Origin of the sequence: Bifidobacterium saguinibicoloris (assembly GCF_019331725.1) — a bacterium.
Classification (GTDB): Bacteria; Actinomycetota; Actinomycetes; order Actinomycetales; family Bifidobacteriaceae; genus Bifidobacterium; species Bifidobacterium saguinibicoloris.
Window position 1 is genome coordinate 281,991 of sequence record NZ_JAHBBF010000001.1, and the last position, 57,671, is coordinate 339,661.

The following is a 57,671-nucleotide window of genomic DNA, read 5'->3' on the forward strand; positions in this document are numbered from 1 at the left end:
ACGATTACCGTTCCCTGATACGTTCCATCAACGGACGGTACGACGGTTCGAAGTCGACGATGGAGCTCCACGACTCCGTCTGGGTCGACAAGGAATACCGGCTCATGGATTCCTACGAGAACGCCGCGAAGGACACGTTCGACGCCGAGGTCAACTCGCTCGCCATGGACCAACGGGCGGCGGAACGGATGGGCCGCTGGGTCGCGGACAACACCCACGGCATGCTCAAGCCGGACATCGAGCTCGACGAGGACACCATCCTGACGATCATCGACACCGTGTACGCGGACGGCCGCTGGGAGAGCCCGTTCGAACCGGAAGACACGATGGACGACACGTTCCACGGCGTCACGGACGAGTCCGAGGTGCCGATGATGATGCGGTCGTTCGACGGAATCGACTACGCCGAAGCCGGGGACGGCTCGTGGCGGCGCGCGTCGATCCCGTTCGACAACGGCGGCGCGCTCACGATCCTCCTGCCGGAACGTGCGGCCTTCGACGCAATCGCAGGCGACCCCGACCTGCTGCGCGAGGCGATGACGGCGGACGCCGCGACGGCGAAGGTCGCCATGACGCTGCCGCGTTTCACCGTCGACGGCACGTTCGCGTCGGATACGATCATGGGCGTTCTGCGCGGTCTCGGTGTCGAGGATGCGTTCTCCTCCGACGACGCCGATTTCTCCCGCATGGTCGAACAGGACGGGCTGCCCGGCAATCCGTTCATCGGCGAGGTCATCCAGGGCACGCGCATCGAGGTGAACGAGCATGGCGCGAAGGCGGCGGCGTTCACGCAGATGAATGTGGACGCCGCCGGCGCTCCCGCGGAGGAGAAGTGGGTCGAGTTCACCGTGGACCGTCCGTTCCTCTACGAGCTGTCCACACCGGACGGCGTCCCGTTGTTCGTCGGCGCCGTACGCAACCTGTGACGCCACCGGACGTCACGCCCGCCACATGGCGAAGGACGTCACGACGTCAACGGCAGTGTGAGCCGCATCGTGGTGCCGTTCGCGGACGTGGATTCGACGTCGAGCGTTCCGCCGTAGCGGTTCGCCACGTCGCGCGCCAAAGCGAGTCCCAGACCGTAGCCCTGATGGGCGGTGCCGCCGTCGTCGCGCGCGAACCGGCGGAACAGCCGCTCGGGGTTCCCGCCGATGCCGGTGCCGTGGTCGCTCACGCGGATGACGGCGTCGCCGCGATGGTGGTAGCCGAGCGAGACGGTGACGCGTGTGCCGTCGGGCGCGTGCGCGACGGCGTTGTCCAATACGGCGACGAGGCAGCGTGAAAGCCCCACGGCGTTGCCGCGCACGATGAGATGCGCGGGGTCGCCGTCGACGTGCGTGTCGATGGTGACGCCGCGCTTGTCGGCGAGCGGGCGGACCGCGTCGACGGATTGGTCGACGACGCCGGCGAGCGGCACCGGTTCGGCGTCGACGGCGCCTCGGGCGGCGACAAGCAGGTCGGTGATGATCGCGTTCATGCGGTCCACGTCGCCTCTGAGGTCGGCGAGCGGCGCGTCGATGGGTTGGCCGTGTGCGCGCCGGAAGTCGATGAGGTCGATGCGTGTGGCGATGACGGCGAGCGGCGTCTTGAGCTCGTGGCTGGCGTCGGCGACGAAGTCCTTCTGCAGTTGGAACGCGTGTTCGAGCGGCGCGACCTCTTTGTGCGAGTAGTATCGGCCGACGAGTGCGACCGCGGCGACGACGCCGAGCACGAACAGGACGGTGAAGCCGATGGCCTTGCGCGTGTCGATGACCATCATGCCGGAGCCGAATTGTTCGGTGACGCTCATGGCGTTCGGGTCGAGGCCGCGTTCGGTGAATTCGTGGCGCGATCCGAGCAGCACGCCTAGGATGTACAGGATGCCGCCGACGACGGTGATGACGGCCATCGCGACGGTCATGCGCAGGCTGATGAGTCCGGCGACGTGTCCGCCTCCGGCGATGCGGCCGACGTGCGCCGTTCCGGCCCCGTCGTTCCCATGCTTCTTCATGATGCGTTTCTCCTGTCTCATCCGCGTGGGTCGCCGATGCGGTAGCCGCGGCCGCGCACGGTGTCGATGATGCGGCGCGTGGTCTTGCCGCGCACGTACGAGACGTACACGTCGACGGCACCGATGTCGCTGCCATCGGAGAACGCGGCGCGCAGGATCTCCTCGCGCGGGAACACGTGGTCGGGCGAGGAGGCGAGCGTGGCGAGCAGTTTCGTTTCGGTTTCGGTCAGGGGCGTGGACCGTCCCTCCGGATCCTCGATGAGGTTGCCGCCGGGTTTGAGCAGCCAGTCGCCGATCATGATGGATGAGGCCTGCGCGTGGAAGCCACGCAGGAGGGCGCGCAGCCGGGCCTCGAGTTCGGCGAAGTGGAACGGTTTGGTCAGGTAGTCGTTGGCGCCGGCGTCGAGTCCGTCGACGATGTCGTCGACTTCGGCGAGCGCGGTGAGCATGAGCGCGGGCGTGGTGACGCCGGCGGCGCGCAGGCGTCTGACCAGGTCGAGGCCGTCGCCGTCGGGCAGGCGACGGTCGACGACGAGCGCGTCGTAGCGGTTCGACGACAGCAGGTCGCGCGCCTCCCCTTCCGTTTGCGCCCAGTCGACGCGATGGTCGGCGCCGAGCATTTCGGTGGTCATCGCCCCGAGGCTCGGATCGTCCTCGACGAACAGGACCGCGGGCAGTAGCAGGCGTTCGGGGTCCGTCACGGCATGGGAGGCCATGTCTCCCGCCATGCCGTTTCCTGCCGTGCGGTCCGTGTCGGCGTCAGCGGCCTTCCGTATCGTCATCGTCGTCTCCTCGTCCGTTCACGGCGCCATCGCACCTGTTCCTACGGTTATATCAGACCTCCGAACCGCTAAGGCCGCGCTAAGAAACGCTCGGGGGATTGGCTTGGGGCCGCGCTTGGACGTACCGTGCGCGATATGAGTGGAATGCATGTGTTCACCGCCGAGCGGGTGTCGTGTACGGTGCCGTCTCCGGACGGCGACCGTACGGTCTTCGCCAGTCTGTCCTTCGCGATCGACGCGGGCGAGATCGTCGACCTGGTGGGGCCGTCCGGTTCAGGCAAAAGCAGTCTGCTGACGGCGTTCGCGCTGCTGAACCCGCATGCGACCGGTTCGTTCGCGCTTCAGGGCCGCGATTCCGGTGGGTTCACGCCGCAGCGTTGGCGGCGGGAGGTCGCGTATCTGCCGCAGAAGCCGATTCTGCCCGGCGCCACGGTGGCCGACGCGATCCGCCTGCCGTACATGCTGGCGGTGCGCGCCGACGAAGCCGTCGACGCCGCCGGTCCGGCGGCGTCGACGCGGCGTCCGGGACCGGTCGCCAGGTTCGCACGCCTGTTCCGCGATGATGCGGCGAAGGCGCGCGAACTGCTGCCGGAGGAGCGCATCCGCGCGACGCTGGATGCGATGGGCTGTAAGGACATCGACCTGACCCGCGCCCCGCACGACCTGTCCGGAGGACAGGCGGCACGCGTCTCGTTGGCGCGCACGCTGCTCACCCGTCCGAAGGTGCTGCTCGCCGACGAGGTGGATGCGGGGTTGGATGACGGGAACGCGGAGAAGGTCGCCGAGATCATGGCGGACGCGGCCGCACGCGGCATGGCGATCGTCCGCATCAGGCATCGGCCGCCGGACGGACGGGCTGCACGCATCGTCACCCTGGCCGACGGGATGTTGAGCGAATCGGAGGCGGAACCGGCCGCTGTGACGGACGGAACGGCGGCCGACACGGCGGACGGAACGGAGCACGGACCTAAGGAGGAGCGGGCATGAGCGGCAACGCGTACGACATCGACGTCTGGGGCCTCATGGTGGCCCTCGCCATGGTGGCGGTGGCCGCGGGCGTGAGCGGGCTCATGCGCATGGGCATCGGCAGGTCGCTGCTGTGGTCGGCGTGCCGCGCCCTGCTGCAGCTGTGCGCGATGGGCTTCGTCATCGGCTACGTGATCCGCGCGGACAACGTGTTCCTCGTGTTCGCGACGATCGGCGTGATGCTCGTCGCCGCCGTGCAGATCACCCTCTCGCGCGCCAAAGGCATACCGAAGGGATTGGCGGGGCCGGTGCTGCTGAGCCTGACCATCACGATGCTGCTCATGATCGCGCTCGTCACGGAACTCGTGGTGCGCCCCCACCCGTGGTATGCGCCGCAGCTGGTCGTGCCGCTGACCGGCATGCTGCTCGGCAACACGGTCTCCGCCTTGGCGGTGGGCCTGAGCCGATTCTACGAGAGCATGGACGAGCGGCGCGACGAGATCGACACGATGCTCGCGTTGGGCGCCACCGCTTGGGAGGCGTCCAGACCGTCAATCGTCTCGTCGATCCGTCTCGGACTCCTGCCCACGATGGCGACGCTCGCCTCCTGCGGCATCGTCACCATCCCCGGCATGATGGCCGGCCAGGTCATCGCCGGCGGCGACCCGCTGGAGGCCGCCAAATACCAGTTCGTCGTGTTCGCCGCGATCTCCGCGCTGACGCTCATCGCCGACGGATTAATCATGGCGATGGTGTACCGCACCTGCTTCACCGCATCCGACCAGTTCAGGCCGCAGGCCATGCGCGGAACCCGCTGACCGCCGTGACGGGTCGGGGTGGGCGGCGGTACGGCTTCACATGGACGCCGTCCCGCCGCCCTTCGTTTTCCCATTGTTTTCCGGCGATTCCCCCGACCCGCCGCACACGGGCGCTACCATGGTGGCTGACGGGACGTGGCTCCCGCAGGTATGAATGAGTATGAGTAGCGAAGAAAACAGCGACAAGACAATGGAAAACAGTGGATATGCGATCGACCGCTCGTGGCTGACCGAGGCGAAGGAAGGCATCAGCCAGTGGTCGTACATCATGTTGAAGGACGCGGACGGCAACGACATCGATTGGGATTGGGTGCGTTCGCTCGACCTGGAGCACGGCATCGGCGTGGCCTCCCCGGACGACTACGAGCCCGGCGCCACGTCCAGCGCGCACGACCTGCTCAAGGCCAATCTGGGGATTCGCGACCGCCTCGAGGCGATCATCGCGAAGATGAGCATGACGTTCATGCGCGACTTCGACCGGCGCATCAAGACCTACGACCTGCCGCGTGCACTCGCCTACGCGGACCGCAGGCTCAACGACCAGATCGCGCTGCTGCGCGACCGCGGCATCGCGGAAGGGCTGTGGACCGTCGAGGACGAGGAGCGCGAGCGCGTCACCGTGCCGGTGCTCACCGCCGCGAAGGACGGCGTGGTCGTCGACGACATCCAGGACCGCACCGCCGAGATCGTCAACGCGCGCGCCGAACAGCGCAAGGCCGACCGCGCCAAGCGCGAGGCCGCGCGGCTGCACCGCGAGCACGCCCTGTTCGAGGCGGACGAGGTGAAGGACGGGTCCGTCGAGGCGGGGCCGGACGAATCGGCGCCTGCGGATTCGAGTTCGGATCAGGGCAGCCCCGACTATCTCATCGAGGGACAGCCGGTCATCAACGACGACAACCCGGCCGTGCCGTCCGTCGAGCAGGTGAACCGGGACGAGACCGCCGTGCCGGAGGCCCGGTTCGAGAAGTCCCGCCATGCGGCCGCCGAGCATGTGGCCGCCCGAGAGGCGGCGCGCCCGAAGGATTATTGGCGTGAGGTGTTCCTGCCGGGACGCGACGTGGACAAGGTGATGGGCATCGACCTGGAGACGAACGGCACGGAACCGTACCGCGCGTACATCATCGACGTGGGCTTCGAATACATGAACATGAAGTCCCCACGTCCGGCGGACGCGCCCACCGGCTACGAGTACGACAAGGACTATTACGAGGGCGGAGACGCGTACGACCAGCACCGGTTCTCCTTCGGCGTGACCGACGAGGCGGCGCGCCACGGCAACCCGTTCATCATCCAGCTGACCGGCATCGACATCAGGCAGCGCGTCGGCATCGACTATCCGATGTTCGACGAGGACCAGACCGCGCAGGCCGATCTGCTGAAGCGTCTCACCGCGCAGCCGTTCGTGGCGCACATGGCCACGTTCGAGCACAGCTTCTTCATGCTCAACGTGAAGGGGTATGCGGAGGCGTACCGCAACGGCCATGTGACCATCATCGACACGCTGCCGATGAGCCGCCTGTGGGACGAGGGCTCCATCCCCAGCGAGGAGCATCCCGACGGCGACAATCGTCTCGACGCGTACGCAAAGCGCCAGGGCGCGCTGCGCGAGGACGACGCCGAACGTCACCTGGGCCTCGAGGACACGCACATCATGCTCCTCGCGATGAAGCATCATCTCAAGCAGCTGCAGGTGGAGGCCCGCGGGCCGTGGGGCCCGAACGGCAAGGCGGGCGTGGGCGGCAAGCGCATCGTCAGCCGTCGCCGTCACTGGAGGCGCTGACCGGAATGACCGTCGGCCGCCACAGGCCCCGTCGGTCATTCGAGGACGCCGAGCTCGCGTTCCAGCCACGCGCGTTCGGCGTCGATCTCGGCGTCATGGATGGCGATGACGGCGCGACGGTATTTGTCTTCGACCTTGTCGTTGTCGATGGGGCCTTCGCCGTCGCTGTACAGGCGCCGCACGTCGGCTTCGGCAAGCGAGTCGAGACGTCGGCGCAATACGGCGCGTCTGTCGTCCTCGTCGGGAATGACAGACAGGAACGACATGACGACCGCCCATTTGGTGATGTTGGTGAGCATATATCCGCTCGTGCCCTTGAGTTCCTCGACAAGCGCCTCGCGGCCGGCGGGTTCGAGGTGGAATTCGCGCAGCCGACGGCCGTTGACGACCGTGTAGGTCTCGCCGATGTATCCGGCCTTGACGAAGCGTCCGGTGACGGCATGGAGCGTGCCGTCGGAGACCGCCTGCATGTATCCCTGCAGTTGCTCCATCTTCTTGCGCAGCCGGTAGCCGCATGCGGGACCTTCGGTGAGGAACCCCAAGGTCATCAGCTCTATCGTGTTCATCATGCCCACCATGATATCTCTCTTCGAGATATCTCGAAACGACACGCCGACGGCGAACACCTGTCACCAGACTCCCCCGTCGCGGAATTCCGCCATTCTGCAGCCTGTCATACATTGATTCGATATATCTCAGCTTGAAATATATCAATACCTCGAATAGAGTGATGACCAGCGCCAGGGCGACGGGAACCCCAATCGAGGGCCGCCGCCGGAGGCGACAAGCGGACAACAGCAACCACACCGCGCATCCACCCCGGACGCACGGCACGACGAAAGGAAAACCACCATGAGCAACATCACCATCTTCGGCGCGGGCAACATCGGATCCGCCGTGGCGGGCATCGCCGCCAAGGCCGGCGCGGCCGTGCAGGTCATCGACCGCAACCCGGACAAGGCCGCGGCCGCGGCCGAAGGCGTCACCGGCGCCAAGTTCGGAGAGGCCGTCACCGGCGACATCGTCGTGCTTGCCCTGCCGTTCCCGGCCTATGAGGAGGTCCTCGCCGCCTACGCCGACCAGCTGGCCGGCAAGACCGTGGTCGACGTGTCCAACCCGATTGACTTCACCACCTTCGACCTGGCGCTGCCGGAGGGCGCGAAGTCCGCCGCCGAATGGCTGGCCGGCAAGCTGCCGCAGTCCAAGGTCGTCAAGGGCTTCAACACCACCTTCGCCGCAACCCTCGCCTCCGGCGTCAACGACGGCGCCCCCACCGTCGTCCAGCTCGCCTCCGACGACGATGCAGCCAAGAAGTCCGTCGCCGCGTTCATCGAGGCCGCGGGCCTGAAGACCGTGGACGCCGGCCCGCTCAAGCGCGCCCAGTACCTCGAGGGCTACGGCGCCCTGCAGATCGTCCTCGGCGTGACCGAGCAGACCCCGTGGACCGGCGGCTTCAAGGTCGTCAAGTAAGCGGCCATCCGCGCAGAAACGGCTGGGCCCCGACGCGATACGGTTCGCGTCGGGGCCCAGCCGTTCGTCATGAGGGAACGCGGAAACACACCTATGCTTCGATGCCGAGCATCGAACGCAGCCATTCGAGTTCGGCCGCGACCTGCGCGTCATGCACGGTGATGAGACCGCGGCGGTACGGGTCGTCGATGTGGTCGATCGACAGCGGGTTGCCCGCGTCGCAGTAGAAGAAGTGCACGTCGCCGCCGGACAGCAGGTCGTAGCGGCGGCGCAGCACCGCGTCGCGGTCGGCCTTGTCCGGTACGACGGACAGGAAGGTGAGCACGACGCGCCACCGGTTGAAATCGGTGAGGATGAAGCCGTCCGCGGTTTTCAACGCCTCGACGAGCGCCTCGCGGCCGGCCGGCTCCAACGTGAACAGGTGGCGCTGGCGACCGTCGCGCACGTCGGTCTGCTCGGAGATGAGCCCGGCCTTGGCGAGACGGCCGGTCGCCGGGTAGATGGCGCCGTCGCTGAACTTGCGCATGTCCCCCTGCAGCTGCTCCATCTTCTTGCGCAGCTCGTAGCCGCACATCGTCTTCTCGGACAGGAATCCGAGAATCATCATCTCGATCAGGCTCATACCCTCAACTCACCTCGTTTCGACATACTCACGCCATGATAGCGGCCGGCACGGATGCCCTTCGCCTGCGGCGGAGCGGGACGCCCATCCGCTCGAATTCAGCGCAACACCTTGCCGAGGATATGACGCATGAACGGGATGGTCGTGGCGAACGTGAGGATGTCCGCCACCGACTGGGCGGCCTCGACGCCGGTCACGCCGAGGAAGTGCGGCAGGATGAGCACGATCGGCGCCAGATAGAGGCCGGTGCGGCACACGGCAAGGAACGAGGCGATGCCGGTCTGCCCCAACGTCTGGGAGATCATGTTGCCCATCATGTTCACGCCGTTCAACACCACCGTCACGCATTCGAAGTGCAACGCGGCGACGCCGACGGCGACCACGGCCGGATCAGAGCGGAAGACCTCGACCAATTGCGGCGCGGCCACCCAGATGACGACGCCCAACACGAGCAGCACGCATGTGGACAGCTTCACGCAGAACCAGTAGGCCTCGCGCACGCGCGCGAACTTGCCGGCGCCGTAGTTGTAGCCGCACACCGGCTGGAAGCCCTGCCCGAGGCCGATGATGACCGAGTTCGCGCCGAGCATGATGCGCATGACGATGGCCATGCCGGCGATGGCCGCGTCGCCGAACGGGTTGGCGGCGATGTTCACGCACGTGGTGGCGATCGAGCCGGCGCCCTGCCGGATCAGCGAGGGGAGACCGCCGCCCGCGATCTCGCGCAGGAGCAGCGGGTCGGGACGGCAGTTGCGCAGCGACAGCTTCAATACGCCGAACCGGGCGCTCATCACGGTGAGGATGACGAAGCTCACCGTCTGGCAGATGCCGGTGGCGAGACCCGCGCCGAAGATGCCCATCCGCAGGACGAATATGAACAATGGAGCGAGCAGGAAGTTGAGCAACGCGCCGGAGACGAGGCCTACCATGCCGAATGCGGACTGGCCCTGGTAGCGCAGCAGGCCGTTCAGCGCGAACGAGCCGCATACGCACGGAGCGGCCACGAGGATGGGCGTCAGATAGGTGACCGCGTACGGTGCGATGGTCGCGGTCGAGCCCAGCGCGACGACCAGCGGGCGCAAGGTGGCGAGGCAGACGATGGTCACGACGAGTCCGGAGAGCACGGCGCCCGCGAATCCGATGGCGAGCAGCTTGGAGGCGCGCTCGTCGTTGCGTTTGCCGAGCTCCCGGCTCATCGAGTTGCCCGCGCCGTTGCCGAAGAAGAATCCGAGCGCCTGCAGGATCGTCATGATGGAGAACGCGATGCCGATCGCGCCCGATTGGGAGGTGCCCAACTGGCCGATGAAGAACGTGTCGGTGAGGTTGTACGCGGTGGTCACCAGATTCGATACGACCGCCGGGATGCACAGACGCAGAATCAGCGGTTTGACCGGTTTCTCGGTCATCTCATGGTATTTCGCGTCGGCGGTCGCGCGTCTGATCTGCTGTATCTGGGGCACATCCGGACACTGTACTCGCCCATCCGCACGCTTCGGGGGACGCGGCTCACCGTTCGGCTGCGCCGGATTGAAGACCATCCGGACCTCCACGTCCAATGCCCGCATCCGCACGTCGCCCATGCCCGTCATGCATGGCGACGTGTGACGACGCTCACGCCGCGGGGGCATGCGCGCGGACGGAAAGTCGGGGATAATCAGTCATGACGGTCGAAGTGGGAGCCGTCACACACTTGTATCAAGGGGTTCGACACCATCATGACCATCGCAACGAAGCGCATCACCACCATCATCGTCGCGTTCATCGCGGCCTGCATGCTCGTCATGGGGCTCGCAGCCTGCGGGTCCCCCGCGGCGCCGGCGCCGTCCACGCCTTCCTCCCCGTCCGGGGAATCGTCGAAGAGCGGGTCGACGGACGACGACGATTCGAATGATGACGACCGGGACGACGACGATCAGGACGATCAGAACGACGACTCCGACGATCGAAATGACGATGATCGGGACGATCAGAACGACGACGATCAGGACGACCAAGACGACGATTCGAACGACGACGATCAGGACGATCACTCGGATGACGATTCGGACGACGACCAGGACGACCACGACGACGACTGATCGCCGTCTTCCTCATCCCGCGGCAACGCCGACGGGATGAGGAACGTCGCCGATTCGCCCCGACAAGCCCTACCGCAGATACCGTCCCGTCACGCTCTCCGGGTTCGCGGCGACGTCCTCCGGTGTGCCGGCGGCGACGATGCGGCCGCCGGCCGCTCCCCCGCCGGGACCCATGTCGATGATCCAGTCGGCGTTGGCGATCATGTCGAGGTCGTGTTCGATGACGACGACGGTCGCGCCGCTCGCCACGAGCCGGTCGAACACGCCGAGCAGGACGCGCACGTCCAACGGGTGCAGGCCGATGGTCGGTTCGTCGAACACGAACACGGCGTCAGACTGCACGCGCCCCATCTCGCTGGCGAGCTTCAGCCGCTGCGCCTCGCCGCCGGACAGGGCGGGTGTCGGCTCCCCCAACGTGAGATAGCCGAGGCCCAGATCATGCAGCGTCTCCAGCCGCGCGTGCACCTTGCGCATGTCGGCGGTCGCGTCCAGCGCCTCGTCGACGCTCATCGCCATCAGCTGCGGCAGGGTGAACGCGCGTCCGTCCTTCGCTACGCGCCGGATGGACGCCGCGGCCGGCGCGTAGCGCGAGCCGCGGCAGTCGGGGCAGTCGATGCTCACGTCGGGCAGGAACTGCACGTCGAGCGAGATCGAACCCGTGCCGTCGCACGTGGGGCAGCGCAGACGCCCGGTGTTGTACGAGAAGTCACCGGCCTTCCAACCGGCCGCCTTCGCCTCGTCGGTGCGGGCGAACGCGCGACGCAGGTCGTCGTGGACGCCCGCGTACGTGGCGACGGTGGAACGCACGTTCGCGCCGATCGGCGTCGCGTCGATGAGGTTCGCACGCACGATGCCGGGCGCATCGATCGCATGCACGTGTGATGGAAGCGCCGGCGACGACGCGACATCGCCCATATCCGCACCGACGGTACCGGCACCGTCCGCACGGACGGCGTTCGCGCGCAGCGCGGGAATCAGCGACTCCAGCACCATCGTGGTCTTGCCGGAACCGGACACGCCCGTCACCACGGTGAGCCGTCCGCACGGCACGTCCACGACCAGCGGCTTCACCGTATGCAGCGGCCCGGTCTCCATGTGGATCGCGCCCACCTCGAACATGCGCGACGCATCGACCCGCGGACGCACCCGCTTCGGACCGGTTTCGTCGAGGAACGGCGCGATGCGGCTGCCCCGCTCCCCCATGGCCGCCACGTCGGCCACCGTGCCCTGCGCGATCACATGCCCGCCGCCGGCGCCGGCGACCGGCCCCATCTCGATGAGATGGTCGCACGCCTCGAGCACGCGCACGTCATGGTCGACGACGACCACCGTGTTGCCGTCCGCCACGAGGTCGTGCATCACGCCGATCAACCCGTCCACGTTCGCCGGATGCAGGCCGATGGACGGCTCGTCGAGCACGTACAGCACGCCGGTGGTCCGGTTGCGCACGGCACGCGCCAACTGGACGCGCTGACGTTCGCCGGTGGACAGCGTCGCGCCCGCACGGTCGAGCGCAAGATAGCCGAGGCCCAACTCGAGCAGTCGTCTGGCCACATCGAGGAACGATTCGACGATGTTCGTCGCCATCGGACGCATCGGCTCCGGCAGCGTACCGGGCACGTCGCGCACCCACGCGACGACCTCGTCCAACGTCATCGCGCTCGCTTCGGCGAGATTCACGCCGCGCACGCGGGGCGCGCGGGCGGCCTCGCTCAGACGCGTGCCGCCGCAGTCGGCGCACGGCTTCTCCTCGAGGAAGCGTGCGACGCGCTTCAACCCCTTCTCGTCCTTGGCTTTGGCGAGCGCGTTCTCGACGGTGTACACGGCGTTGTAGTAGGTGAAGTCGAGTTCGGCGAAGTCGTCGCTTTTCTTCGACCGGTAGAGGATGTGCTTCTTGACGGCGGGCCCGTGGAAGACGATGTCGCGCTCCTTGTCCGTGAGTTCGCGGAACGGCACGTCGGTGCGCACGCCCATCGCACGGCACACGTCCTTCATGAGGTCCCACATGAGCGAACCCCATGGGGCGACGGCGCCTTCGTCGATGGTCTTCGATTCGTCGGGCACGAGCGCCTTGAGGTTCACCTCGCGCACCACGCCGGTGCCGGAGCAGGTGGGGCATGCGCCCGCCGAGTTGAAGGCGAGCGATTCGGCGCCGGGACCGAAGAACGTTTCGCCGCATTTCGCGCAGCGGATGGGCAGTTCGGCGGCCACGTCGAGCGTGGGTTCGTGGCGTGCGCCGCAGTGCGGGCACACGTGCGCGCCGCAGCGGGAGAACAGGAGCCGCAGGCTGTTGAGCAGTTCGCTCATCGTGCCGAACGTGGAGCGCACGCCGGGCACGGCGGGACGCTGGTGGAGGGCGAGCGCGGCGGGCACGTGGCGCACGTCGTCGACCTGCGCGCGTGTCGCCTGGGTGAGCCTGCGGCGCGTGTATGTGGACAGCGCCTCGAGGTAGCGGCGTGAGCCTTCAGCGTAGAGCACGCCCAATGCGAGCGAGCTTTTGCCGGATCCGGAGACGCCGGCCACACCGGTGAGCGCATTCAACGGGACGTCCACGTCCACGTTCTTGAGATTGTGGACGCGTGCGCCGCGCACCTCGATGGCCGTGGGTGCATGCCACTTTCCCGCGTCGATCCGTTCCTTCGACCGCATGTCCGTCCGTTCGTCTGCCATGCGGCCCATTGTAGATGCCGCATGCGGCGCGCAGGCGAGCGCACGTCCGGTGCCGGTCCGCTCACGAGGTGTGCGCGTGGATCTCGTATGACGCGTATGCGGGCAGGTCGTAGGTTTCGATGGAGAACGCGCGGCTCGTCCCCTTCGCCGGTTTGGCGACGTACTCGTTGCGTCCGAATATGATATGTCCGTTCTTGTCGCGCAGGACGAGCGTGACGATGATGTCGTCCGTGTATACGCCTTTGCCGTTGTCGTCGTCGCGGTCGGTCGTCACCTCGCCGGCGAACGTGACGCCGCCGAAGTCCGTTCTGCGTTCCTTCACGTCGTGCACACGGTACGATTCGGCGCCGCCCGTGTCGAGAAGATCGTCGGAGGCGGGCGTCCCGACCGCGAACTCGACGGTCGCGGGTTGCTCCCCGTCGCCGCTCTGCCCGCTGAAGTATGCGGTCTCGCCGGCGAAGACGAGCGGGAAGGTCGGCATATCGGAGAACATGACGGAGCCATCCTTGTCCCTGCCGGTGATGGTGACCCGCGGGAACCGGACGGCGTGCGTCGTATCCGTGTTGCGCAGGACGAGCGCGTATTCCACGTACCCGTTTTCCGCGGACCAGCCGGATTCGACGAGTTCGAGCGGGTTGTGCGCTACGGCGTCCGATCCGCCGGCCGTATCGCCACCGGTCGTGTCGTCGCCGGAAGACGTGTCTCCGTCGCCCGTCGAGGGCCGCGACGTCGTCGGCGACGTGGCCGTGACGTCGTTTCCGGCGGAGACAAAACGCATCGCCGCGTATCCGACGCCGCCGGCGAGCAGGAGCGCGACGAGACCGGCCGACGTCCACGCGACGACGCGGCGGGAGGCGGAAGCACGACGAGCGACGCCGGTCGACATGTTCGCGCCATCGGTGACGGCACCATCGGTGGCCGTCGGCGGCATGGGCACCGTGAACGGGACGGCGGCCGCCTGCGCCGTGCCTTCCGTACCGTGTTCCGCCTGCTCCAAGGCGTCACGCAACTCATGTACGGTCTGCATGCGCGCACTCGGCTCGAACGCACACGCCTGGGCGATGACGGCGCGCAACGCGGGCGGCGACGCCGTGTCGTCGGCGAGCACACGGTCGTACACCGTCACGTCGGACGGGTCCACGCCGGTGAGCATGAAGCCGAGCACGCGCCCGATCGCGTACACGTCGGTGCGGGCGTCCGTCGGCGCGAAGCCGTACTGTTCCGGCGCCGCGTACCCCCATGTGCCGAGCGCGGTCGTGTCGCGTGCGCGCGCCACGTCGCCCGCGACGGTGCCGGCGCGTTCGCGGGCGATGCCGAAGTCGATGAGGTGGGCGCCGTCCGCGGAGACGACGATGTTCGTGGGCGTGACGTCGCGGTGGATGATGCCGTGCGCGTGGAGTTCGCCCACGGCCTCGCACAGTTGAAGGGCGATGGCCGTCGCCTCGGGCGCAGCGAGGCTTCCGTGTCCGTCCACGTACCGTTCGAGCGTGACGCCGGGCACGTAGTCGTAGACGACCACGAACCGGTCGGGCAGTTCGTAGGTCGCTTCGACGCGCGGCAGGCGCGGCGACCGGCAATCGGCGAGCGTGGACCAGAGGCGTCGGCGGGCGAGACGCAGTGGGATCTTCTTGCGCACGAACGGACCTGCGCCGTCCAACGTCACGAGTTCGGTGACGCCGCCCGTGCCGTCGGCGAGCGTGCGTTCGACGCGGTAGGCGTCGTCCAGCATCATGGCGTGCAGCGTCTGCGTGTCATCCATCTGTCCGCTTCGTTCCGTGTCGGTTTCGTGTCGGTCTCGCGTCAATCCTGCGGGGTGAGCGTCGGCTCGTCGAACCGGTAGAGTTCGTCATCCGTGGCGGCGAGGTCGAGGCCGTTCTCGACGCACCAGATGATGATGGCGTCACGGCGTTGGCGACACCAGAGTTCGGAGACGCCGGCGAGACGCAGCAGACGTTGCGTCTCGCGCAGGTCGCAGCCGCAGCCGAACGCGAGGCGGATGGCATGGTCGCGCCCGGGACGGCTTTTGCCGGAGAAGACGTCGTAGACGACGGTGGGGTTGATGCCGGATGCGCGTGCGACGTCGGCGCGTTTGAGCCCATGAAGGTCCAGCAGGAAGCGCAGGTAGTCGACGAGCCGGTAGTCCTTCGGCTGTTCCTCGTCGAGGTACGTGTCGATGCTGCCGCTGGCGAGCAGACGATCCAGCAGTTCCTCGGTGAGGCGCCGTTCGCGCCCGGTGACCCGCATTCCCATGCTCTCCGTTATACCCGAGCCGTGGTGAACGGGGAAATCGATGGATTCAGTCGGCAGCTGAGGACGGCGGCGTTTGCGCATCCGACAATGGGCCTGTATCAGTGCGCCGCAACGGAAGGAAAACCAAACAGCTGATTTTAAATATTTTTGACACTTCGCAAATTTGATTACGCTTTGCTCTTGCATTACATTGATTGTCGTCGACGGCATGGCGCCGCACGCACACGGAGGGACATCATGAACGAACGTTGGCGAACCGCCATCGCAGTCGGTTTGACAGTGACGATAGCCGGACTGGTCGCCTCCGCCGTCACCATCCTGCTTCTGGAGAGAAGGAGATAACATCATGACCGATTCGAACCAGCCGACGCAGCCGATTCAGCCTGCGGCCGCGGGACAGACCACGCCGTCCCAGACGGCTCCACAGGTCACGTCCGACCAGGCGACCACCCCGATGCCGGCGGTGGTCAACCTCGCACCGTCCGCGGGAGCACCCGTACAGCCGCCGACTGCGGTGCCGCCGACCGCGGCCTCCCCCGCACAACCGCCGGCACCGCAGTCGGCGAAGAAGACCTCGAAGCTGGCGGTGTTCGCCATCATCGTCGCCGTACTGTTCCTGCTGTCGGCCTTCATGGGCGTGAAGACCTGGAGCATGCTCGTCGGCTTCACCGTGCTGCCGGCGCTGCTGTCCGGCTTCGCCGTGTACGTCACACGCAAGGACGGCAGGAGACAGGGAAGCATCCTCGCCTACGTGGCGGTCGGCATCACCGTCGTGGCGCTGATCGTCGGCGGCGTGGGCGTCGTCCGCGAGGGCGCCCGACAGAAGGCGGCCGACGAGGCGCTGGCCGAAGCCTCCAAGGTCGAATGCAAGGACATCTCCTGGCCGCAGTCCGACCTGGCGAACCAGCTGCCCAAGCCGGAATCCTCCACAGGCGAGATCGAGACGGACAGCTCGAACGTGTTCTCCGTCAGCGTCTGCGACACCACCAAGGCGCAGTACGACGCGTACGTCACGGCCGTGCAGGGCAAGGGCTTCACCGTCGACTACTCGAAGGGCGACGACGCGTTCACCGCCAAGAACGAGGCCGGCTACAGCGTCCACGTCGGCGTCAACCAGGACAACAAGAACGTCATGGACGTCAGCATCCGCGTTCCGGAACAGTCCTCCGCAACGGAAGGCTCCGATCAGTCCGGCGACACGAGCTCCTCTGAAGGCTCCACCGACCAGGGCGCCACGAACGATTCCGGACAGTCCGGACAGCAGGATTCCGGCACGACGGCCAACGGCATCCGCCCCGAATTCAAGGAAGCCATGGACAGCTACGAGTCGCTGATGAACGAATACGCGGACTTCATGGACAAGTACGACTCCGCCGGAAAGCCGGCGAGCATGGCCGCCGACTACGCCAAGATCCTCATCAAGTACAACGACGCCATGAAGAAGCTCGACGCCATCGACGAGAGCACGCTGTCCGACGAGGAGCTGCAGTACTACACGGAAGTGGTCGGGCGCGTGAACCAGAGGCTCGCCTCCGTCTCCCAGTGACGGAAGACCGCTGAAGATCGGGATAGCCCCGACGAACGATGGGGGTCAGCCACCACATGGTGGCCGACCCCCATCGTCATATCAACGGCGAAAAACCGCCGGAAGCCTCGGATGATTCAGCGACGGCCCCCGTCCGGGAACATCAGGAACGCGAGGGCGCCGGCCGCGGCACCGCTGGCGAGCGCACCGGTGACGACCGCGAGGATCCGCATCGCCGCACCCGGATCGGCATGCGTCTTCCCCTCACCGGCCGCCGGGACCACGGCCGAAGCAGGCCCCCGCATGACCGGCGTCACCTCTCCTGCCGCGTCGTCTCCGGAGGCGCCGCCCTCGGCTTGCTCCTCTTGGACGGGACGCAGCGGGTCATCGACGAGTGTGGTGATGACGCGTGCCAGATCGTGGTTGTCGTGTTCGGCGATCTCCACGTTGAACACGGTGCGCAACGCCAAGTACTGGAGTTTGCTCATCGGCGTCCTGCCGTGCTCGAGGTTCCAGATGGTCTGACGCGTCACGCCGACCTCGTCGGCAAGCTCCTGCGTGGTCCATCCGGCCACTTTCCGCACGATCGACAAGTTCTCCTGGAACCTGTCGATCCACCGGCGTTCGACTTCGGATACGGCCATGGCGACGCTCCTCCTTCCATGCTGTCACCAGCATAGCCGCAAGGATGCGGCGGAGGGGACGATTCCACGCCCGACGGCTCAGAAGCGGATGAGCGACTTGATGACCCTGCGCTGGTCCATCGCCTCGTACGCCTCCTGGATGTGGTCAAGGTCGAATTCGCCGGTGAACACTCAAGTGAGGGGACGCACGGTCCCCGTGCCGCCCCATCGCGAAGATGCGCTTCGCGATGAACATGTGGGCGACGGCACGCCGCGCAGGCCGACGCGTCGCCAGTCACTTCACGCGCGTGACGACGTCCCCCTTGACCATGAACCCCTTGCGGGCCATGTCGATCATCGGCTGGTCGAAGACGCTGTCCGTATAGAACTCGTCGATCACCGCGCCCTCCCCCAACACCTGGCGCAGGCGCTTCGGCTTGTTCGTATTGAAATTCAGATACGTCACCTCGAGCGTGTCCGGATCGATGGTGGAGGCGATGAGACGCTTCACGCCGAGTCTGCGGCACGCCTCCCCCACGGTCACATCGAACGACGCGGTGAGGATCACATCATCCGGATGCGGCTCGTACCAGGGTTTGATCTTGCGCATGTTGCGGTCCCAGAACGCGTTGACGAGCGATCTGAGCCCGCCGGTCAGGTCGTCGGCCGCCAGCACCGACGCGTCGGCGGCGAGGACGTCGCCTCCCAGACCGGCCTTCACCACGTCGTCGAACGGACGCATGCGCAGCTCGTCAAGACGTTTCGATGTGGACAGGTCCGTGAGATATCCGCGCGCCACCTTGCCCACGCCGCGCTCCATCTGCTCGAGCGTGGCGCGACCCAGCTTGTATTTGACGGCATACCGCAGCACCGGCGCGAGGTGGCGGAACACCTTGAGGTCATAGCGGGCGCTGAACAGATACAGGTCGAACAGGCTCTCCCCGTCGTAGATCGTCCCGTCGAAATCGAACACCCTCATGCAGTCCCCCTTGGCTTTCCTTCTCTCACTACCTGCATCAACTATACGGGCTCTTCGTTCGGGGCGAAGGCATCGCGACTCCGTCATACCGGGGTGGCGTGTTCGATGCGGCGTGCGCGATGCGTTATGCCGCATCACGTTTCCGCGGACGGGGGATGATTGGTACGCAACACATGATTACGGCGGCCAAGGTGTCGCGTACCACTAATCCGAGGTACACGACTCGGTCTCCGGGCCTTTCCGCGTCATGTACCAATCGCCCTATGGGGACGTGTCGCGCCGGATGCTCCAAGAACGTTGGAATTCCAGTCTTCCCACGGAATCCGCGATTGGTACGCAGACGAATCGAGGGCAGTTCGGGAGTCGTGTACCGCAGCGCGGTGGTACGAAACCATGCGGCACGTCGTTACGGCATTGCATACCACTGATTCCCGGTACATAAACGCGTTACTGAACCTTCCCGTGTTGAAACCCAACAACATCTGCCAGCCGAGGACGGGGAATGATGTCGGAAATCCGACCGGCCATCCAAGCCCGTCTCCAATCGCCATCCCACACCACAATGTGAAGATTCTGAAAGCCTTAGGCCCGCCGCCATGTTGTCCAGTGTTGTCCGAAAACGAATAAGGCCCGGCATACAACCAGTGAAGAACTGGCGGAATACCGGGCCAAACAAGCTCCTGCGGCTGGGCTTGAACCAGCGACCGTCCGATTAACAGTCGGATGCTCTGCCAACTGAGCTACGCAGGAATATTCAATTATCAACCAGCCGAACGTTACCGCCCGCTTGGAAGAAGCTCCTGCGGCTGGGCTTGAACCAGCGACCGTCCGATTAACAGTCGGATGCTCTGCCAACTGAGCTACGCAGGAATGCGTTCCGCACTCGATTTCTCTCGTGCGCACAAGACAGATACTTTACAGCATTCGTTGATATATGCAAATCAATTGCCGACACGGCATGTCGCAAGGTATTGCAACGTTTTCGAGCGCCTCCGGCTTCCAGCGTTACCCACTGCGATTCCGAACGGAATGCCGACGATTCAAGCCTGTGCCGGCTACGATGAGAGACATGAGTGAAACGAATGTCCCTCAGACACCTGTGGACGCCGCCACGACTATTTCCAAAACCGACGCCGCATCCCCCGTTCCTTCCGTGACGCCCGCCAGCCCTCTGCCCGAACGACTGGAGGCCGGCGCAAAAGCCCCGGATTTCACGCTGCACGGCATCGGCCCGGACGGTGAGGAGACCGCGGTTACGCTCTCCGACCTCACCGCGAAGAGAGGCAAGGTGCTGCTGTACTTCTATCCCGCGGCGATGACCCCCGGATGCACCACGGAGGCGTGCGACTTCCGCGACAACATCGCGCGGCTCGCCACGTTGGGCTACACGGCGCTGGGCGTGAGCAAGGACCCACTCGCCAAGCTGCTGCGCTTCCACGACCGCGACCACCTGTCCTTCCTGCTGCTGAGTGACCCGGATCTCGCCGTGCACAAGGCGTACGGCGCGTATGGCGAGAAGAAGCTGTACGGCAAGGTGCATGTCGGCGTCATCCGCTCCACGTTCGCCATCGACGGCGACGGGCGCATCCTGCTCGCCCGCTACAACGTGCGTGCGAAAGGCCATGTGGAGTCGCTGCTGAAGCGTCTGGGCTGACGTTCCACGGCCGCATATGCCGTGCGGATGGTGCATGATGGTGTTGGACGACTCTCCCGCCCGGCACGGGAGGTCTGGCCACAGAAGGGGGTTCCGCCATGTCCCATCCTCAGGTTCCGTTCGACGTTCCATATTCCACGCCGACTCCGCCTGGTCGAGTCATGTATCCCGCGCCGACACCTCCAGGCCGCACCCCGCCCCGTCCTGCTCGTTCCAGGAGCGGGCGCGCGTCCGACGCCATACTTCTCACGCTCGTCATCATCGGACTGGTCCTGTACGGCGCGCAAGCCGTGTGTTCGGGCCTGGCGAACACCCCCGGCCCGAATGCGATGTTCTGGCGTGGCATCGCCTGCTGGTCGATGCTCCTGCTGGCCGTGCCGCTCGCCCTAGGGGCGATTCTGTTCCTGCTACGTCCACGCGGCGGCGTGGCATCGCGTATCCTCAAAGCCTTGGCATGCGCGGTCGTGGCATGCGTGTTCCTCGTGTCCGGTGGAGCCCGGGTCCATGACTGGACCTTGGACCGGACGGAGGGGCCGGTCTCCGATACGGTCACGGTCCTCAGATTCACCGAGGAACGGGGAAACAACCCGAATCACAACCATTCGGATTGGCTGCTGCGCGTACGCACTTCGGATGGCGTGACGCGCGTGTGGCGTTTCGACCGGCGTCCCTGGCCGAAGCCACAGGAGGGCGAGCGGTTGGACGTGTCGTACTACCCGCGCACGGGCACCATCGAACGGCTCGGCAGGGCCAGTTGAGACTGAGACTCGGGTGTTGGGCGCACACGTCGCGCTCTTCATGCCGTTTCATGACGATGGAATCATTCCCGGTTCCACCGTTCCATCATCCCTACCGTGTCGGCCCACCATATGCGGATACGGTTCCGCGGATTCCGGCCGAACCGCTCCCCCGGCAGCGCGTGCATCCCGTGTGCCATGTCCCGTCCCAGCCCGAAGCGCCTACGCACCGTCAGCACCGCCGCCACCAGACACCCTTCCACCGCGAGCAGGAGCATGGCGCCGCCCACGCCTCCGGCCCATGGAATCACGGCATGTTCTCCGGACCCGAGCCACATGGCCACGCGTTCCATCACCTGCGTGCCCCATGACGCCACCCACGCGCATGCGGCGCCCGCGGACGGGCTCGCCCATGCCACGGCCAGTCCGGCCAGTCCGGCCAACGTGGCGAACGTCACCACCGGCGCGGTGAGCAGATTCGCGGGCACGGACCATACGGGCAGGCTCGGTTCCATGAGCACCTGTATGGGCAGTGTGGCCAGTTGCGCGGCCACGGTCATGGCGGTCATGTCCGCGAGCGCGTCGGGCAGGAGCCGGGCGAGCACGCCGGCGATGCCGCGTGCCATGAGGATGATGCCAAGCACCGCCGCGCAGGACAGGGCGAACCCGTAGCTGTATGCCAGTGCCGGCTTCGTCAGCAGCATGCCGATCGCGGTGACGTTCAGGGCGCTCAACGCCTGCGGTTGCCTGCCGAGGAACATCGCCGCGGCGCTGACCCATCCCATGACGAGTGCTCGGTCCACGCTGTCGCCGGACGCCATGAGCGCGGCGAGCAGCGCGGTCGCGCCCATGGTGGCGAGCGCGATGACGCGCCTGTCGGCCAGCAGCCATGCGCCGATGCGGCGAATCAGTTCGGCGATGACGGCGAAGTGTCCGCCGGAGACAGCCATGAGGTGCATGATGCCCGCCGTGCGGAACCGGTCCTCCAAGCGCTGCGCGTAGGTGTCGTCGATGGGCGTGATGCCTGGTGAGGTGTCGGCGAGACGGTCTTGGCCGAGCAGTCCCATGGTGAGTCCGGGGACCAGGATGCGTCCTTGCTCGGAAAGTCCTTCGGTCGCGTCGAGGAAGGCTGTCTGGACGCGTTCGCGCCATTGCTCGTATTTGGGTTGGTCCCGTATCCGTTGCGGCACGTTGCCGTCCTCCGTGACGAGCCAAAGTCGGGCCGCGCCGATTTCGGCTTGGGAAAGCGTGCCTTGGACCTGGTATGCGGCGCCGCGGCGCAGATGCGTGCAGGCGTGTCCGGAGGCGAACAGTCGTACGGTCGCCGTCGATGGTTGGATGACGGAGCCGTCCGAAAACGTGCGCAGGCGCAGGTCGGTTTGACAGTCGGCGTTCCTGTTTGAGGATGCCTGCGCGCCGCCGAGCGCCGTGCCTTCGACGGTGGCGTACGCTGCGCCGTCGCGTGCCGCAGCGGCGGCGGGGTCGGACCATGCCGTCACGTCCGCGCACCATGCGGCGTTCGCGCCGAGCAGTGCCGCCGCCACGCAGACGATGATGAGGACGCGTCCCGTCCCGTTGCGTGCGCAGACGCGTCCGACCTGCCACAGGGCGGCGACGGCGATGATGGTGAGCAGGGCGACGGACAGCGCCCAGGAGTTCGTTACGCCTGTGGATCCGTCGTCCCGACCCGCGCCACCGTCCATCATGGCCATGCCCGCGTCGAACAGGAGATGCGTGCCGAGGCATGAGCCCCAGAGGGCGAGGGCGACGGGCAGGAGGCGCCGGTCGTCGCCGCCGCGTTCGATGCGCTCACGTCGTGCGGCCCGCCCGGAACGTCTGGAACGTCCGGAACGCCCCTGTCGGCCTATGTCGGTCACGATGCGTGTCATACGCGCACCTCCGGCCGTATCTTCTCCAACGTCTTGACGCCGATGCCCGGCACGTCGAGCAGTTGGTCGACGCTGGTGAACCGTCCGATGGAGGCTCGGTAGTCGAGGATCCTCTGTGCGGTGACCGGTCCGATGCCGCTGATGGCGTCCAGTTGGTCGAGGGTGGCGGTATTGAGGTCGAGTCGCGTGTCCTGCGGCACCGTCGGCGTCTGCGCCGCCCCGCCGTCCGTACCGCCGTCCGCGGATACGCCCGCCCCTTGGGTTTCCGGCTGCGGGAGATCCGACGCATCGGCCCCTCCCCCTTCATCCGTCCCGGCTCCCTCGGATTCCCCGTCCCGTCGTTCCTCCATGGCGGAGTTCGCCGCCGCAATCGCGGCGTGGTTCATGGATTGGCGTACGAGCAGGGTGAGACTCATGCAGGTGCAGGCCACCATGACGAGCACGGCGATGAGCGCGTGCCGACCGCCGAACCGCATGCGCGGCCTGCCGTGGCGGGCGCGCGCGTCGAAATCGGGGTCCAGGTCGCCGGCACGCACGCCGGACAGCTCGCCGAGCGTCGCAAGCCGCACGCCCGTCGTCCGCTCCTGCACGGCCTCGTCGACGGCATCGACGGCGACCTCGCCGGCGGAAACGTCGCACGGACCATCATCGCCGACAACGTCGGCCTGCGTCAGTGGCCAAGGCGGATCGGCAGGCTCGGGCACCGGCGGATCCGGCGGCTTCGGAGGCACCGCGGACATCGGAGGCGGCGGCACAGGCGGCATGATACGAAAGACGTCCATGTCTCCACGGTGAGGGAGACATGGACGTCCTGGCCAGCGGATCGGACCGTTGTGTACGCGACCCCACGGAAATCTTCACATCCTCGTCCGGCGCTTACGCCGGACGAGGGTTCCCGGAGACGCGACGGTCCGTGTCCGCTTACTCGGCGGGAACGATCGAGACGATCTTCGGCGCCTTGACGATGACCTTGCGCGGCTCCTTGCCGCCAAGGCGGGCGGCGACGGCCTCGAGCGCGAGCTTCTCGAGCTCGGCCGGATCGATGTCCGGGGAGACCTCGAGCTTGGCGCGCACCTTGCCCTTGATCTGCACGACCGCGGTGACGGTGTCCTGGCCGACGTACTTGTCGTCGGCGACCGGCCACGGCGCGGCGGACAGGGACTCGGCGTGGCCGAGGCGCTGCCACATCTCCTCGCAGATGTGCGGCGCGATCGGGGCGAGCATGAGGATCAGCGGCTCGACGGCGGCGCGCGGCACGGCCTTGAGGGAGGTCAGATGGTTGTTGAGCACGATGAGCTTGGCGATGGCCGTGTTCGGACGCATGTTCTCCATCTCCACGGTCACCTCGGCGATCGTGTTGTTGAGGAGCTTCAGGGTCTTCACGTCCGGCGTCTCCTCGGAGACGTGGGCCTCGCCGGTCTCCTCGTCGATGACGTTGCGCCACAGGCGCTGCAGGAAGCGCATGCCGCCGACCACGTTGCGCGTGTTCCACGGACGGGACTCGTCGAGCGGGCCCATGCTCATCTCGTACAGGCGGAACGTGTCCGCGCCGTAGTTCTCGTACATGTAGTCCGGCGTGATGATGTTCTTGAGGCTCTTGCCCATCTTGCCGAACTCGCGGTTGGCGTGCTCGCCGTGCCACGTGAACGTGGGTTCGCCGTCGGCGCCCGCCGGGCCTTCCACGACCTCGTCGGCCGGCACGTACTGGCCGCGGTCGTCGGTGTAGGCGTACGCCTGGATCATGCCCTGGTTGAACAGCTTGTGGAACGGCTCGGCCGAATCCACGTAGCCCAGGTCGAAGAGGATCTTGTGCCAGAAGCGCGAGTACAGCAGGTGGAGCACCGCGTGCTCGACGCCGCCGATGTACAGGTCCACGCCACCTTCGGCGCCCGAGTACTTGTTGTGCTTCGGGCCCATCCAGTAGTCGAACTCGTCCTTCTCGACCATGTGGGCCGTGTCGGTCGGGTCGATGTAGCGCATGTAGTACCAGCAGGAGCCGGCCCAGTTCGGCATGGTGTTCGTATCGCGGTAGTAGGTCTTCGGGCCGTCGCCGAGGTCGAGCGTGACCTTCACCCAATCCTCGTTGCGCGAGAGCGGCGCCTCCGGGTTGGATTCGGCGTCCATCGGGTCGAAGGTGCGCGGCTGGTAATCGGGCACGTCGGGCAGGTTGATCGGCAGCGCGGAGTCCGGCAGCAGATGCGGGGTGCCGTCCTCGCCGTAGACGATCGGGAACGGTTCGCCCCAGTAGCGCTGGCGGGAGAACAGCCAGTCGCGCAGACGGTAGGAGACGGTGCCCTTGCCGACGCCGGCGGATTCGAGCCATTCGTTGACCTTGGCGATCGCGTCGTCGACGCGCAGGCCGTCGAGGGAGAGCGCGTCGCCCTTGGCCTTGGTGGCTTCGACGGAGGAGTTGATGACGATGCCGTCGTGGGAGACGAACGGCGCCTTGCCCTCGTAGTTCGCGAGGTCGTCGCCGGATTCAGGCAGCGGCTTGACGGTGTAGATGACCGGCAGACCGAACTTCACGGCGAAGTCGTAATCGCGCTGGTCGCCGCCCGGCACGGCCATGATGGCGCCGGTGCCGTAGTCCATGAGAACGTAGTCGGCGGTGAACAGCGGCAGCTTCGCGCCGGTGATCGGGTTGACGGCGTACAGGCCGGTGAACAGGCCGGTCTTCTCGCCGGCCTCGTCGACGCGGTCCTTCGCGGTCTTCGATTCGGCGGCGAGACGGTACGCCTTGACGGCCTCGACCGGGGTGGCGTAGCCGCCCTTCCAATCCTCCGGGGTCTCGGCCGGCCATGCGGCGGGCACGTCCTCGAGCAGGTGGTGCTCCGGGGAGACGACGGCGAAGGTGGTGCCGAACAGGGTGTCGGGACGGGTGGTGTAGATCTCCATGTCGCGCGTGCCGTTCGGGGTCTCGACCGCGAAGTGCACGGAGGCGCCGTGGCTTTCGCCGATCCAGTTGCGCTGCATGAGCTTGACCTTCTCCGGCCAGTCGATGCCGTCGAGGTCCTCGATGAGGCGGTGGCCGTACTTGGTGATGCGCATCGACCACTGGCGCAGCTCACGCTGGAAGACCGGGAAGTTGCCGCGCTCGGACTTGCCTTCGGCGGTGACCTCCTCGTTGGCGAGCACGGTGCCCAGGCCCGGGCACCAGTTGACCGGGGACTTGGAGATGTAGGCGAGACGGAAGTCGTTGAGGATGTCCTGCTGCTCGGCTTGCGAGAGGTCGCTCCACGCCTTGCCGTCGGACTCGTGGCCCGGGATGGCCTTCTCGCCGGATTCGAATTTGGCGATGAGCTCCGAGATAGGACGGGCGGAGCCCTTCGTGCCGGACGGGTTCGTGGCGTCCTCGTCGTACCAGGAGTCGTAGATGCGGGAGAAGATCCACTGGGTCCAGCGCACGTAGCCGGGGTCGATGGTGGCGAACGTACGGCGGTTGTCGAAGCTCAGGCCCATGCGGTGCAGCTGGCGGGACATGTTGGCGATGTTCTGCTCGGTGGTAACGCGCGGGTGCTGACCGGTCTGGACGGCGTACTGCTCGGCCGGCAGGCCGAACGCGTCGTAGCCCATGGCGTGCAGCACGTTCTCGCCCTTCATGCGGTGGTAGCGGGAGACGACGTCGGAGGCGAGGTAGCCGAGCGGGTGGCCGACGTGCAGGCCCTTGCCGGACGGGTAGGGGAACATGTCCATCGCGAAGTAGGAGGGGCGCCCCTCGGCGTTGCGGCCCTTGCCGTCCTTCAGGTCGCCGGAGACGTTGGCGGCCCAGAACGTGCCTTCGTCATCCCACTTCTTCTGCCATTTGTTTTCGATGTCCTGCGCCAGAGCGGCGTTGTAGCGGAACTTGGGTTCGGTCTCACTCATACCGCACGATAATACACGCGGGCACACCAACCACGGCCTTGAATCGTACGTATGGTGGGCATTCGGCCGCCTCCCAGGCGGCGCGCGGCCGGCGCCGGTATGATGGGGCGCGGCATACCGGCCGCATGCCGTTCGGCATACCGGCCGCATCTCACATGAACGGGGGTCTTATGAAAGGCATCATCGCGGACATCGACTGGTCGAACGTGGACCTGTCCACGCTGGAACGCGTCGCCGTATGGTACGAGGGTCTGCCGGACGCGGCGAAGACCGTGCTGACCGTCGCCGTCGGCGCGGTCGTCGCAGTCATCGTGTTCAAGATCGTCGCGAAGATCGTCAAGGGGGTGCTCGTCTCGGTCATCGCCGCGGTGCTCACGTTCCTCATCGCCACGGTGCCGGGCAACATGATCCTGTCCCAGACGTACGACCGCATCGAACAGCAGGTCACCTCGTCCGGCATCGTGCAGCAGCTGCAGCAGTGACCACGGGCGCAGGCGGGACCGCGCATGTGAGCACGCACGTCGTCCCGCCTGCGTGAGGCGTCATCGCCATCGCGAGGCGTCGCCACCTCACGCACGCACCGTCACCTCACCCCACGACGGCGTCGACCGCGTCGATGACCACGCCGCGGAACCCGTCCTTCTCGAGCTGGGCGACGCCGCGGATGGTGGTGCCGCCGGGCGAGCAGACGGCGTCCTTCATGGCGCCCGGATGCATGCCCGTCGCCATGTAGAGCGCGCCGACGCCCTCGACCATCTTCGCGGCGAGACGGTAGGCGGTGTCGCGCTGCAGCCCGTACCTGACGCCGGCGTCGCCGAGCGCCTCGATGTACATGTCGGTGAACGCGGGCGCGCAGCCGGCCACGGTCATGGCGATGCCCATGTGCGCGGCGTCGACGCGTTCGATGAGGCTGATCGGCGAGAAGAGCGCCTCGAAGGTCTCCGTCTCCTCCTCACTCAGCGTGCTGTCCGATTCGGTGACGAGCACACCCTTGCCGACGGCCATCGGCGTGTTCGGAATCGTGCACTGGAGGTGCACGTCAGGCGCGGCAGCGTCACCGGCCGAACCGGCGCCGTCCTTCGCGGCGCCCGCGAACAGCTCCCGGTATTTCGCGAGATCCCAGCCGGCCGCGATGGACACGACGAACCTGCCCGGACGGGCGAGCTCCTCCGCCAGCGGCCCAACGACCGCCTCGATCTGGTACGGCTTGATAGCGATGACGACCACGTCGGCCGCGGCGGCCACCTCCAACGGGGTGTGCAGCGGACGCACGCCGAGCTTGGCGGCGTTCCTCTCCAGCTTGTCGTAGTGGGCGGCGCACGCGACGATGCGCCCGCCGTGCACGACGCCGGCGTCGACGAGGCCTTCGGCGATGGCCTGCGCCATGTTGCCGTATCCGATGAATCCGATGGTGAGATCGGCGATGTCCGTCATATGGGTTCCTTTCCGTCTGGGCGCGGGCCACGGCCGCGCGCCGATTCACATGAGGTCGATTGTGCCGCCCGATTGTTCCGGACGGATGTCGTCATGGACCGTCAGAACAGCCGTTCCAGGTCGCCCCGGTCCAGGGCCTCGCGCCACAGGTGCCGGAACACGGTCGAACCGTGCAGGCCGTCGTGCTCGAACTCGTTGGTCACCCAGTAGTGGCTGTTGCCCACGCGGGACAGCGTGTCGAGCTGGAGCCCCGAGTCCACGTACATGTCGTCGAAGTAGACGGCGGCCTGCAGGGGCACGTCGTTGGAAGCCAGACGGTCGGCGTCGTAGATGCGGCCGAAACGCGTGTCCTCCATGAGCACGTCCATCGCCGCCTTGAACGGCCGCAGCGCGCCCTCCTGCTCGAACATCCAGGGGAACATCGCCTCGCCGGTGAAGTTGAGCGGCCGCTCCCCCACACCGAATTCGGGGTGGCGGTCGCGCACGCGCTGCGCCGCCCAGCGGATCGGCTCGTCGAGTTCGCCGTTGGCGTAGATGAACTCCTGCAGCGGCCAGTAGAGGGGGCGGGAGGAGGTGGCGTTCATCACCTTGGCGAGGAATTCGTCGGTCAACGGCGAATCCGCGTTGTCCATGGATGGCGTCGAACCGTCGCCCGAGAGGAACGCGTCGTCGAGGATCCAGTGGACGCGTTCGAAGCTGGGCTTCATGCCGAAGTCGGAGCCGAGGCATTGGAGGCGTTCCACGGTCAGCGGGTCCCCGTTGGGCAGCAGCGGGAAGCCGTGCGCCTCCATGCCGGCGATCACGCCGAGACGGCGTTCGATGGGGCTTCCACCCATCGGGTCGAGCACGCCGCCGGTGAGGCCGTCCACGAACTCGGACACCTCCTTCGCGGACGGCAGGCGGTCGGCGATCGCGGCCATGCGTGCGGCGTCCTGCGGGTAGCGTTCGTAGAACCGGCGGGTCTTCGCCGCCATGCGCGGGAACGTGTGCTCGTAGACCTCCGTGGCGTCGGCGGGCACGTGCGGGATGCCGCCGGTGGTGAAGCTGGCGTCGACGCCTTCCGGATAGAGGGACAGGTAGGTGAGGGTGAGGAATCCGCCGTAGCTCTGACCGAGCGTCACCCAGTGGCGTCCGCCGAATTCGGTGCGGCGCAGGTGTTCGAAGTCGCGCACGATGGAGTCGGCGAGGTATTTCTTGAGGTGGTCGGCCTGCGCGCGCGCCGCGGCCTGCGCGTCGTCCTCGTGCGCGGCGGCGATGCACGCCATGGTGTGCGTGTCGATGCGGCCGGAGCGCCCGGTGCCGCGCTGGTCGGGCAGGATGACGCGGAAGTGCTTCGTCGTCTCCTCGATCCAGCCGTCCGACTGCGGGCTCAGCAGGCGGGGGCCGGCGCCGCCGGGGCCACCTTGCAGGAAGACGAGCAGCGGCAGCTCGTCGTGCACGTGTTCGGGCGTGGTGACCACGCGGTAGAACAATTTGATGGCGTCGCCGTCGAATCCGCGTCCGGGTTCGTGGCCGGCCCAGTCGAGCGGCACGTCGATGGACCGGTCCTCGATGTGCAGTCCGGGCACATAGTATTCGTTCAGCAGCGTCATGGGTGGCTCCCCTTTCGTTCGTCCGTCCGCGATGTCGGCGTGTTCCACCGCCCACTGTACCCGCTGACTGCGGTCGAGTCCGCGCATTGCGCCGGCGGGCCGCGGCGCCCTTCTCGTTCCACAGCCGTTCTCGTTCTCGGGCATGATGGCGTTTCCCGCCCGTGCCGGTAGCCTTGGTGCCATGGTTGCTCGGATGGGTGTAGGTGGGTTCGCGGCGTGGGTCCGCGCGCATGTGCTGGTGGTGGACACGCTGCTGGCGGTGGTGTTGGTCGCCGTGTGCTTCCCGCTGGTGGGATCCACCGACGAGGCGACGAATCCGGGACTGCTGCTGCCGGTGACGGCGCGCGCGACGTATCTGTGGACGGTGGCGGCCGTGGTGCCGATGGCGATGCGGCGTTGGCGGCCGGAGCCCGCGGCATGGCTGTTCGTGGCGTGGTGCGTGGCCCATCTGCTGCTGGGACCGGTGGCGACGTATGCGGACGTCTACGCGTTGCTCATGCTGTATTCGGCGCTGGTGTATGGCTGGCCTTCGCATACGTTCAGGTTCGTGGCGACGGGCGCGCTCATGGCCGTCGCCGTCGCCGTGGTGTGGGCGGTGACGTTCGACTTGGGGCCCATGTTCGGAGGCTCATCGCTGCTTTCGGAGTCGTGGTCGGTGTGGTCTCCGACGGTCGATTCGCTGCCGGGATGCGTCGTGGCCGGTGGCCGGCGGCCGTTCGCCGCCTGTCTGGGCAAGACGATGGCGGATGCGGGCATCATCCTGGCTTGTGTGCTTACGTGCGTGGCGAGCGTGACCGTCATGGCCTTGTGGCAGCGTGCGCGCCGGTCCGTCGCGGAGGCCATGCGCGAGCGCAACGCGGCGATCGCGGCGCGAGAGGAGGACGAGAAGCGCATCGCGGCATTGGCGGAGCGGGCGCGCATCGCACGTGACATGCATGACGTGGTGGCGCACACGTTGTCGACGATCATCGTGCAGGCGGACGGCGGACGGTATGCGGGCGCGCATGACGCGGCGGTGGCGGAGCACACGATGGGGACGATCCGGCGTGAGGCGGAGCATGCGCGACGCGACATGGACCGCCTGTTCGACGTGTTCGGCGGGTCGGCCGGTACCGGGTACGCCGACATCCCGGTGCTGCTCGACGGGCATCCACCGGTCCCGCGACGGGTGGACGGGGATGCCCGTCCGGAGCGGCTCTCCCCCGATGCGGACGCCGCCGTGTTCCGTCTCGTGCAGGAGGCGTTGTCCAACGTGCGCAGGCATGCGGGCGAGGGCGCCCACGCGACACTCGAGGAGACGTGGGGCCCGGACGTGCTGCGGATCGTCGTCCGTGACGACGGCGTCGGGGCCGCCGCCGCGGACGGTCACACGCCCGGCTACGGTCTGGTGGGCATGCGCGAGCGCATCGCCGCCGTAGGCGGTCATGTGGATGCCGCGCCCGGAGTGGACGGCGGGTTCGTCGTGGATGCGACCGTGCCGCTGGCGCCGTCGCGGCGGATGGTGCGAGAGGACCAGAGTGATGCTTCCGCGCCGCGGATGCTCGTGCGACTGTCGACGCTGTGGAGGCCGCACGGCGTCGCCGACGGGGATTCCGTCACGGCCGGCGCAGGTCCGCGGACGGGATGGGTCGGCCGTGCGTCGCGATGGGCGCAGCGGCATTATCTGCTGGTGGACATGGCGACGGCCTTTGTGTTCGTCGTGATGCTGCGTACCGCGACATTCCGTGACACCGGTTTGTACGCGACCGGGTTCGCCCCGTTGGCGGTGCGTCGCGCGTTGGCGACGATGCTGACGGCGGTGTTCCTCCTGCCATACGCGCTGCGTCGCAGGTTCCCGGAGGCTGCGGCGGCGGCGATGGCGGTCATGTGCGCCGTGGAGCTGCTGACGATGCCCGACATCCTCACGGTGAGCGTGCTCGCGTTGGCCTCCGTGCATGCGGCGGTGCTGTACGGCCGGGACGTCGCCGTGCATTGGGTGCTGGCCGCGGTGCTGGCCGACTCCTGGCTGTTCGGCGTCAAGGTCGCGGCCGGATGGGACGGGTACCGCACCATATCCGCAGCGCTGACGGAGCTCGCGTACGGCATCCCGCCGGCCTGGCTGCCCGCCTCCCTGGTGGCCGGCGGCATGATGCTGCTGATGTGCGTGGCGTGCATGGTGATGGCCGAATGGCGTCGTTCGGAAGGGTCGGACGTGCTGGTGCTGCGCCAACGCGAGGAGGCGCTGCGCGCCGAGGAGGCCCGCCAGAAGGTGCTGGCGGCGAACATGGAACGGGAGCGCATCGCCATGGCCATGCGCGCGGAGGTCGCCTCGACGCTGGACGCGGTGGCCGCCCGCGCCGATGAGGGCCTTGCGATGCTCGCCGGCGATCCGCGTCCCTCGCCAGAGCGCATCGCCGCTTCGTTCGCCGGCATCGCCTCACAGGGGCGCGGAGCGCTGGCGCATATGCGCGGGCTCCTCGCCACACTCCGCAAGACCGGGTTCAGCGACGGGACGCATGCGGGAGACGCCGCGGAAGCGCCGCTCTCCCCCGCGGCGCTGTTGGACGAGCAGCTCGCCGGCTCCCACACCCCGGACGGAGAAGATTCAGGGAGGATTCAGGGTTTCGTTGCACCCGACGGGCCACGGTGACCGGGTATGGTTGGTCGGTATGGGTGAGAACGACAGGATTCACGTGGTCATCGCCGACGATCAGGAGCTGGTGAGGGCGGGATTCGCCATGGTCATCGGCTCCCAGCCGGATATGGCGGTGGTCGGCCAGGCCGGCGAGGGAGGGCAGGCCGTGGCGTTGGCCGAACGGCTGCATCCGGATGTGGTGCTGATGGACGTGCGCATGCCCGGTATGGACGGCATCGAGGCCACGCGCCGCATCACCGCGGCCGGAGGGGACGCCGTGCACGTGATCATTCTGACGACGTTCGACTTGGACGAATATGTGATGTCCGCCATCAACGCGGGGGCGTCCGGGTTCCTGCTCAAGGACACGGAGCCGGAGACGCTGCTGGCGTCCATCCGCACCGTCGCCCAAGGCAACGCGATCATCGCACCGTCCGCCACGAAACGCCTCATCGAGAAGATGGTGCGTGACGGTTACGGGAGCGGCAGCACCGCGGCCATGAACGCGGATGCCGACGCCGCGCCCGGCTCCCCCGTCTACACGGACCCGGAATTGGAGCTGCTTACCGACAGGGAGCGCGAGGTCCTCATCGAGATCGCGCACGGCCTGAGCAACCAGGAGATCGCGGACAAGCTGTTCATCAGCCTGCCCACCGTGAAGACCCATGTGGCGCATATCCTCGCGAAGATCCATGCGCGCGACCGTGTGCAGGCCGTGGTCTTCGCCTATGACAACCGATTGGTGTGAGCGTTCCTCGTTGGTCGTCTCGGCGACCAGACGAATGACCGGATGACTGCTTTGCAAGGGGTGCATTCGATCGTCTGCAATCATCCATCTTCTTTACGAGGGGTGCCTGTCCATACATATTGCGGGTATGGGCGTTGCAATACCAACGTTCACACCCGCATGAACACGGCCAAGGCACCCCTCGTACAGCGGATAGCATTCCGGAAACACGGGAATATACCCCTGCCTATGGGGATGCCCCACACGTTGACGCGTGTGGGGCATCTCCATAGGCACTCACCGTCAGGATTCGGCCAGCGCGACCACCGGCGGGGTCCTGACCGCGCGCCGGGCGGGCGCGACGCTGGCGAGCAGCGCGGCCGCGGCGGCGACGGCGAGCACCGTGCCGTTCACGCCCCATTCGAGCGGGAACACGACCGTGCCGTACAGGCTGAACACCATGTATGAGCCGAGCCATCCGAACCCGGTGCCGATCAGCACGCCGGCCACGCCGGAGACGAGCGACAGCAGCAGCGCCTCCACGGCGAGCGAGATCCGCAGCTGGCCGCGGGTCATGCCGATGGCGCGCAGCGTGGCGGATTCGCGCGTGCGTTCGATGACGGACAGGCTGAGCGTGTTGGCCACGCCGATGAGCGCGATGAGCACGGCGACGGCGATGAGTCCGACGAGCAGGGCCATCATCGTGTCGATGATCGTCTCCCATTGCACGCGTTCGGCGATTGGACCGGACACGGTCACGCTGGCGTTGCCGGAGAACGCGGCCTGCACGGCGGAGAACGTGCCGCTCAAGGACGTGCCCGGGGCGTCCGCGTCCACGGCCATGAGCAGCATGCGCCCGTCGGCCTTGAGGGAGCCGTCGTCGAAATGCCTCGACGAGACGAACGCGACGATCTCGTAGTTCGCGCTCACCCTGCGGTAGTCGACCTGTTCCGGCCTGAGCGTGAGCGTTCCGGATGCGCCTCCTTCGGACTTGAACGCGACGTCCCCGGCTTTGCCGAAGCGCAGCTCCTTGCCGTAGGACGAGTATCGGGGCATCAGCACGGTTCCGTCGTCGATGGACACGCCGCCCAGGTCGGCGTGCATGACCTTCCGCAACGCGGCCGTGTCCTTCACGCCGACGAGCAGCACGCCCGTCTCCTCGCCGCCGGCCGTCTTCATGGAGACCATGGCGGTGGGCGCGGACACCGTGGCGGTCACGCCTGTGACATGCTCCGCCTTGCGCACCTGGGCGTCGGTCATGTCCGTTCCGGTCGCCACCATGTCGACGCTGTAGCGGGTGGCGATCGCGCCGGCCATGGTCTGCTTGGCGCTGGCCGCGCCGGTCGCGATGGCGGAGACGAGCGTGACGCCGATGAGGAGCGCGGCGCCGGTCGCGGCCACGCGCCGCGGGTTCTTCTGGATGTTGGCATGCGCGATCTTCGCGCTCGGACCGGTCAGTGCGGCGAGCGCGCCGACGCCGCGCATCAGCACGGGCAGCCAGAACACGGCGGACAGCACGAGTGCGAGGAATACGAGCGCGCACCCGCCGATCGCGGCCAGCAGCACCGGACCGTAATGGTCCTTGGCGAGTGTGTCACGCCCGGCGTTGAGCCCGTGGATCTGCCATGCGCCGAACGCGCACAGCGCGAGTCCTCCGGCCAGCAGCAGGATGGACAGGACGGCGCGCACGGCGCCGGTGCGGCGGGTGTCGGTCAGTTCGATCGGGCGCAGCGCCTCGAGCGGGGTGACGGCGGTGGCGGAGCGGGCCGAGCCGAGCGAGGCGATGACGGTCATCACGACGCCGAAGAGGATCGGCACGACGGCCGCCTGCCAGCTCATGATCACCCCGTGGACGCCGGCCTCGCGCATGAGTCCGGTGGCGCCCACCGCGGCCATGAGTCCGATGCCGAGGAGCACGCCGGCCGCGGAGGCGACCAGGCCAAGGATCCCCGCCTCGAGCAGCACGGAGGCGTACAGCTGGCCCTTGAGCGCGCCGATGGTGCGCAGCAGGGCGAGTGTGCGGCGGCGTTGGGCGACGAGCACCTGGAAGGTGTTGGCGATGACGAGCGCGGCGACAAGCATCGCGAGCACGCCGAAGCTCAGCAGGAACGTGGTGGTGATGTCGGTGCCGCTCTTGCTTAGGCCCTTGACGGATTCCGCGGCCGCCTCGGCGCGCGATTGGATCGTGTAGTGCTTGGGCAGGAGCGTCCTGATGCGGGCGACGGTGGCCTCGGCGGCCTTGTCCGATCCGTCCGTGACGTGCAGGTAGACGCCGGTGACGTTCATCGAGGCGAAGTCGGCGGCGCCGGACATGGCGGCGAGCTCCGCGTCGGAGAGGATGGCGGCGCCGCCGGTGTACGGGTAGGCGCCGTCGGGGTCGGTGGTGAGTCCGACCACGCGCACGGTCGTGGCGCCGTCGGACGAACCGGACGCATCGGACGACGCATCGGACGACGACACCGTTCCCGCACGTACGGCCTGCGCCGCCGCGGAATCGATGGTCACGGTATCCCCGATCGTCACGCCGAGCTGCTTCGCGGCGTTCTCCGGCAGCGCGATCTCGCCGTTGTCGGCCGGCTGTTCGCCGTCGGTGACGCTGATCGGCAGCATGCCGCGCACGTCGGTGGTGGCGATGGCCTGGATGTTCGCATTCTTGTCGCCGTGGGTGACGGTCACGGGGGTCACGGCGGCGATGCGGACGCCGTCCACGCCTTCGGTGGCGCGCATGCGGTCGATGTGGAAGTCGTCGACGGTGCGCGTGTACACGGTTTCCAGGGCCTTGTCGTCGAGGCCGTCGGTCGATGGCGTGACCATGTAGTTCGCGTCGCCGAACTGGGCCGTGGTCTGTCTGGCCAGCGACGCGGTCATCGCGTTGGAGAACAGGAACGTGGACGCGATGAACGCGGTGCCGATGAGGATGGCGATGCCGGCCGGGATGAGCATGCGCATGCTTTTGCGCATGAGTCTGAAGGTCAGTGACAGCATGATGCGGCTTCCTCTCCTTCCTTCGTCACCGCGCGTGGCGGGCGCCGTCGCGGTGGACGGGCCTGCCAAGGGGTTCGGCGGCGGCCTCGCGCGCGGCCTTCGCGCGTTCGGCCATGAGCAGCGCGTTCATGCGTTCGGCAGTGGGATGCGTCTCGTCGGCGACGATGCGCCCGTCGGCGAAGACGATGGCGCGGTCCGCGTAGGAGGCGGCGACCGCGTCGTGCGTGACCATGATGATGGTCTGGCCGAGCTCGTCGACGGAACGGCGCAGGAAGCCGAGCACCTCGGCGCTGGAGACGGAGTCGAGGTTGCCGGTGGGCTCGTCGGCGAACACGAGCTTCGGCTTGGTGATGAGGGCTCGGGCGATGGCGACGCGCTGCTGCTGGCCGCCGGACAGCTCGGTGGGTCGGTGGCCGAGCCGGCGTTCGAGGCCGAGCGTTTCGACGAGCGTCCGGAACCAGCGCCGGTCCGGCTTGGCGCCGGCGAGCGTCAGCGGCATGAGGATGTTCTGTTCGGCGGTGAACATGGGCAGCAGGTTGAAGCTTTGGAAGATGAAGCCGATCCGGTCGCGGCGCAGCAGGGTGAGCTGCCTGTCGTTCATGCGGGTCAGGTCGCGGCCTTCGAAGACGATGCGGCCCGAGGTGGCCGAGTCGAGTCCGGCGAGCGTGTGCATCAGCGTGGATTTGCCGGAGCCGGAGGGCCCCATGATGGCGGTGAACCGCCCTTGTTCGAAGGCGACGTCCACGTTGCGCAGCGCGTGCACGACGCCATCGCCGCTGCCGTAGTCCTTGACCAGTCCGATCGCCTGGATGGCGGGGTTCATGTCGTTCATATCGTGTCTCTCCATATCGGTCCGGGCACGTTGCCCGGCGTATGGTTCCACGCTATGACGTCCGCCGCGCGGGCTCCATCGTGCGCGGGGCTGAATGCGGGGCGGCGGCTGGAGGCCGTCTCATCCCCGGGGATTAGGGGCGTCTCCTTAGGGTCATGTCGATGCGGGGAGGCATGGCTCGATACGCGAAAACGGGCGATGCCCGCACCTCATGACGTCGGTGCGGGCATCGCCCGTTCGGGCCTGAGCCCGGAGCCTTCCCCTTCCTTTGCATATGGGACCGTCCGATGCGGCCGTCCCGTCACGTCGTCACTGGCGGACGACGCCCCTTCGACGGGCCGGACGCATCACGGCGTTCCCTCGCGGCCTTGCGGCCGCCGTCTCACTTGGCCAGGCCGGAGGCGCGGACGGCCTCGAAGCCGCCCTTGAGGTCGTCGAGGATGTCCTCGATGTTCTCGGTGCCGATGGACAGGCGGATGGTGCCCTGGTGGATGCCCTGGTCCTCGAGCTCCTCCAGCGTCTCCTGGGAGTGCGTGGTGGAGGCCGGGTGGATGACGAGGGACTTGGCGTCGGCCACGTTGGCCAGCAGGCTGAACAGGTGCAGGTTGTCGATGAAGACGCGGGCCGCGTCCTTGCCTCCCTTGATGTCGAAGGTGAAGATGGAGCCGGCGCCCTTCGGGAAGTACTTCTTGTACAGCTCGTGGTCCGGACGGCCTTCGATGGACGGGTGGGAGACGGATTCGACCTCCGGCACGGTCTGCAGGTATTCGACGACCTTCAGCGCGTTCTCGACGTGGCGCTCGACGCGCAGGGACAGGGTCTCGGTGCCCTGCAGCAGGAGGAACGCGGCGAACGGGGACAGGGTCGCGCCGGTGTCGCGCAGCAGGATGGCGCGGATGCGGGTGACGAACGCGGCGCCGCCGAGGGCCTCGTAGAAGTTGAGGCCGTGGTAGGACGGATCCGGCTCGGTGAGGGTCGGGAACTTGCCGGGCACGGCGTTCCAGTCGAAGTTGCCGCCTTCGACGATGACGCCGCCCAGGGTGGTGCCGTGGCCGCCGATGAACTTGGTGGCGGATTCGACCACCACGTCGGCGCCGTGCTCGAGCGGGCGGAACAGGTACGGGGTGGCGAACGTGTTGTCGACGATCACCGGCAGGTTGTGCTTGTGGGCGATCTCGGAGATGGCCTCGAAGTCCGGCAGGTCGGCGTTCGGGTTGCCGAAGGTCTCGAAGTAGACGAGCTTGGTGTTCTCCTGGATGGCCTCCTCGAACTCCTGCGGGTTCTCGGCGGAGACGAAGGTGGTGGTGATGCCGTCGCGCGGCAGGGTGTGGCGCAGCAGGTTGAAGGTGCCGCCGTAGATGTTCTTCGCGGCGACGATGTGGTCACCGGACTGGGTGATGTTGCGCACCGCGTATTCGACGGCCGCTGCGCCGGAGGCGACCGCCAGGCCGGCGGTGCCGCCTTCGAGGGCGGCGATGCGGTCCTCGAACACGCCCTGGGTGGAGTTGGTCAGACGGCCGTAGATGTTGCCCGGGTCGGCCAGTCCGAAGCGGGCCTCGGCGTGGTCGAAGTTGTGGAAGACGTAGGAGGTGGTCGCGTAGATCGGCACGGCGCGGGAGTCGGTGGCCGGGTCGGCCTGCTCCTGTCCCACGTGCAGCTGCAGCGTCTCGAAACGGTAGTTCTTGTTCTTCTCGGCCATGATGTGTGCTCCTTGCTGGTTGGTCGCGAGGTCTTGTTTCTTCGCCACCCGCCTGCCGTGTTCGGCGGTTGGCGAGGTGTTGGTTATGAAAGTACGACCGTGGGCACGCTCGCCGCAAGCCCGACGTTATCGGGCTTGCCTATAGGGTCTTATCAAGCCTTGGCATCATTGACGTCGCGGCGTGCGGCGGCCGTCGAAAAAAGCGGCCGGACGACCGCGACACGCCGTGGCCGGCGTGCGGCTACAGTCGTGTCCCATACGACGACTTTCCCCGAGACGCATGATTGGAGTCCTGTGATGAGTGACGTGACCCTGTACGACCGTGATCCGGACTACATTCCGCGCGTGGCCGCCGTGCACGACATGTGCGGCTACGGCAAATGCTCGCTGACCGCGGCGATCCCGATCCTGTCCGCGTCGGGATGCGACGTGTGCCCGGTGCCGACGGCCCTGTTCTCCGCGCATACGAAGTACGAGACGTTCACGTTCCATGACACGACCGACATCCTCCCCGGATATCTCGATGCGTGGCGCGCGGAGGGCGTGGAGCTCGACGGCGTCTACTCCGGGTTCCTGGGCTCTCCTGATCAAGTGGCGATCATCCAGCGCCTGTACGCCGAATACCCGCGTGCGTTGCGTCTGGTCGATCCGGTCATGGGCGACGGCGGCGAACTGTACCCCACGTATACGCCCGAACTGTGCGAGGCGATGGGAGCCTTGGCGGACGGCGCGGACGTGCTGATGCCGAACCTCACCGAGGCGGCCATCCTCACCGGACGCGACTATCCGGGCCGGGACCTCGACGATGCGGCGGTCGACGGGCTGCTCGGCGCGCTGCTGGACCTCGGCGCGAGGAACGTGGTGTTGAAGGGCATCGACCGCGGCGACGGGCTGATCCGCAACTACGTCGTCTCGGCCTCCGTGGGCGTGAATGCGAAGACGGAGATCGCGCACGCCAAACTGCCGTACATGATCCACGGCACGGGCGACGCGTTCGCCTCGGCCCTGTGCGGCGCGGTGATGGCGGGCCGCGGGCTCGCCGAGTCGGCGCGCATCGCCGGCGAGTTCGTGCGGCATGCAATGGGCCACACCAGGAACCAGCCGCACTACGAGGAACGTGGCGTGAGCTTCGAGCTCGACCTGAAGGACCTCACCTCGCTGGTCGCCGCCGACGACTGATTCCCGTCGACGAGATGATGTCATGATGCAGGACGACGTAGTGGACAAGCCGTTCAACGCCCGCGTGTATGAGGTGCTGCGGCGCATCCCGCGGGGCAAAGTCGCCACCTACGGGCAGGTGGCCGCATTGGCGGGCGCGCCGCGCAACGCCCGGTTCGTCGGGTTCGCGCTGCATGCGAACCCCGAGCCGGGCGTGATCCCCTGCCATCGGGTCGTGTTTCGCGACGGCTCACTCGCGCCCGGGTTCGCGTTCGGCGGACCGGATGCGCAGCGCGCGCTGCTCGAGGAGGAGGGCGTCGTGTTCGTTCCTCCGTCCGACGGCGAGGCCGCCGGCGCGGACGGCTGGCGCGTGGACCTCGCCCGCTGCCGTTGGGAGGCGTGACGTCCGGGACGGGCCTTTCCGGCTAGGCGTCCGGAGCCCGTTCCTCGGTTCCCTTGACGTGTTCGTCCTCCGCCGGTGCTTCCATCGTTTCGCCGTAGGGTCCGGCTCCTGCCCTCATCGACGGCGCGAGACGTTCCCGTGACGTCTGTTTCGCGGTTCCCGACGCCTGTTCCGGTGTCGTTTCGATGAGCCGTATGGCTCCGCCACGACGGGCTATGGCGCCGTCCATCTCCAACTCCCCCAGCCGTCCCATGAGTCTCGGCATGGTCCATGACCGTGGTCCGGGACTGCGGTTGAGGATCTCCAGCAGCGTGTCCGCGGTCGCGGGCGCATGCCGTCGCGCGCATGCGCGGATCGCTCCGACGACGGCCTGGCCGTCGTTCCCGTCATGGTCGTCCGGGATGCACGGCCGGTGCCCCGGATGCATGAGTTCGGCGATCTCGCCGGTGGAGGCGAGGATCGTCGCCTTGCCTTCGGCGATGAGCTGGTTGCATCCGGCGTTGTGCGGCATGGTGATGTCTCCGGGCACGGCGATCACGCCGCGCCCCAGGTCGCACGCCCAGCCGGCCGTGTTGAGTGCGCCGGACCGCAGCCGCGCCTGGGTCACCACCACCTGGTCGGCGAGCGCGGCGATGATCCGGTTGCGCAGGAGGAACCGTCTCGCCTCGGGGACCGTGCCGGGGCATAGTTCGCTGATCAATGCGCCGCCGTGGGCCACGATCGCCTCGAACAGGCGATGGTTCGAGGGTGGTCCCACATGGTTGAGCCCGCCGGCGAACACGGCCACGGTCCTTCCCGCGCCGCCCGTGCCCGCATGCTCCCATGCGGACAGGGCTCCCCAATGCGCCGCGGCGTCCGCGCCCAGCGCGCCGCCGGATACGACGAGATGCCCCTGTCCGGCGGCGAGCGCCGCGGTCTCCCGTGCCACGCCTCTGCCGTAGTCGGTGGCGCCGCGGGAGCCGACCACGGCCAGCGGCTTGCCGCAGCTGGTGAGTGCCCGCGCGTCCCCCATGCCCCACAGGCATAGGGGCGACGCCCAGTCCTTGCGCGTGGACAGATCCTGCAGCTGGCTCGGCCACATCGGGGTTCCGGGGGTGATGATCCATTGGGTTCCGTCCATGGTGAACCAGCCGTCGAGCGTCTCCCAGTCTAAGGTGGGCAGCCGCCCGAGGCGTGAGCGCCATTCCCCGGCCGCGTCGCGGAACACGCCCATGCCCCGGGCGGTCACCTTGCGTCCCCAACGTGCCAGTCCGAGCGCGAACAGGTGTTCGAGCCTGTTCTGCGCGGTTCCGGCACCGGCCGTGCCGTCGCGTGAGGCGATGAGCAGTTCCAGTACGGTCGCGGCGTCGCCGGCGCCTTTGACGGCGGCGTACATCAGCGCGTCGGCGCCGTCCAGGCAGAAGGTGAGCGCGGCGCGGGCCAGCGCGTTCCTGTCGGGTCCGGGGTGCGGCGTGGCGTCCGCGCGGGGATGGGCGTCCGTGTTCGTCACGGTGTTCGCCACCGTATGCGTGACGGCGTTCATGAGAGGTCTCCTTGTCAGATGAGCTTGGTGCGCAATGCGATGCCCTGTCCGGTCTCCTCGCGGCTGGGCGAGTCCATGCCGGCGAGGTCGGCGAGCGTCCATGCCAGGCGCATGGCCCGGTCGGCGCCGCGCAGGCTGAGCCGTTCGGTCTCCAACGCGCGGTTGACGGGTTCGAGCGCTTTGGCGGACATGTTCGCCCGCATCCATGAACCGGATGCCTGCGCGTTGCAGGTCCAACCGTGGGCCGCATACCGGGAGGTGGCGGCGTGCCGGGCGGCGATCACGCGCGCGCGAATCGTCTCGCTGGATTCCCTGGGTTCGAGTACGTCCTCGTCGCGGATGATGCGTGAGACGGGCGGCACTTCGATCTGGATGTCCACCCTGTCGAGAATCGGTCCGGAGAGCCTCGCGAAGTACCGACGGCGCTCCTGCTGCGTGCAGGTGCATCGTTCGCCGGTGCCGTACGAGAATCCGCACGGGCATGCGTTCGCGGCCATGACCAGTTGGAACGATGCGGGATAGTAGGTGGTGCCCTTCGCCCGGGACAGGGACACGTATCCGGATTCCAGCGGTTCGCGCAGCGTCTGGAGGGCGCGCGACGAGAATTCGGGGGCCTCGTCGAGGAACAAAACGCCGCGGTGCGCACGCGTGATGGCGCCCGGCTGCGCGAGGCCGGCGCCGCCGCCCACGAGCGCCGCGGTGGATGACGTGTGGTGAGGCGCCTCGAACGGCGGTGTGCCCGTGATGCCGTACTCGGGCAGGGTGCCGCACAGGGAGCGTATGGACGCCACCTCCAGCTGTTCCTCACGCGTCAGCGGGCACATGACCGACGGCATGCGCGAGGCCAGCATCGTCTTGCCGGAGCCGGGCGGCCCCACCATGATGAGGTGGTGTCCTCCCGCGGCCGCCACCTCCAACGCCCATTTCGCATGCTCCTGCCCCACCACTTCGCTCATATCGCCCTGCGGAGGCGGCGTCTGGACGTCCACGGGCATGGCGGGGCGCATGCCGTCCGGCTCCTGCGGCGCCCGGTAGTCGGCGTCCCCGCCCATGAGCTCGATGAGCTCGCCCACGTGGCGGACGCCGCGCACGTCGACGCCGCCGATGAGGTTCGCCTCGTCCATGTTGCCGGCCGGCAGGATCACGCGGCGTACGCCGCGCTCCTGCGCGTGCAGGAGGATGGGCAACACGCCGTTGATCGGCAGGACCGTGCCGTCGAGGTTCACCTCGCCCATCACCACGGTGTCGATGAGGCAGTCGTGCGGGATGGCTCCGGCGGCGCTGAGCACGGCGGCCGCGATGGCCAGATCGTGGGAGGAGCCGCGTTTCGGCAGGGACGCCGGCGACAGGTTCACCGTCACCCGGGTCTCCGGCCAGCGGAAGCCGGCCGCCTGGCACGCCGATTTCACGCGTTCGCGAGCCTCGGACAGGGAGGCGTCCGGCAGACCGATGATGGAGAAGTACGGCAGGCCGGGGCTGATGAACGCCTGCATGGTGATGACAAACGCCTTCAATCCGATGAGCCCCACGGACAGCGCGTTGCCGATGGCCATCAGAACGCCCCCGGAATGTGGTGGATGCATGGGCGGCCGTCGTGCACCGTCACGGCGACGACGTCGAACCGCACGCCCACATGCGCGACGCGATGCTCCGGCGCGAGCAGCCATTGCACGCCGGCACGGCGCAGATTCGCCTGCTTGGTGGGGGTGACCGCCTCCTGCGGCGTCCCGTGCCGCATGGTCCGCCGCGTCTTCACCTCGACGAACACGATGCGGCGTTCCGGGGCGAGCGCCACAATGTCGATCTCGCCGTACCTCGACCGCCAGTTGCGGTCGATGACCGTCCAGCCGCGGGAGCGCAGCCAGGCGGCCGCATAGTCCTCGCCGGCCGCTCCCAGCGCGCGGGCGGGCAGCGCCCCGTCCGCGAACGGCCCCGCCGCGGCGTCAAGGTCGGGGACGGAGGGCAGCATGCCGGACGTCATGGTCTCCGGCGTCACCGTCGTCGTTGTGGTGTCCATGGGACCACTGTGCGGGCCGCGGCGTCCCGCCGGCAATCGGAGCGCGGAATGTGTACCCGACCCCACCCCTCCCGGCGTGTTGTGGACGGCGTGTGGACAGGCGGACGGTTATCCACCGTTCGTCAGGGGTCTTTGCATTCGCGCGCCCGGCCCGGTCCGCCCTTATGGAACAATGAGGGGTATGAGTCCGAAGCAGTTGGAAGACATGTATGATGCGGTGATCGTCGGCGCCGGAGCGGCCGGCCTGTCCGCGGCGTTGGGTTTGCTCCGCTCCCCCGGAATCGCGGAGCTGAAGGCGAACGACATCGAACCGAGGATCCTCGTGGTCTCGAAGCTCCAGCCGTTGCGCTCGCATACCGGATCGGCCGAAGGCGGCATCGCCGCCTCGCTCGGCAACATCGAATCCGACGACTGGCATTGGCACTACTACGACACCGTCAAGGGCGGCGACTGGCTCGTCGACCAGGACGCGGCCCAGCTGCTCGCGCAATACGCGCCCGAAACGGTCATCAACCTGGAACGCCAGGGCGTGGCGTTCTCCCGCACCGAGGACGGGCATATCGCGCAACGCCGCTTCGGCGGTCACACGCGCGAATTCGGCGGCGCACCGGTCAAACGCGCCGCATACGCGGCCGACCGCATCGGCCACCAGATCCTGCACACGCTCTGGCAGCAGTGCGTGGCCGAAGGCGTCGAATTCGCCGAGGAATGGTACGTGACCGACCTGGTCCTCGCCGACGACGGGACCCGTGCGGCCGGCGTCGTCGCGTTCGACACGCACACCGGCGCCGTGCACGCCGTGCACGCACGCAACGTGCTCATCGCCACCGGCGGCGCGGGACGGCTGTTCCACACCACCTCCAACTCGTGGGACCTGACCGGCGACGGCATGGCCCTCGCGCTCGCGGCCGGCCTGCAATTGGAGGACGTCGAGTTCGTGCAGTTCCACCCCACCGGCCTGGCGCACACGGGCATCCTCCTGTCCGAGGCGGCGCGCGCCGAGGGCGGCGTCCTGAGGAACGCGGACGGCGAGGCGTTCATGGAACGCTACGCGCCGGGACACGCGGACCTCGCCGCCCGAGACGTGGTCTCCCGCTCCATCATGGCGGAGATCGACGCCGGACGCGGCGTCGCCGACCCGAAGGATCCGGACGGTCCGAAGGACTGCGTGTGGCTGGACATGACCGGCATCGACCCGGACCACATGCGCGCCGTGCTACCGCAGGTCGTCGAGACCATCGAGAAGTACGCGAACATCGATCCGTCCAAGAGTCTCGTGCCGATCAAGCCGACCGCCCACTACACGATGGGCGGCATCCCGGTCACCACCGACGGCGAGGTCTACCGCTGGTCCGAGGGCGGACGCCACGTGGTCGACGGCCTGTTCGCCGCCGGCGAATGCTCGTGCGTGTCCGTGCACGGCGCGAACCGTCTGGGCGGCAACTCGCTGCTCGACGCCTGCCTGTTCGGCACGCGCGCCGGCCGTACGATGGCCGCGCGCATCGCCGAAGGCCCGGTGGCCGATCCGATGGCCGCGGACGATCCGGACGTGGCCGCGTCGGACGAGACGCTCACCGCCGCCGGCGATGACGCGGCGAAGGCCCGCAAGGACGACCTCGACGGTCTGCTCGCGGGGCCAGCGGACGCCCCGGAGAACGGGGATGGCGCGGATGGAACCGGCGCCGCCGACAACCCTTACGCGCTCATGGCCACGCTCGGCACGGTGATGGAACGCGCCCTCGCCGTACGCTGCAGCGAGGCGACCATCGCCGAAGCGGTCGAACGGCTGGACACTGACATCAGGCCGCGAGCCACGGCCCTCGGGGCGCATGACAAGACCGCCGCGTTCAACCAGGAGGTCACGGCCATCTGGGAGGTGCGCCACCTGCTCACGCTCGCCGAGGCACTGCTCCACGCGTCCGACGCCCGCCACGAATCGCGCGGTTCGCTCAGGCGTCTGGACTTCCCCGAACGCGACGACGAACGCTTCCTGGCACATTCGATGACCGACGCCGCCGGCGATGTCGCCTGGCAGCCGGTGCATATCGTCGACATCCCGCCGAAGGCGCGCGAATACTGACCATGTGAACGAACCGTGCGGACCATGCCGGTGCGACGGTCCGCACGGCCACGGCTTATGCAACAATGGAATGTTGTTTTGGGCCCGATTCCGTCGTATCGGGCGGCACGGACAGAGGAGGCGCGCATGGCGGACGGTTCGAACGTGACCACGGTGACGGTGAAGGTGAACCGTTTCACGCCGCGTGCGGAGCGTGAACGCGACCGGGCGAGGGGCGGCAGCCCGTTCGCCCGGCGCAAGTCGCCGTTCGGCGGATCGTCCGACGCGCCGGCGCGACGCCGCCCGCGCGGCAGGCAGTGGGTGCAGGAGTACACGGTCCCCGCCCGCCCGGAGGACACCGTTCTCGACTGCCTGCTCACCATCAAACGCACCATCGACCCGACGCTCGCCTTCCGCTATTCGTGCGGACACGGCATGTGCGGTTCGGATGCGGTGGCGATCAACGGCACGCCGAACCTGCTGTGCACGGCCACGTTGAAGGATTGGGCCAAGCATCCGAACCCGCTCTCCGAAGCGGACGACGACGGCTTCCGCCACACCGGCGACGCCGACGCGACCGACTCCCCCACCGACGATACGAGCCTCGGCGTCATCGAACTGGCCCCGCTCCCCGGATTCCCCGTGCAACGCGACCTCATCGCGGACATCGACCCGATGCTCGACCAGATCAGGAAGCTCAAGCCGTACCTGCAGGCGCAGGGCACGCTCGCCACCACCGCGGAAGGCAAGGTGGACGTGTTCGAATACCTCCAGCATCCGGAGGAGCTCGCGAAGTACGAGCAGCTGAGCAACTGCATCGCCTGCGGCGTGTGCGAGGGGTCCTGCCCCGTGTTCGCGGGCGGCGACGCGTTCATCGGCCCGGCGGCCCTCATCTGGGCGAGCAGGTTCGTCAACGATTCGCGTGACACGCAGGCCATGGCGCGCATGGACGCGATCGACACGGCGGACGGCGTGGCCGCATGCCAGTCGGTGCGCGCCTGCACCCGCCAATGCCCCCGCGGCATCGACGTGGGCGAGGAGATGTGGCAGATCGTGGCGAAGGTCCGCGAACGGTAGCCTCGGCCGCGGCCGCAGCAGCCGGCGGCGGAAAAGCACGCCCCGGGCGCGGAGGCACGGGAGCGCAGAACGGCACGCACCACGGAACCCGGTCCGCGGCCTGATTCGGGTCGACGGACCATTGTGAAGGAACGAACATGGATAAGACGCAATACATGAATCTGGCGAAGGCCTGGGAGTACGTGGAGGACCATGCCGTCTCCCGACAGACGCCGGCCATGGCGAGCATCCGTCAGACGGCGGAACGGGCCGGACTGCCGCAGTCGGGCGCTGCCCAGGCCGAGGCGCTGTCGATGCTGGTGCGCCTGATCGGCGCGAAATCCATCATCGCCGTGGGCACCGGTTCGGTGATGGACACGCTGGAGCTGGTCCGCGGGCTCGACGGGTCCGGACAGCTCACCGCCGTCGACTCCTCCACGCGCGGCATCGCCCTGATCCGCAAGGCCTTCGACGTGGTGCAGGATTCCACGGCGACGAAGCTGCGCGCCGTGAGCGCCCCCGTCGGCGTGTTCCTCCCCCGGCTCAACGGGCAGGACTATGACCTCATCGTCGTGTCCGGCGAGGCGTCCAACTACGCCGCCACCTACGAGCAGGCGTCGCGTCTGCTGCGCGGGCACGGCGTCATCGTGTTCACCGACATGCTCGCCATGGAGGGGCCGGACGCGGGCGCCGGCGTACTCGACCCGGCCGACCGTTCCGAGAAGGCCATGGCCATGCGCGAGCTGCTGGACACCGTCGAATCGGACGACCGGTTCCGCGCCACGCTCACGTCCATGGGCACCGGACTGCTCATCGCCGTCAAGAACTGACGTTTCTCAGACCGTCAGCGCGCTCGTCGCGACCTTCACGGCCTCGTCCACGTCGTCGGTCACCGTCACCAGACGCGGGTCCACGCCGGAGATCATGCCGCGTTCCTTCACCGGCCCGTCCAGCCAGTCGAACAGCCCGCTCCAGTAGTCGCGCCCGTACAGCACGACAGGCATGGACGCCACCTTGTGCGTCTGCACCAGGGTGAGCACCTCGAACATCTCGTCCAGGGTGCCGAATCCGCCCGGACACACGATGATGCCGGAGCTGTACTTCACGAACATGAGCTTGCGGACGAAGAAGTACCGGAAGCTCATGCCGAGGTTCACGTAGTCGTTGATGCCCTGCTCGTGCGGCAGTTCGATGCCGAGTCCCACCGACTTGCCGCCGGCGAGCGCCGCACCCTTGTTGGCGGCCTCCATGATGCCGGGTCCTCCCCCGGTGATGACCGCGGCGCCCGCATGCACGATGCCCGCGCCCATGCGTTCCGCGGCCGCGTAGTCGGGCGTGTCCGCGCCGGTGCGTGCCGAACCGAACACGGCGACGGCGGGGCCGAGTTCGGCGAGCGCGCCGAAGCCGTCGACGAATTCGCTTTGGATGCGCAGCACCCGCCAAGGATCCATGTGCAGCCAGTCGGTGCTTTCATCCGTCTTGAGCAGGTTGGCGGTGGTGCTGTCATGGGGGATCATGTCGCCGCGCATGATGACCGGGCCGCGATGGTAGGTCATGGCGTACGGCGTGTTGCCGGATTCGTTGCGAGAGTCGTCGTGCATACGGCGATTCTACCGCTTGGTCGACGTCGTGCGCCGGATGCGGATGTGTGGGGGCGGGACGCGACGTCGGCGTCGCCGGGACATCGTCGACGTCAGCGTGCCGCCTCGCGCTCGTAGCGTTTCGACTGCCGGCTGAGCAGCACGCCGGACAGGGCCGCGGCGATGAGCGATCCGACGAGCACGCCGAAGCGCGCCTCCGCGGACAGCTCCGGGTTGTCGTAGGCGAGCGAGGCGACGAGGAACGCCACGGTGAAGCCGATGCCGCATGCGCATGCGGCGGGGAACATGTCGCGCACGCGCAGACCCTTCGCCATCTTCAGGCCGAACACGTGCGTGGACAGCCATGCGGTGGCCATGATGCCCAGCGGCTTGCCGACGACGAGGGCGACGATGAGCGCGATGACGAGCGGCGAGAGCATGAGCGCGGGCGTGAGGGATTCGAAGTGGACGCCGGTGGCGAACAGGGCGAAGACGGGCAGGGCGAGCAGGGCGGAGAACGGCTGGAGCTTGGACGCGTACCGTTCGGCACGCGGAGTGATCTCTCCATGGATCTCGCGCGCGGGGGTGAGCAGGCCGACGAGCACGCCGGCCAGCGTGGGGTGCACGCCCGCTTCGAACATCATGGTCCAGGCGAGCACGCCCACGATGGCGACGAGCGGCCATGGCACGCGTCTGAGGCCCACGAGGAACGCCCAGACCGCCGCGCAGGCGGCGATGCCGATGAACCAGTACCAGGCGTTGAGCGAGGAGAAGAACACGGCGATGAGGACGATGGCGAGCAGGTCGTCCACGGTGGCGAGGGTCATGAGGAACGCGCGGATCGAGCCGGGCAGCGCCTTGGCGAACAGGGCGAGCACCGCCAGGGAGAAGGCGATGTCGGTGGCGGTGGGGACGGCCCAGCCGCGCGCCATCTCGCCGAACGGGATGACGCTGCCGGTGGTGGTGAGCACGAGGCCGCCTTCCGGGCCTGGGCCGTAGCGCGACATGAGCATGGTGGTCGCGAGGAACAGGATCGGCGGCATGATCATGCCGCCCACGGCGCACAGCATCGGCACGGCGGCGGCCTTCGGGTTGGCGAGCGATCCGGTGGTGAGCTCCTGTTTGAGGTCGAGCCCCACGGTGAGGAAGAAGATGGTGAGCAGGCCGTCCTGCGCCCAATGTCCGATGGGCAGGTCGATGTTGGTGTGCGGTATGGCGATCTGCGTCTCCGCGACCGTTTCGAACAGGTGCGCGGTGGCGGGCAGGTTCGCCAGGATCAGGCCGAGGAACGCGAATCCCAGCATGATGAGGCCGCAGAGGCGGTCGGAGGCCGCGATGCGGCGTAGCGTACGGCGGAGCCGTCCGTCGCGTCGCCTGCGTCCGTCACGTCCCGCCTGTCCGCCGTTCCGCGTCGTGTCCCGTTCCGTCATGGTGTGCCGCCTTCCACCGTTCCGTGGCGCCGATGACGCGTGCGCGCCTAGGCGAATGCGAATATTGGAAAAGCCCCCGACTCCATACGGAACCGAGGGCTTCAGCGTGCGCCGGACAGGATTCGAACCTGCGACCTGCTGATCCGTAGTCAGCTGCTCTAATCCGCTGGGCTACCGGCGCATACCGCGTGTATTAACCTCCTCGCGGCGAGGAGTGGTGCGCCGGACAGGATTCGAACCTGCGACCTGCTGATCCGTAGTCAGCTGCTCTAATCCGCTGGGCTACCGGCGCATGTTGCTTCAAGCAACTCGAGTTATATTACCCATTGTTTTTTGTTATGCAAGTCGGCGTGTCGCGCCGTGCCTCGCCGTGTGCCGCCATATGACGTCATGTCGCGTCACGCCGCACGCCGACGGCGCGGCTCCGCGGCGGCCGTCCCGTCCGTCACGAGCTTCGGTGCGCCCTCGCCGGTGACGGAGGCCCTGTCGACGATCACCTGCTTGACGTCCGGCATGCTGGGCAGCCGGAACATGGTGTCCTGCAGGGTGCGTTCGATGATGGTGCGCAGTCCGCGCGCGCCGGTCCCCTGCCGTATCGCGGTGGCGGCGATCTGGTGGACCGCCTCCTTGGTGAAGACCAGGTCGACGCCGTCCATGGCGAACAGCTTCATGTACTGTTTGACGAGCGCGTTGTTGGGTTCGGTGAGGATCCGTTCGAGGTCCTGCCCGTCCAGTTCGTCGAGCACGCTGATCACGGGGAGGCGTCCGATGAATTCGGGGAGCAGCCCGAATTCCGCCAGGTCGTCGGCGGTGACGTGTTCGAGCAGTTCGTTCTCCGGAATCGGATGCTCGCGCCAGGCGGCGCCAAAGCCGCTTTCGCGCGCGCCGAGCCTCGTCCTGATGATGTCCGGGAGCCCCACGAAGGCGCCGCCGCAGATGAAGAGGATGCCGCGCGTGTCGATCTGGATGGTCTCCTGGTCGCGGTGCTTGCGTGTGCCTTCGGCCGGAACGCTGGCGATGGTCCCTTCGAGGATCTTGAGGAGCGCCTGTTGGACGCCTTCGCCGGACACGTCGCGTGTGATGGACGTGTTCTCCCCGCTTTTGCGGGCGATCTTGTCGATTTCGTCGATGTAGACGATGCCGTGCTCCGCTTTGGACACGTCGCCGTCGGCCGCCTGGAGGAGACGCTGCAGCACGGTTTCGACGTCGTCGCCGACGTACCCGGCTTCGGTGAGGGTGGTCGCGTCGGTGATGACGAACGGCACGTGCATGACCGATGCGAGCGTCTGGGCGAGGTACGTCTTGCCGACTCCGGTCGGCCCCATGAGCAGGATGTTCGATTTGGCGACTTCGACGCCGGCGAGCGGGTCGCGGCGCCGTCCGCCGAGGGCGCGCCGGTGCGTCCGCTCGAGTTGCGTAGACTGCTCCTCGAGTTCCATGTTGACGCGCTTGTAGTGGTTGTATACGGCGACGGACAACGCCCGTTTGGCGGCCTGCTGGCCTACGACGAAACGGTCGAGGTATTCGTTGATACGCATGGGCGTGGGCAGTGCGAGCGTGTTGGCCGCGGCGTCCTTGCGTCGTTCCTCGGAGATGATGCCGACGCACAGTTCGATGCATTCGTCGCAGATGGCGGCGCCCTGGCCGGTGACGAGCTTGCGCACCTGATGTTCGGTCTTGCCGCAGAAGGTGCAGACCGGCACGTCGTCGCCGTAGCTCACCACACGCCCCATGCTTCCTCCTTGCCGCGATGTCCTGTTCTTCGGACCGCGCGTCACGGCCCTTTGGATAAGCGTACCCCCGGATCGTCCGATCCGGGGGTAGCGCCATGAGGGTTTCCGCGTTCGGCCGATCGCCTACTGGCGGTGCTCGAGCACCTCGTCGACGATGCCGTACTCCTTGGCTTCGCTCGCCGTGAGGAACGTGTCGACCTCGATGTCCTTGGCGATCTTCTCCTGGGACTGGCCGGTGTGCTTGGCGAGCGTCTTCTCGAGCCATTCGCGCATGCGCAGCATCTCGCGCGCCTGGATCTCGATCTCCGTGGCCTTGCCGAAGCCCTGGTCGATGGCCGGCTGGTGGATGAGCACGCGGGCGTTCGGCAGCATGAGGCGCTTGCCCTTAGTGCCGGCGGCCAGCAGAATGGCCGCGGCGGAGGCGGCCTGGCCGAGGCACACGGTCTGCACGTCGGGCTTGATGTACTGCATGGTGTCGTAGATCGCGGTCATGGCGGTCATCGAGCCGCCCGGCGAGTTGATGTACATCATCACGTCGCGGTTCGGGTCCTGGGATTCCAGCACGAGCAGCTGGGCCATGATGTCGTCGGCGGAGGTGTCGTCCACCTGCACGCCCATGAAGATGATGCGGTCCTCGAACAGGCGCGTGTACGGGTCCTGCCTCTTGAAGCCGTACGGGGTCTTCTCCTCGAACTGCGGCAGGATGTAACGGTTCTGCGGGTTGAACGCGGCTTCGCGGCGCGCGGCCGGCATGAAGCCGACGACGCCGGCGGGGCCGGCCAGACGGTCGGCGCGGGCGGCGAACTTCGCTTCCTCACTTGCCATGCTGCTCACTCTCCCTTCGTCATCGAATCGTGCGTGGTGATGATCTTGTCCACGAACCCGTACTCCAGCGCCTCGGTGGCGGTGAACCAGTGGTCGTACTCGTTGTCGCGGTAGATCTCCTCGACCGTGTGGCCGGTCTGTTCGGCGGTGAGCTCGCTCATGGTCTTCTTCATGTCCATGATGAGCTCGGCGTTGATGCGCACATCGGTGGTGGTGCCGCCGATGCCGCCGGAGGGCTGGTGCATGAGCACGCGGGCGTGCGAGGTCAGGAAGCGCTTGCCCTTGGTGCCGGAGCTCAGCAGGAACTGGCCCATGGAGGCGCACATGCCGAGGCCCACGGTCGCCACGTCGGGCTCGATGAGCTGCATGGTGTCGTAGATGGCCATGCCGGCGGTGATGGAACCGCCCGGCGAGTTGATGTACAGCCAGATGTCCTTCTTCGGGTCCTCCGCGGCCAGCATGAGCATCTGCGCGCAGATGCGGTTGGCCATGTCGTCCTTGACCTCCTCGCCCATCCAGATGATGCGGTCCTTGAGGAGCCGGTTGAAGATCGGATCGGCGAATCCGGCCGGCGCGTCCTCGCCCGCCATGGCCGGGAGGGTTGCAAGAGTGTCGCTCACCTTGTTCTCCATTTCGAATACTGTCATAGACAGTGTTCAAGCCTACCGCCTTCAAGCGACGGAGGGCGCGTTTCCGCCCGCTTTCGGCTCGACGCGTACTCGTGCACGCTCAGTCTCCCTCCGGCTTCAGAGCATTGGCCTCGACCTTGCGGATGCACATGATCAGATCCATCGCCTGAGCGGTGTCGAACAGTTTGAATATCGGCCGCGGCCTGTCGAATGGCGGTTTGGCGAGTTGCTCCGCTTCCAGGTATCCGTTGCGTTCGATGTATTCGACGATCATATGCAGGAAGCTGATTTGCGCCTGATTGAGCGTATGCGTGTTGATGAACGACGCGAACGCTTCCATCGCGGCCGTGTGGTCCAGTCTGCCGATACGGCGTACGAGCAGACCGAACGGCGTGTTGCCGTAAGCGGCCTGATACTGCTCTTTCGTGCCGAGCAGTTCGACGAGGATACGTTCGAGCTCGCTGTAATCGTCAGCGTTCACCGGCTGGTTGTGCCGAATCTTGTAGATGACGGGGTCATCTCCATGCTCGTTGATGTACCGGTTGACTTTGAGTTTGTAATCTTCGTAGTGTTCGGTGATGTCGAACGGCTCATTTTCGCTGCGTTCGATGAGCGGATCAGCCAGATCGGTGATGATTACTCGTCGGTTACCCGCATCCGCGAGGAATCGGATCAGTCCGCGCAAACGTAGGCGGATCTGTTCGAGTTCGCCAACCGGCATAGCACTCAGATACTGTTCGTCGTCGACGATCGCGTTGATGAGTTCGCGTTGTTCACTCACTTGTGGAATGGTCATGCGCTCATGCAATCGTGTGGCGATTGAGCGGATTTTCGTCGCGTACGCCGCAGTGGAGCGGCCGGCTGCGCTTTCGACCATCAGCGCGTACATGAGTGCGTCGAATCGCAATGCGGCCACGTCTGTTTCGTCATAGTGTGCCAGTGGTGCGAGCTCGCGCATGAGTTCGCGCACCTGCAGCTCATTGAGGGCGGCAAATGCGTTCGGCTTGCGGTAGCGTTCCACGTATTCGCGTTTGGCTCGCACTGCGACTTTGGTGGTATCCCATGAATTGATTTGCCCGCACAGGTCTTGAATAAGCGCATCTCGCCATTGCGTAATATGCGAATCGCTCGCGTATTCACCAGTTTGGAATGCTTGGATGAGCTGTGCTTTGCGTGCGAATACGCGTTCACTCACCGATGCGGAGGGTTTGTCTTCAACGGGATTGGTTTGTTCACGGAAGAATGCGAAGTTGCCGCAATAATCGAAAATTTTGAATCGACGTTTGCCAACGTATTCGCCGTCAATATTGTCTACGCAGTCGAGGTCCGCGCTCAAGCGGGTTCCACGGCCGATCATCTGCCAGAATTTGATTTTGGAACGTACTGTTTTGAAGAACACGAGGTTGACGATGTCGGGTACGTCAACACCGGTGTCCATCATGTCGACCGATACGGTGATTACCGGCAGTGGTTTGCGTTTGAATTCGGCGATGATGCTGTGCGCGTAATCGTCGCTGTGCAGTACGGTTTTGATGAAACCGTGCGCCGCTTCTTTGGGATAGCGTGCCGCGTAGCGTTCGACGATGTATCGCGCGTGCGCTTGATTGGCGGCGAAGATGATGGTTTTGCCGAGCCGTTCGCCACCGTTGGTTTTTATGCCATTATCGTGCAGATCTTCCAACACGGTGTCTACAGTGGCGGGGTTCATCACATACGTGTTGATTGCGGCTGCGTCAATATGTTCGGGCACATCACCATCGTCATTCTCATCATCAAGGTCGGGGTCGCCGAAGTCCTCCTCGTAACGTTCCTTGTCCTCGTCGGAGAGGTCGTCGTAGGTGATGCCTTCGTCCACGAATCTGGTTTTCGCTTCGACGTTGACGAACGGTACGAGCACGTTGTCGTTGAGCGCTTGCGCGTATTCGTATACGTAGGTGGGTACGCCGTGTTGCACTTGGAAGAAGTCGTACGTGTTGCGGTCTACTTCGTTGCGCGGCGTGGCGGTGAGTCCCACCATGAGCGCGTCGAAATGGTCGAAGATGACTTTGTATTTCTTGAAGATCGACCGGTGTGCTTCGTCGACGATGATGAGATCGAAGTGCCCGGCGGAGAAGACCGGTTTGTCGTCGGTGCCGGTTTCCGCGTCGATGGCGTTGATCATGGTCTGATAGGTGGAGAAGACGACGCGCGCATCGGTGTCGTGTTTGTTGTCACACAGATTGCAGAGCGACCAGTTTGGATAGTATTCGCCGTACGCGCTTTTTGCCTGGCTGACGAGTTCGATGCGGTCGGCGAGGAACAGCACGTTCTTGACCAGCCCGGCGCGCATGAGCACGTCGGTGAGCGCTGCGGACACACGGGTTTTGCCGGTGCCGGTGGCCATGACGAGCAGGCTGCGTCGCTGCCCTTGGTTGAGGTTGTCGCACACGGCTTGAATGGCTTCAAGCTGATAGTAACGTCCGTTGCCGCCGGCGACATCACGGTTGACGGGCACACTGGCCGGGTCGACAGCACTGCGGCGGCGGTTGATGATGCGCTGCAGGTCGTCCTGCGCGAAGACTTCGCCGACTTGACGGTAGGAGCCGTGATCGTCGTCGACGAAGTAGGTTTGATATCCGTTGGAAAGGAAAACGAGCGGCCGATAGCCGAATTGGCGTTCGAGGCAGTCGGCGTACAGGCGTGCTTGTTGGAGGCCTTTGGCCGGATCGTAGGCGGTGCGTTTGGCTTCGATGATGGCCAGTGGTCTGCCATCGCGCCCATTGAGCAGATAGTCGACGTAGCCTTTTTGGCCGGTGTTGCCTTCCATGCCGGTAACGGGATATTCGGCGATGACGTCGCGTCCCATATTCCAGCCGACCAGTTGCAGGTCGAGGTCGATGAAGCGGCGGCGGGTTTCCGCTTCGCTCAGTTCGTCGGCGGGCGTCTGCGGCATGGGCGGCTGTTCCGCCTTGCGTTCGGCGAGTTGGCCGCTGAGCGCACGTATTTGCGCTTCGAGTTCGGCGATCTGCTTGGTTTGCTCGCCGATTTGCGCCTCGTATTCCTTGCGGGCGGCATCCTCCTGCACTTTGCGCGCTTTGGCGGCGAGCACGCGACTGACAGCCGGTACTTGTTTGGGGTCGAAGATGCGCTTGACATAATGGCGCCCGTAGCAGTAGTCGATCCATTGGATGAACGCGAAGAGGATACGCAATGAGAACATCGCGTCTTCGCCTTTGAGCTGCGCGTTGCGATGGGCGGCCATGTTGCCGGCTTTGATGACGTATTGCAGGGATTCCCACAGGTGATTGTCGGCGAGCGCCGCGCGGAAGGTGGGTTCGTGGACAAGGGATTGCAGGTTGTCTTTGTATGGCGGCTTGATGGTGTCGTCGGCGGCGTACACCCATTTGACGGCGAGTTCGAACGCGCGTCGTGCAGCGAGCGCGCTGATGGTCGGTGACAGCGAGAGCGCCCGTTCCGCCTCCAGGCAGGCGTCGGCGAACATCACATAGTCATCCTGGCCTTGCAGAAACGAGAAGTTGGCCATATCAGCCTCCCTTATGCGCCACGTCACGGCATCCATCGTCGCCTATCCAACGCTATCGTACAACGTGCGGAATCATTACGTTCGACGATTCGTCCTTATCGATCGACACCAGCCAACACGTAAGAGTTTTCGAATATTTCGTTTATTGGTATGCTGATATGGCATTGCATGATTGCCATTACAGCTGAGAAGGAGGTCCATCATGGGAACACGCAGTCTTGCCAGCGATGCCACAACGTATATGCCCAACGCGGAGGATCGCCGTCGGCTTATGGATATCAAGGAAGCCCTGTCCCATATCGCACAGGGCACAAGGGAGACTTCCGACGCCGTGTTTGACGACATGTCCGACCAGCCGGATTTCCCTGTCGCGACGCTTAAGGTGCCCGGCTCTCCGGCACGACCGCTCACACCGGAGCTGGCGGATGTGCTGATGCAGGTCGCCGATCAATTAGCTCGCGGTCGAGCCGTGTTCGTGGCCCCGTATGACACAATGCTCACCACACAGGATGCAGCCGATTTCCTCGGTGTCTCACGCCCTACGCTGGTGAAGTTGTTGGAGGACGGCGTGATCCCGTTCGAAAAGGTCGGCCGCCACCGTCGCGTGCTGCTCGCCGACCTGCAGGAATACATGAATGTCCGGCATCACGACAATGTCGGCATGTTCGATGAGCTCGCCGCCGACGAAGACCCGAGGGAGACTCTAGACAACCCTCTGATCCCCTGACGGCATCACTAGACCGGCGTGAAAGGCGATTCATGAGTTTCCCCGTATTTTTCGACACGTGCAGCCTCTTCGGCGAGATCGTCAACGATTTGGTGCTTCGTCTCGCCGAAGAACGGTTTTTCACGCCCTATTGGTCGGAAACTGTACTCACGGAGCTCTATAGGAATCTTTCGCCGCGCATCGGAAAGGATAGGGCGAATCGACGCATCCGGGCAATGGAGTCTGCCTTCCCCGACGCGCTCGTTACCGGCTTCGACAGTCTGATCCCCATTATGACCTGCGACGCCAAGGACCGCCATGTGCTTGCAGCCGCCGATCACTCACCTGCACAGACATTGGTGACGTTCAATCTCAAGGATTTTCCGGATACATCTACCGCTCCTCTGCATATCGAGGTCAAACACCCGGATGATTTTCTGCTGGACGTGC

At 66.6% G+C, this 57,671-nt stretch carries 45 protein-coding genes, 4 tRNA genes and 1 pseudogene (2 of these 50 cut by a window edge); 19 read left to right on the forward strand and 31 right to left on the reverse strand.

All coding sequences use genetic code 11. From position 1 onward, the window contains the following. A protein-coding gene (locus KIH78_RS01450) for a serpin family protein (RefSeq protein WP_219130926.1) crosses the window boundary here: on the forward strand, positions 1–926 show its 3' portion. Its footprint begins 403 nt before the window's first position; the window shows 926 of its 1,329 coding nt (coding positions 404–1,329); the start codon falls outside the window, past its left edge; its stop codon occupies positions 924–926. 38 nt (positions 927–964) lie between these two features. On the opposite strand, the gene KIH78_RS01455 is transcribed toward KIH78_RS01450, so the two are convergent. After that, positions 965–1,990, reverse strand: a complete 1,026-nt coding sequence (locus KIH78_RS01455; protein WP_219130927.1) for a sensor histidine kinase — start codon at positions 1,988–1,990, stop codon at positions 965–967. 17 nt (positions 1,991–2,007) lie between these two features. Further along, a complete protein-coding gene (locus tag KIH78_RS01460) occupies positions 2,008–2,772 on the reverse strand; it encodes a response regulator transcription factor (RefSeq protein ID WP_214314916.1) in 765 nt (254 codons plus the stop codon). A 135-nt stretch (positions 2,773–2,907) separates the two neighbouring features. Here KIH78_RS01460 and KIH78_RS01465 point away from each other — a divergent pair, with 135 nt between their 5' ends. From KIH78_RS01465 to KIH78_RS01475, 3 genes are all read left to right on the forward strand, one after another. After that, positions 2,908–3,759 carry an ABC transporter ATP-binding protein gene (locus KIH78_RS01465; protein WP_420830089.1) on the forward strand — a complete coding sequence of 284 codons (852 nt, stop codon included), beginning with the start codon at positions 2,908–2,910 and terminating at the stop codon, positions 3,757–3,759. After that, positions 3,756–4,556 (forward strand): ABC transporter permease, encoded by an 801-nt coding sequence (locus tag KIH78_RS01470; RefSeq protein ID WP_219130928.1) that lies wholly within the window; start codon positions 3,756–3,758, stop codon positions 4,554–4,556. Before KIH78_RS01465 ends, KIH78_RS01470 begins: the two co-directional genes overlap by 4 nt. Before the next feature lie 160 nt (positions 4,557–4,716). Continuing rightward, positions 4,717–6,336 (forward strand): PolC-type DNA polymerase III domain-containing protein, encoded by a 1,620-nt coding sequence (locus KIH78_RS01475; RefSeq protein ID WP_236034326.1) that lies wholly within the window; start codon positions 4,717–4,719, stop codon positions 6,334–6,336. Between the two features lie 35 nt (positions 6,337–6,371). On the opposite strand, the gene KIH78_RS01480 is transcribed toward KIH78_RS01475, so the two are convergent. Then, the gene (locus tag KIH78_RS01480; RefSeq protein ID WP_236034327.1) at positions 6,372–6,905 is read right to left on the reverse strand and encodes a PadR family transcriptional regulator; all 534 of its coding nucleotides are present in this window, start codon (positions 6,903–6,905) and stop codon (positions 6,372–6,374) included. A gap of 265 nt (positions 6,906–7,170) precedes the next feature. On the opposite strand from KIH78_RS01480, the pseudogene KIH78_RS01485 reads away from it, so the two are divergent. Then, positions 7,171–7,806, forward strand: a pseudogene (locus KIH78_RS01485) (NADPH-dependent F420 reductase); the annotation flags it as partial. Positions 7,807–7,897: 91 nt separating this feature from the next. On the opposite strand, the gene KIH78_RS01490 reads toward KIH78_RS01485, so the two are convergent. After that, the gene (locus tag KIH78_RS01490; RefSeq protein ID WP_219130930.1) at positions 7,898–8,428 is read right to left on the reverse strand and encodes a PadR family transcriptional regulator; all 531 of its coding nucleotides are present in this window, start codon (positions 8,426–8,428) and stop codon (positions 7,898–7,900) included. Between the two features lie 98 nt (positions 8,429–8,526). After that, positions 8,527–9,888, reverse strand: coding sequence for an MATE family efflux transporter (locus tag KIH78_RS01495; protein ID WP_219130931.1), 1,362 nt, complete (start codon positions 9,886–9,888; stop codon positions 8,527–8,529). Between the two features lie 255 nt (positions 9,889–10,143). Here KIH78_RS01495 and KIH78_RS01500 point away from each other — a divergent pair, with 255 nt between their 5' ends. Next, entirely contained in the window at positions 10,144–10,506 is a 363-nt protein-coding gene (locus KIH78_RS01500) for a hypothetical protein (protein ID WP_219130932.1), read from the forward strand. Positions 10,507–10,575: 69 nt separating this feature from the next. On the opposite strand, the gene KIH78_RS01505 is transcribed toward KIH78_RS01500, so the two are convergent. The 3 genes from KIH78_RS01505 to KIH78_RS01515 form a co-directional block, all read right to left on the reverse strand. Beyond that, a complete protein-coding gene (locus tag KIH78_RS01505) occupies positions 10,576–13,155 on the reverse strand; it encodes an excinuclease ABC subunit UvrA (RefSeq protein WP_219131001.1) in 2,580 nt (859 codons plus the stop codon). 82 nt (positions 13,156–13,237) lie between these two features. Then, a complete protein-coding gene (locus tag KIH78_RS01510; RefSeq protein ID WP_219130933.1) occupies positions 13,238–14,935 on the reverse strand; it encodes a serine/threonine protein kinase in 1,698 nt (565 codons plus the stop codon). Positions 14,936–14,976: 41 nt separating this feature from the next. After that, positions 14,977–15,420, reverse strand: a complete 444-nt coding sequence (locus KIH78_RS01515) for a helix-turn-helix domain-containing protein (protein ID WP_219131002.1) — start codon at positions 15,418–15,420, stop codon at positions 14,977–14,979. A 352-nt stretch (positions 15,421–15,772) separates the two neighbouring features. Between KIH78_RS01515 and KIH78_RS01520 the strand changes: the two genes are divergently transcribed. Next, positions 15,773–16,972 carry a DUF6591 domain-containing protein gene (locus KIH78_RS01520; RefSeq protein ID WP_219130934.1) on the forward strand — a complete coding sequence of 400 codons (1,200 nt, stop codon included), beginning with the start codon at positions 15,773–15,775 and terminating at the stop codon, positions 16,970–16,972. Between the two features lie 116 nt (positions 16,973–17,088). Here the strand turns inward: KIH78_RS01520 and KIH78_RS01525 are convergent, their stop codons facing one another. From KIH78_RS01525 to KIH78_RS01540, 4 genes are all read right to left on the reverse strand, one after another. Continuing rightward, complete coding sequence (locus KIH78_RS01525) at positions 17,089–17,595, reverse strand: helix-turn-helix domain-containing protein (protein ID WP_219130935.1); 507 nt, start codon at positions 17,593–17,595, stop codon at positions 17,089–17,091. Between the two features lie 274 nt (positions 17,596–17,869). Then, positions 17,870–18,553, reverse strand: coding sequence for an HAD family hydrolase (locus KIH78_RS01530; protein WP_219130936.1), 684 nt, complete (start codon positions 18,551–18,553; stop codon positions 17,870–17,872). Between the two features lie 677 nt (positions 18,554–19,230). Further along, a tRNA-Asn gene (locus tag KIH78_RS01535) sits at positions 19,231–19,303 on the reverse strand. Between the two features lie 47 nt (positions 19,304–19,350). Next, positions 19,351–19,423 (reverse strand) — tRNA-Asn (locus tag KIH78_RS01540). Between the two features lie 199 nt (positions 19,424–19,622). Between KIH78_RS01540 and KIH78_RS01545 the strand changes: the two genes are divergently transcribed. Both KIH78_RS01545 and KIH78_RS01550 read left to right on the forward strand, forming a co-directional pair. Then, the gene (locus KIH78_RS01545; RefSeq protein ID WP_219130937.1) at positions 19,623–20,207 is read left to right on the forward strand and encodes a peroxiredoxin; all 585 of its coding nucleotides are present in this window, start codon (positions 19,623–19,625) and stop codon (positions 20,205–20,207) included. 290 nt (positions 20,208–20,497) lie between these two features. Next, on the forward strand, positions 20,498–20,965 hold the full coding sequence (locus KIH78_RS01550; RefSeq protein WP_219130938.1) for a hypothetical protein: 468 nt from the start codon (positions 20,498–20,500) through the stop codon (positions 20,963–20,965). Positions 20,966–21,027: 62 nt separating this feature from the next. Here KIH78_RS01550 and KIH78_RS01555 read toward each other — a convergent pair whose 3' ends face one another. The 3 genes from KIH78_RS01555 to leuS all read right to left on the reverse strand — a co-directional run bounded on the left by KIH78_RS01555 (position 21,028) and on the right by leuS (position 26,697). After that, on the reverse strand, positions 21,028–22,833 hold the full coding sequence (locus KIH78_RS01555; protein WP_219130939.1) for a ComEC/Rec2 family competence protein: 1,806 nt from the start codon (positions 22,831–22,833) through the stop codon (positions 21,028–21,030). Next, positions 22,830–23,615 (reverse strand): ComEA family DNA-binding protein, encoded by a 786-nt coding sequence (locus tag KIH78_RS01560; RefSeq protein WP_219130940.1) that lies wholly within the window; start codon positions 23,613–23,615, stop codon positions 22,830–22,832. The genes KIH78_RS01555 and KIH78_RS01560 overlap by 4 nt, the downstream gene beginning before the upstream one ends. Positions 23,616–23,754: 139 nt before the next feature. Beyond that, positions 23,755–26,697, reverse strand: a complete 2,943-nt coding sequence (gene leuS / locus KIH78_RS01565; RefSeq protein WP_219130941.1) for a leucine--tRNA ligase — start codon at positions 26,695–26,697, stop codon at positions 23,755–23,757. Between the two features lie 170 nt (positions 26,698–26,867). Here leuS and KIH78_RS01570 point away from each other — a divergent pair, with 170 nt between their 5' ends. Continuing rightward, positions 26,868–27,179: a hypothetical protein gene (locus KIH78_RS01570; RefSeq protein ID WP_214314870.1), complete on the forward strand. Its 312-nt coding sequence runs from the start codon at positions 26,868–26,870 to the stop codon at positions 27,177–27,179. 106 nt (positions 27,180–27,285) lie between these two features. On the opposite strand, the gene proC is transcribed toward KIH78_RS01570, so the two are convergent. Both proC and KIH78_RS01580 read right to left on the reverse strand, forming a co-directional pair. Next, positions 27,286–28,131 carry a pyrroline-5-carboxylate reductase gene (gene proC / locus KIH78_RS01575; protein ID WP_219130942.1) on the reverse strand — a complete coding sequence of 282 codons (846 nt, stop codon included), beginning with the start codon at positions 28,129–28,131 and terminating at the stop codon, positions 27,286–27,288. A 101-nt stretch (positions 28,132–28,232) separates the two neighbouring features. Further along, positions 28,233–29,723: an alpha/beta fold hydrolase gene (locus tag KIH78_RS01580; protein ID WP_219130943.1), complete on the reverse strand. Its 1,491-nt coding sequence runs from the start codon at positions 29,721–29,723 to the stop codon at positions 28,233–28,235. Positions 29,724–29,916: 193 nt separating this feature from the next. Here KIH78_RS01580 and KIH78_RS01585 point away from each other — a divergent pair, with 193 nt between their 5' ends. Both KIH78_RS01585 and KIH78_RS01590 read left to right on the forward strand, forming a co-directional pair. Next, positions 29,917–32,352: a sensor histidine kinase gene (locus KIH78_RS01585; RefSeq protein WP_219130944.1), complete on the forward strand. Its 2,436-nt coding sequence runs from the start codon at positions 29,917–29,919 to the stop codon at positions 32,350–32,352. A gap of 19 nt (positions 32,353–32,371) precedes the next feature. Further along, positions 32,372–33,085: a response regulator gene (locus KIH78_RS01590; RefSeq protein WP_219130945.1), complete on the forward strand. Its 714-nt coding sequence runs from the start codon at positions 32,372–32,374 to the stop codon at positions 33,083–33,085. Between the two features lie 282 nt (positions 33,086–33,367). Here KIH78_RS01590 and KIH78_RS01595 read toward each other — a convergent pair whose 3' ends face one another. The 3 genes from KIH78_RS01595 to KIH78_RS01605 all read right to left on the reverse strand — a co-directional run bounded on the left by KIH78_RS01595 (position 33,368) and on the right by KIH78_RS01605 (position 38,580). Further along, the gene (locus tag KIH78_RS01595; protein WP_219130946.1) at positions 33,368–36,049 is read right to left on the reverse strand and encodes an ABC transporter permease; all 2,682 of its coding nucleotides are present in this window, start codon (positions 36,047–36,049) and stop codon (positions 33,368–33,370) included. Between the two features lie 25 nt (positions 36,050–36,074). Continuing rightward, positions 36,075–36,881 (reverse strand): ABC transporter ATP-binding protein, encoded by an 807-nt coding sequence (locus tag KIH78_RS01600; RefSeq protein ID WP_236034329.1) that lies wholly within the window; start codon positions 36,879–36,881, stop codon positions 36,075–36,077. Between the two features lie 382 nt (positions 36,882–37,263). Then, a complete protein-coding gene (locus KIH78_RS01605; protein ID WP_214314856.1) occupies positions 37,264–38,580 on the reverse strand; it encodes an O-acetylhomoserine aminocarboxypropyltransferase/cysteine synthase family protein in 1,317 nt (438 codons plus the stop codon). A 297-nt stretch (positions 38,581–38,877) separates the two neighbouring features. Here KIH78_RS01605 and KIH78_RS01610 point away from each other — a divergent pair, with 297 nt between their 5' ends. Both KIH78_RS01610 and KIH78_RS01615 read left to right on the forward strand, forming a co-directional pair. Then, positions 38,878–39,759, forward strand: a complete 882-nt coding sequence (locus KIH78_RS01610) for a bifunctional hydroxymethylpyrimidine kinase/phosphomethylpyrimidine kinase (RefSeq protein ID WP_219130948.1) — start codon at positions 38,878–38,880, stop codon at positions 39,757–39,759. A 22-nt stretch (positions 39,760–39,781) separates the two neighbouring features. After that, the gene (locus tag KIH78_RS01615; protein WP_236034330.1) at positions 39,782–40,141 is read left to right on the forward strand and encodes an MGMT family protein; all 360 of its coding nucleotides are present in this window, start codon (positions 39,782–39,784) and stop codon (positions 40,139–40,141) included. 22 nt (positions 40,142–40,163) lie between these two features. On the opposite strand, the gene KIH78_RS01620 is transcribed toward KIH78_RS01615, so the two are convergent. The 3 genes from KIH78_RS01620 to KIH78_RS01630 are packed head-to-tail and all read right to left on the reverse strand — an operon-like array spanning position 40,164 to position 43,680. Next, positions 40,164–41,663, reverse strand: coding sequence for a DNA-processing protein DprA (locus tag KIH78_RS01620; RefSeq protein ID WP_219130949.1), 1,500 nt, complete (start codon positions 41,661–41,663; stop codon positions 40,164–40,166). Between the two features lie 14 nt (positions 41,664–41,677). Then, positions 41,678–43,216 carry a YifB family Mg chelatase-like AAA ATPase gene (locus KIH78_RS01625; RefSeq protein ID WP_219130950.1) on the reverse strand — a complete coding sequence of 513 codons (1,539 nt, stop codon included), beginning with the start codon at positions 43,214–43,216 and terminating at the stop codon, positions 41,678–41,680. After that, complete coding sequence (locus KIH78_RS01630) at positions 43,216–43,680, reverse strand: YraN family protein (protein WP_420830090.1); 465 nt, start codon at positions 43,678–43,680, stop codon at positions 43,216–43,218. Before KIH78_RS01630 ends, KIH78_RS01625 begins: the two co-directional genes overlap by 1 nt. A gap of 181 nt (positions 43,681–43,861) precedes the next feature. Here KIH78_RS01630 and KIH78_RS01635 point away from each other — a divergent pair, with 181 nt between their 5' ends. The 3 genes from KIH78_RS01635 to KIH78_RS01645 all read left to right on the forward strand — a co-directional run bounded on the left by KIH78_RS01635 (position 43,862) and on the right by KIH78_RS01645 (position 47,625). After that, positions 43,862–45,760 (forward strand): FAD-binding protein, encoded by a 1,899-nt coding sequence (locus KIH78_RS01635; protein WP_219130951.1) that lies wholly within the window; start codon positions 43,862–43,864, stop codon positions 45,758–45,760. Between the two features lie 126 nt (positions 45,761–45,886). Continuing rightward, positions 45,887–46,816, forward strand: coding sequence for a succinate dehydrogenase/fumarate reductase iron-sulfur subunit (locus tag KIH78_RS01640; RefSeq protein WP_219130952.1), 930 nt, complete (start codon positions 45,887–45,889; stop codon positions 46,814–46,816). 137 nt (positions 46,817–46,953) lie between these two features. Continuing rightward, positions 46,954–47,625: an O-methyltransferase gene (locus tag KIH78_RS01645; RefSeq protein WP_214314845.1), complete on the forward strand. Its 672-nt coding sequence runs from the start codon at positions 46,954–46,956 to the stop codon at positions 47,623–47,625. Positions 47,626–47,631: 6 nt separating this feature from the next. Here the strand turns inward: KIH78_RS01645 and KIH78_RS01650 are convergent, their stop codons facing one another. The 8 genes from KIH78_RS01650 to KIH78_RS01685 form a co-directional block, all read right to left on the reverse strand. Further along, a complete protein-coding gene (locus KIH78_RS01650; RefSeq protein ID WP_219130953.1) occupies positions 47,632–48,396 on the reverse strand; it encodes an LOG family protein in 765 nt (254 codons plus the stop codon). Positions 48,397–48,488: 92 nt separating this feature from the next. After that, entirely contained in the window at positions 48,489–49,679 is a 1,191-nt protein-coding gene (locus KIH78_RS01655) for a Na+/H+ antiporter NhaA (RefSeq protein ID WP_236034354.1), read from the reverse strand. Positions 49,680–49,912: 233 nt separating this feature from the next. Then, positions 49,913–49,986 (reverse strand) — tRNA-Arg (locus tag KIH78_RS01660). A gap of 34 nt (positions 49,987–50,020) precedes the next feature. Further along, positions 50,021–50,097 (reverse strand) — tRNA-Arg (locus tag KIH78_RS01665). A gap of 106 nt (positions 50,098–50,203) precedes the next feature. After that, positions 50,204–51,538 (reverse strand): ATP-dependent Clp protease ATP-binding subunit ClpX, encoded by a 1,335-nt coding sequence (gene clpX / locus KIH78_RS01670; RefSeq protein WP_214314832.1) that lies wholly within the window; start codon positions 51,536–51,538, stop codon positions 50,204–50,206. 123 nt (positions 51,539–51,661) lie between these two features. Further along, complete coding sequence (locus KIH78_RS01675; RefSeq protein ID WP_214314830.1) at positions 51,662–52,363, reverse strand: ATP-dependent Clp protease proteolytic subunit; 702 nt, start codon at positions 52,361–52,363, stop codon at positions 51,662–51,664. Between the two features lie 5 nt (positions 52,364–52,368). Next, positions 52,369–52,983 (reverse strand): ATP-dependent Clp protease proteolytic subunit, encoded by a 615-nt coding sequence (locus tag KIH78_RS01680; protein ID WP_214314828.1) that lies wholly within the window; start codon positions 52,981–52,983, stop codon positions 52,369–52,371. 109 nt (positions 52,984–53,092) lie between these two features. Then, the gene (locus KIH78_RS01685; protein WP_219130955.1) at positions 53,093–56,515 is read right to left on the reverse strand and encodes a DEAD/DEAH box helicase family protein; all 3,423 of its coding nucleotides are present in this window, start codon (positions 56,513–56,515) and stop codon (positions 53,093–53,095) included. 202 nt (positions 56,516–56,717) lie between these two features. On the opposite strand from KIH78_RS01685, the gene KIH78_RS01690 reads away from it, so the two are divergent. Then, positions 56,718–57,242: a helix-turn-helix domain-containing protein gene (locus KIH78_RS01690; protein ID WP_219130956.1), complete on the forward strand. Its 525-nt coding sequence runs from the start codon at positions 56,718–56,720 to the stop codon at positions 57,240–57,242. Between the two features lie 32 nt (positions 57,243–57,274). After that, on the forward strand, positions 57,275–57,671 hold the 5' portion of the coding sequence (locus KIH78_RS01695) for a PIN domain-containing protein (protein WP_219130957.1). It continues 170 nt past the right edge of the window; the window shows 397 of its 567 coding nt (coding positions 1–397); its start codon is at positions 57,275–57,277; its stop codon lies off the right edge, out of view.

Bases quoted from the DNA above. Each gene is read 5' to 3' on its own strand.
- KIH78_RS01555 (WP_219130939.1), bottom strand. From the start codon at position 22,833: ATGACACGCATCGTGACCGACATAGGCCGACAGGGGCGTTCCGGACGT.
- KIH78_RS01585 (WP_219130944.1), top strand. From the start codon at position 29,917: ATGGGTGTAGGTGGGTTCGCGGCGTGGGTCCGCGCGCATGTGCTGGTG.
- clpX (WP_214314832.1), bottom strand. From the start codon at position 51,538: ATGGGGCGTGTGGTGAGCTACGGCGACGACGTGCCGGTCTGCACCTTC.
- leuS (WP_219130941.1), bottom strand. From the start codon at position 26,697: ATGAGTGAGACCGAACCCAAGTTCCGCTACAACGCCGCTCTGGCGCAG.
- KIH78_RS01525 (WP_219130935.1), bottom strand. From the start codon at position 17,595: ATGGCCGTATCCGAAGTCGAACGCCGGTGGATCGACAGGTTCCAGGAG.
- KIH78_RS01580 (WP_219130943.1), bottom strand. From the start codon at position 29,723: ATGACGCTGCTGAACGAATACTATGTGCCCGGACTGCACATCGAGGAC.
- KIH78_RS01630 (WP_420830090.1), bottom strand. From the start codon at position 43,680: ATGGACACCACAACGACGACGGTGACGCCGGAGACCATGACGTCCGGC.
- KIH78_RS01560 (WP_219130940.1), bottom strand. From the start codon at position 23,615: ATGGACGTCTTTCGTATCATGCCGCCTGTGCCGCCGCCTCCGATGTCC.
- KIH78_RS01490 (WP_219130930.1), bottom strand. From the start codon at position 8,428: ATGAGCCTGATCGAGATGATGATTCTCGGATTCCTGTCCGAGAAGACG.
- KIH78_RS01510 (WP_219130933.1), bottom strand. From the start codon at position 14,935: ATGGATGACACGCAGACGCTGCACGCCATGATGCTGGACGACGCCTAC.
- KIH78_RS01480 (WP_236034327.1), bottom strand. From the start codon at position 6,905: ATGATGAACACGATAGAGCTGATGACCTTGGGGTTCCTCACCGAAGGT.
- KIH78_RS01600 (WP_236034329.1), bottom strand. From the start codon at position 36,881: ATGAACGACATGAACCCCGCCATCCAGGCGATCGGACTGGTCAAGGAC.
- KIH78_RS01685 (WP_219130955.1), bottom strand. From the start codon at position 56,515: ATGGCCAACTTCTCGTTTCTGCAAGGCCAGGATGACTATGTGATGTTC.
- KIH78_RS01475 (WP_236034326.1), top strand. From the start codon at position 4,717: ATGAGTAGCGAAGAAAACAGCGACAAGACAATGGAAAACAGTGGATAT.
- KIH78_RS01620 (WP_219130949.1), bottom strand. From the start codon at position 41,663: ATGAACGCCGTCACGCATACGGTGGCGAACACCGTGACGAACACGGAC.
- KIH78_RS01465 (WP_420830089.1), top strand. From the start codon at position 2,908: ATGAGTGGAATGCATGTGTTCACCGCCGAGCGGGTGTCGTGTACGGTG.
- KIH78_RS01455 (WP_219130927.1), bottom strand. From the start codon at position 1,990: ATGAAGAAGCATGGGAACGACGGGGCCGGAACGGCGCACGTCGGCCGC.
- KIH78_RS01625 (WP_219130950.1), bottom strand. From the start codon at position 43,216: ATGGCCATCGGCAACGCGCTGTCCGTGGGGCTCATCGGATTGAAGGCG.
- KIH78_RS01570 (WP_214314870.1), top strand. From the start codon at position 26,868: ATGAAAGGCATCATCGCGGACATCGACTGGTCGAACGTGGACCTGTCC.
- KIH78_RS01515 (WP_219131002.1), bottom strand. From the start codon at position 15,420: ATGCGGGTCACCGGGCGCGAACGGCGCCTCACCGAGGAACTGCTGGAT.
- KIH78_RS01470 (WP_219130928.1), top strand. From the start codon at position 3,756: ATGAGCGGCAACGCGTACGACATCGACGTCTGGGGCCTCATGGTGGCC.
- KIH78_RS01655 (WP_236034354.1), bottom strand. From the start codon at position 49,679: ATGCTGGGATTCGCGTTCCTCGGCCTGATCCTGGCGAACCTGCCCGCC.
- KIH78_RS01645 (WP_214314845.1), top strand. From the start codon at position 46,954: ATGGATAAGACGCAATACATGAATCTGGCGAAGGCCTGGGAGTACGTG.
- KIH78_RS01520 (WP_219130934.1), top strand. From the start codon at position 15,773: ATGACCGATTCGAACCAGCCGACGCAGCCGATTCAGCCTGCGGCCGCG.
- KIH78_RS01650 (WP_219130953.1), bottom strand. From the start codon at position 48,396: ATGCACGACGACTCTCGCAACGAATCCGGCAACACGCCGTACGCCATG.
- KIH78_RS01675 (WP_214314830.1), bottom strand. From the start codon at position 52,363: ATGGCAAGTGAGGAAGCGAAGTTCGCCGCCCGCGCCGACCGTCTGGCC.
- KIH78_RS01460 (WP_214314916.1), bottom strand. From the start codon at position 2,772: ATGACGATACGGAAGGCCGCTGACGCCGACACGGACCGCACGGCAGGA.
- KIH78_RS01595 (WP_219130946.1), bottom strand. From the start codon at position 36,049: ATGCTGTCACTGACCTTCAGACTCATGCGCAAAAGCATGCGCATGCTC.
- KIH78_RS01690 (WP_219130956.1), top strand. From the start codon at position 56,718: ATGGGAACACGCAGTCTTGCCAGCGATGCCACAACGTATATGCCCAAC.
- KIH78_RS01610 (WP_219130948.1), top strand. From the start codon at position 38,878: ATGAGTGACGTGACCCTGTACGACCGTGATCCGGACTACATTCCGCGC.
- KIH78_RS01590 (WP_219130945.1), top strand. From the start codon at position 32,372: ATGGGTGAGAACGACAGGATTCACGTGGTCATCGCCGACGATCAGGAG.
- proC (WP_219130942.1), bottom strand. From the start codon at position 28,131: ATGACGGACATCGCCGATCTCACCATCGGATTCATCGGATACGGCAAC.
- KIH78_RS01605 (WP_214314856.1), bottom strand. From the start codon at position 38,580: ATGGCCGAGAAGAACAAGAACTACCGTTTCGAGACGCTGCAGCTGCAC.
- KIH78_RS01530 (WP_219130936.1), bottom strand. From the start codon at position 18,553: ATGAGGGTGTTCGATTTCGACGGGACGATCTACGACGGGGAGAGCCTG.
- KIH78_RS01545 (WP_219130937.1), top strand. From the start codon at position 19,623: ATGAGTGAAACGAATGTCCCTCAGACACCTGTGGACGCCGCCACGACT.
- KIH78_RS01500 (WP_219130932.1), top strand. From the start codon at position 10,144: ATGACCATCGCAACGAAGCGCATCACCACCATCATCGTCGCGTTCATC.
- KIH78_RS01635 (WP_219130951.1), top strand. From the start codon at position 43,862: ATGAGTCCGAAGCAGTTGGAAGACATGTATGATGCGGTGATCGTCGGC.
- KIH78_RS01505 (WP_219131001.1), bottom strand. From the start codon at position 13,155: ATGCGGTCGAAGGAACGGATCGACGCGGGAAAGTGGCATGCACCCACG.
- KIH78_RS01640 (WP_219130952.1), top strand. From the start codon at position 45,887: ATGGCGGACGGTTCGAACGTGACCACGGTGACGGTGAAGGTGAACCGT.
- KIH78_RS01615 (WP_236034330.1), top strand. From the start codon at position 39,782: ATGATGCAGGACGACGTAGTGGACAAGCCGTTCAACGCCCGCGTGTAT.